Source organism: Streptomyces nigra (assembly GCF_003074055.1).
Classification (GTDB): domain Bacteria; phylum Actinomycetota; class Actinomycetes; order Streptomycetales; family Streptomycetaceae; genus Streptomyces; species Streptomyces nigra.
The window spans coordinates 286,383-342,603 of the sequence record NZ_CP029043.1 but is presented as its reverse complement, the minus strand read 5'-3'; the positions used below and the strand labels follow the sequence as shown (position 1 = coordinate 342,603).

The window sequence follows — 56,221 nt, the reverse complement described above, 5'->3', positions numbered from 1 at the left end:
CCCGCGAAGTCGTGCTCGTCGCCACGACGTTCACCCTGGCCCACTCGGTCACCTTCCTGCTGGCGGCCCTCGGTCTGGTGGAGGTCCCGGCCTCCGTCGTGGAGCCCGTCATCGCCCTGTCCATCGCCGTCGTCGCGGGCTGGCACCTGTGGCGGCTCGCCCGGCACCGCGATCCGGCCGCGCAACAGGAGGGGCGGGTGGGGCACTTCCGGCTGGACCGGGCGGGCTGGACCAGGCTGGGCGTGGTGTTCTGTTTCGGGCTCGTCCACGGCCTGGGGTTCGCCGGGGCGCTGGGCATCGAGGCGGCGTGGTCCTGGACCCTGCTGTGGTCGCTGCTGGTGTTCAACCTCGGTATCGAGGCCGTGCAGTTGGCGATCGTCGGGCTGCTCTTCCCCGCGCTGGCCGTCCTGCGGCGCAGGGCTCCGCGTGCCGGACGCCGGGCGACGGGACTGGTCGCGGCGGGGGTGGCCGTCATGGGGCTGACCTGGTTCGCGCAGCGGATCACCGGTGCCTGAGGGGCTGTCGGCGGGACGCCCCCTGTTTGGTGCGACGTTCAACCAACTCGGCCGGATCATTTGCCTCCGGTTCATGCCACCCGGTGATCGTACAGATCTCCAATCCGTGCATTCATGCATGCATAAGGAACGAAAGAACCCATGAGATCGAGCAGTAGAACGACGCAGAGCGACGGCCCCGTGAGACGCCGTGTGGCCGGCGGTGCCGCCACCGCCGTGCTGGGGCTGACCATGGCACTGGGCGGCAGCGGTGTGGCCCCGGCCGCCGCGGCCGACTCCGCCGGCGTGTCCGGCGTCATCCTCGGCGTGGGCGCCGACGAGACCCAGCGGATCGTCACCTGGTACTCCACGGCGGACACCCCGCAGCAGCTCCAGGTCGCCCCCACCTCGGCCCTCACCGACGGCCGGTTCCCCGCCGACGCGGCCACCTTCGCCGCCACGGGCGGCGCCAACATCGCCTCCAGCGGCGGCTACAACCGGCACGCCACGATCACCGGCCTCAGGGAGAACGTGGCCTACTCCTACCGGGTGGGCGGCGAGGGCGACTGGTCCCCGACGTACAGCTTCAAGACCCGGGACTTCGAAGGCGACTACGACTTCCTGTTCCTCGGCGACCCCCAGATCGGCTCCAGCGGCGACGCGCAGAAGGACGGCGCCGGCTGGGCCGACACCCTGAAGGTGGCGACCGAGGCCAACCCCGACGCCGAACTGCTGGTGTCCGGCGGCGACCACGTCGAGAGCGCCAACGACGAGAAGCAGTGGACGTCGTTCCTCGCCCCCGACCAGCTCCGCCAGGTCCCCATGGCCGCCACCATCGGCAACCACGACGTCGGCGGCAAGGCCTACGAGCAGCACCACTTCACGCCCAACACCGACAAGTCCGAGGCGTACTACGACAAGGACGCGTCGACCCGGTCCGGCGGCGACTACTGGTTCATCCACAAGGACGTGCTGTTCATCGACATCAACAGCAACGCCCAGAGCGACACCAAGGACGCCCAGCACGTCGGCTACATCACCGACGTCGTCAAGAAGCACGGCTCGGAAGCCAAGTGGAAGGTGCTGGTCTACCACCACTCCATCTACTCGCCCGCCAGCCACTCCTACGACCAGGGCAACAAGGACCGCCGCAAGGACTTCACGACGGCCTTCTCCGACCTCGGCATCGACATGGTCCTCCAGGGCCACGACCACAGCTACTCCCGCAGCTACGCCATCAAGAACGGGCAGAAGGCCAACCCGGAGGAGAAGCCCGGCCAGGCCGAGGTCTACCCGGGCCCCGGCGGAGTCATCTACGTGACGGCCAACTCGGCCTCGGGGTCGAAGTACTACGACCTCAAGAAGCCCGACGACTCCGGCACCGGCGTCCAGGGCAACGGTCCCGACCCGCTGAACCCGGACAACTTCTGGTTCAACTCGGTGGAGAACCAGGAGCACGTCCGCTCGTACGTCCGCGTCAAGGTCAGGTCCGACAAGCTGGTCCTGGAGAACCTGCGCTCCGGCACCTGCGCCACGCCGAACCCGTCGGTCGACAACGGCAACGTCCCCTGCGCGACGCCCGGTCAGCCGGTCGGCTCCGTCGTCGACAAGGTCACCGTCCACCCGTACAACGGCGACGGCCAGTCCCTCCAGGTCGACGTCCCGGCCGCCGCCCCCGGCGAGTTCGGCTGGACCATCGACGGCTACAACGGCCTGGTGGACCTCGGCACCGCCAAGGAGACCGACGGCAACCACTTCGAGGCCGCCGGCAAGATCAACCCCCTCCGGGTGACCGACAGCCGCCGCTCGCTCGCCCCCTGGTCGATCTCGGCCGACGTGAGCGAGTTCAAGGACGCCGACAAGAAGTTCTCCGGCTCCTACCTCGGCTGGAAGCCGTACGTCCTCAACGGCGGAGCGGGCGCCACGGCCGCCTCGGCGGTGGCCTCCGGCTACGACGACCAGGGCGCCGGCCTGTCCGTCTCGCGGGGCCTCGCCTCCGCCGGGCAGGGCCACCCGCGCGGCGACGCCCGGCTGGGCGCCGACCTCGACCTGAAGATCCCGGACAACGTCGCGAAGGGCTCGTACCGCGCGACCCTCACGATCACCGCGCTCAGCAGCTGACCGGACCACCCCCACCCTGCCGCCGCGCCGAGCGGGGCGGCAGGACCGTTCCACCGGTGTGGCAGGGCACCCACGGGCGCCCTGCCACACCGCCCCCTCCTGGAGAAACCCAGATGCCCACGCACAGACGTCCCCGCCTCGCCGCGCTCCTCGTCCTTTTCACCGTCCTCGCGCTCACGGGCCTGCGCGCGGGACCCGCCGCGGCCGCCGACGGCGACGTCAGCTGGACGGTCCGGACCGCCGCGAACGGGTACGGCGACGACCGCTCCAGCTTCGGCTACGCCGTGAACCCGGGCGGCACCGTCGAGGACACGATGGTCGTCACCAACCGGGGCAGCACCCCCCTCCGCCTCGCCGTGTACGCCTCCGACGGCTACACCACCGACGCCGGACAACTCGACCTGCTCACCCGGGAGAAGAAGTCCGTCGGCGTCGGCGCCTGGGTGCACCCCCGGACCGACACCCTCACGATCAAGCCCGGCAAGTCCGCCGACGTCCCCTTCACGGTCACCGTCCCGAAGAACGCCACCCCCGGCGACCACGTGGGCGGCCTCCTCACCTCCCTCAAGCAGTCCGACACCGCCGCGGGCATCAACGTCGACCGCCGCCTCGGCGTCCGCCTCGCCCTTCGCGTCGGCGGCGAACTCACGCCCCGGCTCGCCGTCGAGGACCTGCACATCGCCTACGACGGCACCGCGAACCCGTTCGCGAAGGGCACGGCCACCGTCACCTACACCGTCCACAACACCGGCAACGCCCTGCTCTCCGCCCGCCAGGACGTCTCCGTCCAGGGCCCGTTCGGCCGGCTGCGCACGGCGGCACAGGACGTGGCCGACACCCCGAAGCTGCTGCCGGGGGAGCGGTGGAGGGTGAAGGTGCCCGTGCGGGGCGTCGCACCCGGCGTACGCCTCACGGCGACCGCCGAGCTGCTGCCCCTGCTCACCGATCCTTCCGGCTCGACCACGCCCCTGAAGCCCGTCGAGGCGACCGCGCACACCTGGGCCGTTCCCTGGCTCGCCGGCCTGCTCCTCCTCGTGGTCGCCGTGACCTACCTCCTCGTACGCCGGGCCCGCGCGCGGCGCAGGGAACGCGAAGCCGTCCGGGTACGGGAGGCCGTGGAGCGGGCGCTGCAGGAGGCGTAGCGAGCCTGAACGTTCACTCCCGGGCGGTGGACAGGGTCTGCAGGCCGACCGCGCCGAGAAGGTCGAGCTTGCTGCGGGCGTCGGTGCCCGGCTGCGGGGTGAACACCACGAGGCGGAGGCCGCCCTCCGTGGTCAGGATGCTGGAGAGCAGGGCGATGTCCCCGACCTCCGGATGCTCCACCCGCTTGAGCGCGCTCTCGTGCCCGCCGACCGCCCCGCGGTCCCACAGCTCACGGAACCTGGGGCTGCGGCTCAGCTTCGCGATCAGCGCCTCGACGTCCGGGTCGTCGGGGTACCGGCTGGTCGTGGCCCGCAGGTCGGCGATCAGGGACTCCTCGAACGCCTCCCGCTCGGACGGCGACTGCCGGATCCGTGGCAGCTCCGCCAGGAACTGCCACACCAGCACATTGCCGTCCTCGGCGTCACCCACCGCGCCCTCCCCGAAGGTGGCCGCGAACAGCGGGTTCCCGTACAGGAGTTGCCAGATGCCGTCGTAGACCGCCACCGGCTGGGCGGCGAGCTGGTCCATGATCCGGTACAGGCTCGCCGGGATGATCCGCGGGAGGCGGCCGGGGCCTGCGGTGTGGCCGGCCAGGCGCAGCAGATGCGCTTGCTCGTCGTCGGACAGCCGCAGGGCACGGGCCAGCGCCGAGCACACCTGCGCGGACGGCGTCGCCACCCGTCCCTGTTCGAGCCGGACGACGTACTCGACGGAGATCCCGGCGAGCATGGCCAGCTCGGCGCGCCGCAGCCCCGGCACCCGGCGTCGCGCCCCCTGTGTCAGCCCGGCCTCCGCCGGGTCCAGCCGGTCCCGCCACGCCCGCAGCGCGTCTCCAAGTCGGTTCACGTCTCCATCTTGCGCGAGATGCCGAGGGCGCATGATCGGATCGGATCGCAACGATCGGGCGCGGCCGGAGTGCCCGCTGCCAGGGTTGTCGGCGAAGGGAGACCTCATGATCTCGGCACTCAACCGGCTCGTCGACCAGGTCGAACGGAACCTCGGCGAGGAACTCGACCTCGGCCGGCTGGCGGGGGAACTCGGCACCACCGAGTACCACCTGCGCCGGATGTTCTCGTCGCTCGCCGGCATGCCGCTGTCGGAGTACGTGCGACGGCGCCGTATGACCGTCGCCGCCGCGGACGTCGTCCGGGGCGAGAACGACCTGCTGGACATCGCCGTCCGGCACGGCTACGGCTCCAGCGAGGCGTTCGGACGCGCGTTCAGGGCGGTCCACGGGGCCGGACCCGGTGACGTGCGCCGTGACGGAGGCCCCCTTCGCACACAACCGCAGCTCAGGTTCCGCCTGACCGTCGAAGGGAGCATCCCCATGGACACCCGCCTCGTCGACCGCCCCGCGTTCCGGCTGGCCGGACACGCCGCCCGCGTGCCACTCATCCACCAGGGCGTCAACCCGCACATCCAGCAGCACATCGCGGCGCTGCCGCCGCAGGAGCACGTACGACTGAAGGGACTCAGCGACACCGAACCGGCCGGCCTGCTGCAGGTCAGCGACGACGTCGACCCCGACGCCACCGAGGGCAGCGAACTCACCTATCTGCACGGCGTCGCCCTCGACCAGGAAACGCCCGTCCCGGACGGACTCGACACCATCGAGGTGGCGGCGGGCATGTGGGCCGTCTTCCGGACCAGCGGACCGCATCCGCAGGCCCTGCAGACCACCTGGGCGGCGACCGCGACCGAGTGGTTCCCGTCCAACCCGTGGCGGCTGCGGACGGGCCCGTCGATCGTGGCCGTCCTGGACCGCGCGGCGGACTTCAGCACCGCGACCTGCGAACTGTGGCTGCCCGTCGAGCCCGCCTGACGGCTGCCACCGCTTGAACGGCCGAGCGCCGGGCCGCGACGGGTTTCCGTCGGCCCGGCGCTCGGCGCGTGCTGGGGAGCTACGCCTGCCGCGCGCTCCACTCCGCCAGCGAGGTCGCGCCGATCGACGCGTCCGGTCCGGCGAGCAGGTCGGACTCCTGGAGAGCGGCACCCCAGTACAGGCCCTGCGGTTCCGTCACCACCGGGCGCGGGTCGCCCTGCACCGCGAGGCCCTTGCGCAGGAAGTCCTCGAACGCGAAGGTGTCGGGCCCGGCGACCTCGACGATGCCGTTCACCGGCGCGCCCACCGCGGTGCGGGCCACGGCCGCCGCCACGTCACCGGAGAAGATCGGCTGGATCTTGATGGGCGCGGCGACGACCGTGCCGTCCTGGGTGGCCGAGTCCGCCAGCCCTTGGGCGAACTCGAAGAACTGCGTCGCCCGCACGATGGAGAACGGGATCCCGGACTCCCGGATCATGTCCTCCTGCGTCTGCTTGGCGCGGAAGTAGCCGATCGCCTGGAGACGGTCGGTGCCCACGACGGACAGTGCCACATGGTGGGCGACCCCCGCCTCGTTCTCCGCCTTGAGCTGCTGCTCCGTGGACCGGCGGAAGAAGTCCAGCACGGCGTCGTCGGCGAACGACGGGGAGTTCGTGACGTCGACGACGACCGACGCGCCCGCCAGGGCCTCCGCCAGACCCTCGCCCGTCAGGGTGTCGACGCCGGTGGTGGGGGAGGCGGCCACCGCCTCGTGCCCGTGTTCGGTGAGCGCGGCGACCACCTTCGAGCCGATGAGCCCGGTCCCACCGATCACTACGACCTTCATGGATCTTTCCTTCCGTCCACGGCACCGCCCGCCTCGCGCGGCGCGGCGCCCGCCGGATCCGGCGACGACTGCTTGCACCCTTCTGACCGGGCAGCCCTCCCGTCTGTGACAGCCGATGCGACGGAAAGAGCCGGCGTCGTCGGACAGCGGTCGGTTCCAGCGTGCGCCGGGTGAGGCATATCGGCGCGCGCCGGGGGCACCGGATAGAAGCCCTGCCGTTGATCACCGCATGACCGCAGTCCACGCCCGGGGTGTGGCCGGCGGCCCGAGGAGTTCACGTGACCAGCACCGCGTCGCAGTCACCCCAGTCAGGAGCCGCCACGGCTCACCCCGATCATCTCGGGCACGTCGTCTTCATCGCGGCGGCGGCCGCGATGGGCGGCTTCCTCTTCGGCTACGACAGTTCGGTGATCAACGGTGCCGTCGAGGCCATCCGCGACCGCTACGACGTCGGCTCGGCCGCGTTGGCGCAGGTCATCGCCATCGCGCTGATCGGCTGTGCGGTAGGCGCGGCGACGGCGGGACGGATCGCCGACCGGATCGGCCGTATCCGCTGTATGCAGATCGCGGCCGTCCTGTTCACGATCAGCGCGGTGGGTTCGGCGTTGCCGTTCGCGCTGTGGGACCTGGCCTTCTGGCGGGTCGTGGGCGGCTTCGCCATCGGCATGGCCTCGGTGATCGGCCCGGCCTACATCGCCGAGGTGGCCCCGCCCGCCTACCGGGGGCGGCTCGGTTCCTTCCAGCAGGCCGCGATCGTCGTCGGCATCGCGATGTCGCAGCTGGTCAACTGGGGGATCCTCAACGCCGCCGGAGGCGACCAGCGCGGCCCGCTGATGGGGCTGGAGGCCTGGCAGGTCATGCTCGGCGTCATGGTCGTCCCGGCCGTCCTCTACGGACTGCTGTCCTTCGCGATCCCCGAGTCGCCCCGCTTCCTGATCTCCGTCGGCAAGCGGGAGCGCGCCCGGCGGATCCTCGCCGAGGTCGAGGGCGAGAACGTCGACTTCGACGCCCGGATCACCGAGATCGAGCAGGCGATGCGCTCCGAGCGCAGGTCGTCGTTCAAGGACCTGCTGGGCGGCACGTTCCTGTTCAAGCCGATCGTGTGGGTCGGCATCGGCCTGTCGGCGTTCCAGCAGTTCGTCGGGATCAACGTCGCCTTCTACTACTCGTCCACGCTGTGGCAGTCGGTGGGCGTCGACCCGACCGACTCGTTCTTCTACTCGTTCACGACGTCGATCATCAACATCGTCGGCACGGTCGTCGCGATCATCTTCGTCGACCGGATCGGCCGCAAACCGCTCGCCCTGATCGGCTCGGTCGGCATGGTCGTCGGCCTCGGCCTGGAGGCCTGGGCCTTCTCCTACGACCTGGTCGACGGCAAGCTGCCCGCCACCCAGGGCTGGGTCGCCCTGATCGCCGCCCATCTGTTCGTGCTGTTCTTCGCCCTGTCGTGGGGCGTGGTCGTCTGGGTGCTGCTCGGCGAGATGTTCCCCAACCGGCTGCGCGCCGCCGCCCTGGGCGTGGCGGCGGCCGCACAGTGGATCGCCAACTGGGCCATCACCGCGAGCTTCCCGTCGCTGGCCGACTGGAACCTGTCGGCCACCTACGTGATCTACACGGTGTTCGCCGCGCTCTCGATCCCGTTCGTCCTGAAGTTCGTCAAGGAGACCAAGGGCAAGCGGCTGGAGGAGATGGGCTGAGGCCCTTCTCCCCGGTCCGGCCGGTCAGGGCACGCGTGTCGTCCACTCGGGCGTGGAGAACTTGGTGCGGACGAGCTCCTGCGCCCGGGCCAGCTCCTCGTCCGTGACCTTGCCGTCGGTCAGGCCGTAGCGGCGCCGGAAGGAGTCGACCAGCCCCTCGATGACCTCCCGCCGGGGCAGACCGGTCTGCCAGCGCAGCGGGTCCACCCGCTTCTTCGCGCTCTTGGTGCCCTTGTCCGACAGCTTCTCCCGGCCGGTGCGCAGCACCTCGAGCATCTTGTCGGCGTCGATGTCGTACGCCATGGTCACGTGGTGCAGAACGGCTCCGGGCCCGCCGTCCGGTCCCACGAGGCGCTTCTGCGCCGCACCGGCGATCTTGCCCTGCTCGGTGGCGATGTCGTTCAGCGGCTGGTACCAGGCCTTGATGCCCATCTCGCCGAGCGCGTCCAGCACCCAGTCGTCGAGGTAGGCGTAGCTGTCCTGGAACGACAGCCCCTGGACGAGAGAGTCCGGCACCGACAGCGAGTACGTGATCGTGTTGCCGGGCTCCACGAACATCGCTCCGCCGCCCGAGATACGGCGGACGACCTCGATGCCGTGCCGCTCGGCGCCCTGCGCGTCGACCTCGTTGCGCAGCGACTGGAAGCTGCCGATGATCACCGCCGGTGCGGCCCACTCCCACACCCGCAGCGTCGGCGGGCGGCGTCCGGCGGCGACCTCCGCGGTGAGCACCTCGTCCAGGGCCATGTGCAGCCCCGGGCTCTGCGGACCGTCGTAGATCAGCTGCCAGTCGTAGTCGGTCCAGTCCGTGGCGTGGGCGAGTGCCCGCCGCACCGCGATGCCGACCGCCTCCGAGGTCAGCCCGTACATGACGGTCCCCTCGGGCAGGGCCCGGTCGATACGGCTCGCCAGACCGGCCGCGTCGGTGTCGGCGGGGGCGCCGTCGAGAGCCCGGTTGACCGCGTGGAGCGCCTCGTCCGGCTCCAGGAAGAAGTCACCGGCCACCTGCGGGTGCCGCAGCACCCCGTCCTCCACCTCGACGTCCACCACGACGAGCTTGCCGCCGGGAACCTTGTACTCACCGTGCACGATGTCGCCATCCCTTCTCCGCCAAGGTGGAACCGGCGGCGGAGCCGGAGTGTTCCCACGGGGCGCCCGGCCGGGCCGGTGATGAGTTTTCGCGCCCGCGCCCGTCACACCTACGACGGGACACGAGGTGGAAGGACGACACGATGAGTACGGACACACGACCGGCGGAGGACCTGGCCCCGACCCGGCTGGACGACATCGGGGAACAGGAGTTCTCGGGCCTGGCCGAGCGGCACCGGCGGGAGCTCCACGTGCACTGCTACCGGATGCTCGGGTCGTTCGAGGACGCCGAGGACACCGTTCAGGAGACGTTCCTGCGCGCCTGGCGCCGCCGGGAGACCTTCGAGGGCCGCTCGACGTTCCGGGCCTGGCTGTACCGGATCGCCACCAACGCCTGCCTCGACCTGCTCGCCAAGTGCCGCCCGGAACCGGCGACCGGCGGCGAGGTGCCGTGGCTGCAGCCCTACCCGGACCGTCTGCTCGACGAACTGTTCGCCGACGACGCCGACGAGCCGGAGGCGGTCGCCGTGGCACGGGAGACGATCGAACTGGCGTATCTGGTCGCGGTCCAGCACCTCGCGCCCCGCCCCCGGGCCGTACTGATCCTGCGGGACGTCCTCGGCTGGCCGGCGAAGGAGGTCGCGGAGTTCCTCGGCGACTCGGTGAACTCCGTCAACAGCGCCCTGCAGCGCGCCCGCGCGCGCCTGCGCGAGCACCTGCCCGCCGAGCGCCAGGACTGGACCGGCGACGAGGAGGACGCCGCGACCCGCGACCTCGTACGCCGCTTCACCGAGGCCAGCGTCGCCACGGACATCCCGGCGCTCACCGCGATGCTCCGGGACGACGTCCGGTTCGCGATGCCGCCCACGCAGGGTCTGACCGTCGGCCGTGACACGGTCGTGGCCGGCTGGATCGAGGACGGCTACGAGGGCATGAAGGGCCTGCGCCCCGTCCCCACCGCCGTGAACCGCCAGCCCGCCGTCGCCTACTACCTGTGGCAGGGACAGGAGGGCGCGTACCTGCCGCTGACGATCGACGTCCTGCGCATCACGGGCGGCGCGATCACCGAGATCACCACCTTCGACAGCGACCAGTTCCCCCACCTCGGCCTCCCGGCCCGCCTCGCGGCCGATGGCACGGAGCGGAGGTAGGGAGCGGCAGACTTGAGTCTCCCGCAGGGGGAGACGGTGAGGTGAGCTCATGGACGGCGGCACCCTGTACTCGATCGGCGAACTGGCCCGGCGCACCGGGCTGACGGTCAAGACCATCCGGTTCTACTCCGATCGGGGCATCGTCGAGCCCGCGGGCCGCACCCACGCCGGCTACCGGCTCTACGCCCCGGACACCGCCGCCCGCCTCGCCCTCGTGCGGACGCTGCGGGAACTGGGCCTCGGCCTGCCCGTGATCCGGAAGGTCGTGGACCAGGAACTCACCCTGAGCGAAGTCGCCACGGAACACATCGCCGCACTCGACGCGCAGATCGGCATCCTGCGTCTCCGACGGGTCGTCCTGACAGCCGCCGCCCGACGAGCACCCACCCCCGAGGAGATGGAACGCATGCACCAGCTGGCCACGCTGTCCGAAGCCGAACGCAGGCGCCTGATCGACGACTTCCTCGACAGCGTCTTCGAAGGCCCCCACGGCGGCGCCCAGTACGCCGCGGCTCGGCGTTCCATGACACCCGAGCTCCCCAAGGACCCCACGGACGAACAGATCAACGCGTGGGTGGAGTTGGCCGAACTGTCTCTGGACCCGGACTTCCGCGCCACCGTGCGGCGCCTGCACGCCGCTGCCCTGCCGGACGACGCTCCCACGCCACCTCGCCCCGACCTGATCGCCGTCGTCCGGGATCTCGCAGGCCCCGCCGTGGCACGCGGCATCGACCCCGAATCGCCCCAGGCAGATCCCGTCGTCGCGGACCTCACCGCCCACTGCACACAGGCCCGCGGCCGCCCGGACGACGCCGAGCCGCACCGATGGCTGCTGCACCGCCTGCACACCGCGGCCGATCCCCGCAGGGACCGTTACGTCGGCCTGCTCGCACTGATCAACGACTGGCCGGCACCGGAACGCCTCAGCCCGGTGATCGACTGGTCCGTGACGGCCCTGCGCATCCGGGCAGCCTGACGCGTTTCCCGCGCCGATCGGGGACCGTCAGAAATGCCCGTGTTCCGGAACCGCCGCCTCGCACGCGTCACACAGCGTCAGATGGATGCGCCGCGTCTCACGCAGCGCCCCCGCCGCACCGCAGCGCTCGCAGATCTCCTCGCTTCTACGGGCGAACGCCTCGATGATGGCGTCCAGACGCGCGTGCTCGGCGGAAGTCCAGTTGCCACCGGGCTGCCACGGCCGTGGAAACGCCTGAAAGGCCAGGGCGCCCCACTTCTGCTTCACGGCCAGCATCTCGTACTCCGGGAACTCCGCGACCAGCGCCTCATGGCACTCCAGCACCAAGTGCCGCCAGCCGGGCCCCACGTCCACGGTGTACGACGGGTCCCGCCCATGCCGTCTGACCGGCTCGAAAGCATCGTCCCGAGCCGACTCCGTCCCGCCCATCCAATCCTCTCCCCACGTCACGACCGCCCGCCCCGTCAGGGGACCAGAACCACCTTGCCGACATCGCGGCGCGACTCGATGATCTCGTGGGCGCTTGCCGGTAACCGGCCAATCAGGGGGTTCAGGCGCGCAAGCTTTCCAGTTCGGCCGCCCGGCGCCGGTCCTTGGGACGGCCCAGGGAGCGGCGCATGAGGATCAGGTCGTCCAGGTCGGCGTAGAGGATGTCGAAACCCGCCGGGTCGTGGGTGACCGCGGCCCGGTCGAGGCAGGGCGTCACGTCCATGTCGCCCCAGGCCAGGGCGGACGTACAGAGGTCGCCGCTCGCGCCGGTCACCCGGTACACCACCTGCGGGCGGTCCAGGCCGGGCAGGTCCGTGCAGCCCGCTGCGGCCAGGGCCCGGCGCAGCGCCCGCGCCTGCTCGGGCGTCCCGTCCCACAGCAGGTCGAGGTCTCCCGTCAGCTCCGTCGAGCCGTGCAGGATGCCGGCCACCTGCCCGACGACCACCGCCCGTGAACCGGCCTCGTGCAGGGCCCGCAGAAAGGGGAACGGGTCGAAGCCGAGGGCGCCGTCCGTGCCGAACGTCCCGGCCACGTCGTCGGCTTCCTCCGGGCCGACCCCTGTGACGGCACGTTCACGGGTGGACTCCGCGATACGCCGGACGGCCCGACGGAGCCGCAGTGCGGCGGTCTCATCCATCCGCCCATTCAACCGCGGGCCGGGACCCCGCCACCGTCAGGCCCTTGGGCCCATCGGCCCCCTTCCGGGACCACAGGCCCCTCCCCGACGACCCCGCCCCGAGACAGGGTGGAAGCAAAGACGGCGGCGGACCGAGGAGGAGATCGGCATGGCCCGCACGATCACCGTGGGACTGGACGGCTCGAGCGAGAGCCGGGCGGCCGCCGAGTGGGCGGCCCGCGAGGCGACGCTGCGCCAGGTGCCGGTACGGCTGGTCCACGTGTGGCAGCCGGTCCCGGAGCCGATGGCACAGGCCCCGCTCCTCGGCGCCGAGACGCACCAGCACTGGAGCGAGCGGATCCCCCGGGACGCCGCCGAGGGGCTGAGGCTGCGGCACCCCGGTGTCGAGGTGATCACCGAACAGCGGGCCGGGGCTCCGGCGGAGGTGCTGCTCGAAGCCTCTCGGGACGCGGAACTGCTGGTGCTGGGCTCGCGTGCCCTGAGCGGCCTCACGGGCTTCCTGGTCGGCTCCGTCGGCCAGTCGGTCGTCGCCCGCGCGAAGGTGCCCGTGGTGCTGGTCCGGGCGGGCGAACAGGCCGCCGACGAGCACATGAAGGACCCCGCCGGCATCCCGTCCGCCGCCACCGGCTTCCGGCCCGTCGTCCTGGGCCTGGACACCGGGAACCCTGACGACACGGTCCTCTCCTTCGCGTTCGACGAGGCCCGGCGCCGCGAGGCCACGCTCACCGTCGTCGCCGGCTGGAACCTCCCGCCGTCGTACGTCTACCGCCTGGCCGCCGGTGTCGACCCCCGCGAGGAGATGAGCCGTGAGCGGGCCGCCGCCCTCACCGAGGTGCTGCGGCCGTGGCGGGAGAAGTACCCGGACGTCGAGGTGACCGAACGGTCCCGGCTCGGCAGCCCCGCGAACCATCTCATCGACGCGGCCCGCGACGCCTCCCTCGTGGTCGTCGGCCGCCGGGTGCGCCGCAGCCCCGTCGGCATCCACATCGGCGCGGTCACTCACGCGGTCATGCATCACGCCACCGCCCCCGTCGCCGTCGTCGCACACGACTGAGACGCGGGCCTGAGACAACACCCCCCTCAGTGGATCGTGAGACGGCCCCGCCCCGCCAGCCGGAACAGCAGGATCAGGGACGGAAGGACCGTGACCCCGGCGACGCACGCGACGACGATCAGCACCTGCAGCGTGGCCCGGGGTGAGGCGGCCTCGTCGAGGGTCAGGTGGGTGCCGAGGAGGTACGGGTACTGGGCGACACCCCACCCGCACACCACGAGCGCGACGGCCGCCGCGGCCGTCTGCCGCAGCAGGACCCTTCGGTCGGTGAGCAGCAGAAGCATGCAGGCGATGCCGCACACCGCGGCACCGATGACCAGCGGCAGGGCGACATGGCTGAGGTCGTGGAACAGCCGTTCGGCGTCGGAGTGCAGGACGAAGATGCCGGCGACGGACACCGCGCCCGCCGCCACGCCCGCGGCGAGCCCCCGGTCGCGGAAGTACCGGGCCAGCCCGGGGTCGTCCGCACGCCGCGCCTCCACGTGCAGGTACACGGCGGCCAGGTAGGCGCACACCACGACGGCCAGGATCCCGCCCAGGTGGGAGGTCGGATGGTTCCAGCCGGCCACCGCGTTGCCGTTGCCGCCCGTGGGGACACGCCCGGAGGCGATGGCACCGGCGATGGCGCCGAAGCTGTACGGCGTCAGGACGCTGGACACCGCGAACAGAGCGCCGTACAGCCGCTGTTCGGGGGTGCGCATGGCGTTGTGGCGGAAGGCGAACGCGGCTCCGCGCAGCACGATCCCCAGGCCGGCCAGGATCAGCGGCAGATACAGCGTGGTGGTGATCGCGGTGAACGCGGTGGGGAATCCGGACCAGAGGATGACCAGGCAGTAGATGAGCCAGGTGTGGTTGGCCTCCCACACGGGGCCGATGGAGGTGTCGATGAGGTGCCGGGGGCGGCGGCCCCGCTCGGCGCCCCCGGCGGTGAGGTCCCAGAACCCGGCCCCGAAGTCGGCCCCGCCGAGCAGGGCGTAGGCGATCACGCCGACGAACAGGAGGATGGCGACGGTGTCCTGCATCTACTGCTCCCTCGGTCCCGGCCGGGCGGCCACGGGCTCGGGCTCGGGCGCCGGGCCGTAGGGCACGGTGACGTTGTCGTCCCCTTCGGCGCGCCAGCGCCGCCGCATCGAGCGCAGCACCCAGATCGCCGCCGCGGCGACCGCGCAGTACAGAGCGAGTACGCATGCGAACAGCGCCCAGATGTTGCCTTCGGTGGTGACCGCGTCCTTGGTCAGCAGCAGGCCGACGACGGTCCACGGCTGCCGCCCCACCTCGGTGACGACCCACCCGCTCTCCAGGCAGATCACGGCGACGAGGCCGCTGACGGCGCAGGCGCGCAGGAACCAGCGGTTCCGCGGCACCTGCCGGTGCCGGTACCAGAGCCAGGCGAACCACGCGGCGAGCAGCGCCAGCAGGGTGCCCGTGCCGACCATGACGTCGAAGGCGAGGTGGACGATGCTCACGGTGCGGTCGCTGGGCCGTACGTCGGCGGGGATCGCGTCGAGCCCCTTGATCGTCGTGGACGGCGAGAAGTCGGCCAGGATCGAGCCGAGGTCGGGGATCTGCCAGCCGTAGCGGACCTCGCCGTCGATCAGGACGCCGCCCAGCGTCTCCGGGACGTGGTCGTCGGTGGTCGGCACCATCTCGATGGCGGCGAACTTGGCGGGTTCGTCGTTGAAGACGTCTCGGGCGAGCGTGTCGCCCACGAACAGCTGGATGGGCATCAGACAGGCCGCCGTGACGAAGCCGATGAGGAACCCGGTGCGGTGGTAGCCGTTGTCCCGGCCCCGCAGCAGGCCCACGGCGTACACACTGGCGACGGTGAAGCCGGCCACGATGTACGCGGCCAGCAGCATGTGGATGGTCTCGCCCCAGAACGCGCCGTTGAAGAACACCTCGGACGGCCGGACGTCGACGACCTTCCCGTCACGCATCGTGATGCCGCCCGGCTGGTTCATCCAGCTGTTGGCGGCGACGACGGAGGCGGTGCCGCCGATGCCGGACAGGGAGACCGGCACCCCGGTCCAGAAGTGCCCCCATGGGGGCAGCCGGTTCCAGCCGTAGATGTAGATCGAGACGAAGATCGCCTCGAGGAAGAAGAACAGGCCCTCGATGGAGAAGGGAAAGCCGAACGCCGCCCCGTAGGTCCCCATCAACCCGGGCCACAGCACGCCCAGTTCGAAGGTGAGAACGGTCCCGGTGACCGCACCGACGGCGAACAGGACGGCCGCCGCCTTCGACCAGCGCCGGGCCAGCAGCAGGGCGGTGGAGTCGCCACGCCGCAGGCCCCGGTAGTGGGCGATGAGGGTGAGGCTGGTCAGGGCCACGCCGAACGGGACCAGGATGATGTGGAAGCCGAGCGTGAAGGCCATCTGCTGGCGGGCGGGGAGTAATTGGGCGGGCTCGTCCGCAGCGGTGGCGAGACCGTTGAGGACCGCGTCGAGTGTGAGCATCGTGTCTTTTCGTCCGGACTCGCGGGTGCGGAACGGCGCCCCGCCTCACGAGGGGGCACGGCACCGTGACCGAAATGTCACTTTTATTTCCTCGGTCATGCTAGGTCACGGGCACTGCCGTGCCGCGGTCCCTCGGGCGCGGCGACCCGGCGTGCCGCTCCGGTCCGGGCTCACCGGCCGACCGTGTCGGTACGCGGCTCGGTGACGCTGCTGCGCCGGGCCAGATGGACCGTCACCGCCGCCGCGACGACGATGACGCACCCGACGAAGATCAGCCCCGCGCTCCTCAGCCCGAGCGGGACGGACAGGGCGCCGATGCCGACCACCGGCAGCGAGATGCCGACGTAGGCGGCGACGAAGAGCGCGGAGATCGTCGCGCCGCGCTGCTCCTCGGGCGCTGCCCGCGCCACCCCGGCGACCGACGCGCGGAACGACATGCCCTGCCCGATCCCGGCGACGACGGCGCCCGCGATCAGCACCCACAGGGACTCCGCGAGGAGGGAACTGCCGATGAGCACGCACCCGGCGATCAGGATGGCGCAGCCCAGCGGCAGGGCGCGGCCCGGACCCGTACGGCCCGTCAGCTGCCCGGCGGTGGAGGCCAGGAACACCGTCAGCACGATCGCACCGGCCACGGCCAGGTTGTCGACGCCCAGGTACTGCGCGGCGAACGACGGGGCGACGGCGGTGAACAGCCCCAGCACCGAGAAACCGGCGAACGAAGCCAGCCCGGCCGGCACGAAGACGGACCGCGTCTGTGGCGGCACGACCATGCCCTCGGGACGCAGAGGCGGGCGCGGAACGGGCCGGTGCACGGACTCGGGCAGGGCCGCGACCAGGACCATGGCGACCGCCAGCATGCCGATATGGACCAGATAGGGCAGCCGCAGGGGATGCGGGGCGTACTCGGCGAGGACCCCGGCCAGCAGCGGTCCGCACCCCAGCCCGCCCATGTTGGCCGCGGTGGCCGCGAACGCGGCTCGCGCCCGCTCGTCGGGGCGGGCCAGGTCGGTGACGGCCGCCGTGGCGGCGCCGCTGAGCAGCCCGGCCGCGAACCCCGAGAACACCCGGCCCACGAACAGCAGCGGGAGTCCGTCCTCGAAGAGGAAGCAGAGCGCGGAGAGGACCGACAGTACGAGCGCGGTGAAGATGATCGGCCGGCGGCCCAGCACGTCGGAGAAGTTGCCGGCCAGCAGCAGGGCGACGATGACCCCGACGGCGTACACGGCGAAGATCACCGTGATCAGGAACTGCGAGAAGCCGATCTCCTCGCGGTACAGCCCGTACAGCGGGGTGGGCAGTGTGGTGCCGGCCATGCCCACGGCGAACACCACGGCCGCGACGACGTACCAAGGGAAACTCCGCTGCCTGGGTTCCGTCATTCCGCCCTTCCCTGGGTCGCCGGGGCGCGGCGGCCTCCCACGCACGGAGCCGGCTCGACCTGATCAGCTCACCACAGGCGGGCGGCGCTCGCACTCCGTGACCGTGACAGGGAGTCAGACGGTCCTGGCGTTCTCATTCGACGGACGCCCATGACGGCACCCTGGCCGCCTCGGGATCGTGGTCGAGCTGTTCGCGCAGACAGGCCGGCAGGATGCCGGCCGGTGCCGGCGCCGGGGGCAGCAGGACCAGCGCCACCGCCGCCGGCACGATGAGGACGAGGACACCGGTGACCCAGACGTTGTCGTCGGTGGTGGCCACCATGAGCAGCCCCGCCCCGTGCGCGGCGTACGTGCCGAGCCACTTCAGCAGTGTGAAGGCGACCGCGGGACACCGAGACCCAGCAGTCAGAGCCCCGTGGTCCGGGAGCGGGCCGCGCGGGTGAGGGTCCAGGAGCGGCGCATGGCGGCGGTGGCCGAGCGACCGTCCGCCACCCGGATGGCGGTCGCCAGGGAGAAACGGCCCAGAAGGACGAGCCCGCCCGCCCAGATCAGCACGGGCAGGATCCGGCCGACGAGGATGAACTGCACGGTCGCCGGGTCGTGACAGGTCGGCCGGACCATGCCCGGCACCAGCTCCTCCTCCACCGCGACCAGCACGGCCAGACCGGCGAGCGCGGGGCCGACGGCGCACGCCACCGTCAGCGCCTGCACGCGGAGGGCGGCGCCGAGGTGCCCACGCGAGCGGTCCCACACGGCGCGCAGGGGGAGTCCGCCGGACCGTCGCCGGGTGTGCGCGACGATCACGGCCTGGGCGGTGAGCAGCCAGGGGACGCAGGTCATGGCGACCAGGAGCAGCAGGGGGAACGCGACCAGGGCGACGCGGACCAGGCCGTCCCACTGGTCGGCGTACGCGACATAGGAGTCCTCCGACGCGATGCTGAACTCGGCGTCCCCCCTGGCCTGCAGAAAGAGCCCCCAGGACGCGGCGAACGCACCGGCCACCACACCCCCGCCGACGAACAGCGCCCCCGCGCACGCGAGAAGAGCAGAACCGAGCATGGGGCGGCCGGCGCGCACGGTGGTCCGCGCGGCCTCCGTCACGAGGACCACGACACGACCGCGGTGGGGGGCCGGGTGATCCTTCATGCTGGCTGCGACGCCCTCACCCGTCCGCCCGGTTCCGCTTCCGGACCGGCCGGCCGGGGATACACGGGCGGTACGACGAGACAGGAAGGCCAGGTGTGACGCAGGTCATGGGAACTCCGCCGCACGGGCCGACAGTTCAGGACGTGACGACAGACAGACGAGCGCGGGTGCGCAACGGGGACCCGGATGCCTTCGCGGAACTTTTCGACGAGTGCGCCCGCGCGGTGTACAACCACGCCTTCCGCCTGACCGCCGACTGGTCGACGGCCGAGGACGTCATGTCGACGACGTTCATGGAGGCCTGGCGGCGCCGGGACACGGTCGACGCCGAAGGCGGCACGCTGCGGCCGTGGTTGCTCGGCATCGCCACCAACGTGGCCCGCTCCCACCACCGCGGCGACCGCCGCTACCGCGCCGCCGTGAGCGCGGCCGCGGCGGCGATGGAGGACGTCGAGGACCACGCCGAGGCGATCGCCGGACGCGTGGACGACCGGCGCACGCTCCAGGCCACGCTGACCGCACTGAGCCTGCTCAAACGCCCCGAGCGCGAGGTGCTGACCCTGTGTCTGCACGAGGGGATGGCGTACGCCGAGGTGGCGCGCGTCCTCGGGATCCCCGTCGGGACCGTCCGCTCCCGCCTGTCCCGCGCCCGCGGCAGGCTGCGCAAACTCACCGACGCGCAACTGCTCCACGAAAAACGGGAACCCACCCCCGCAAACCGGCAGATACAGGATGACCGCGGATACACGGTCCGGTCCGCACAGGAAGGAACCCGATGAACGCCAGCCCCTCCCACCGGCCGCACCCGGCTGAGTGGACGGAGACGCAGAGCCTGCTGCCCTGTGTCGAGCGGGATCTGCCGGCGGGCCGCCACCAGTTCCACAAGGAGCAGTTGATGGCCCAGATCCACGAAGACCTGCGCACCACCACCCGCCCGGAGGCCCCGAAGCGCCGCCCCAACCCGTTCCTGCGCCGTACGGTCCTGCTGCCGGCCGCCGCCCTGGCGCTGGCCGGAGCGGTCGCGGGCGCCTTTGCCCTCACCTCGGGGGCCCCGGACGACGGCAGGACCGTCCTGGCCACCGGGCCCGCCCTGACCACCACCGTCGGCGCCGTCGACGCCAAGGGCGCACCCCGGCTGCTCGACCAGATCTCCCTCGCCGCCGCGGACACCTCCGCGCCCGCCCCGCAAAAGGGCCAGTACATCTACATCGAGTCGCAGGTGGCCAGCACCTACCCCAAGTCCGTCGGCGACACCACCACGGTGGTCAGCGAGGAGCTGCACCCCCGCAGGGTGTGGAACTCCCTCGACGGCAAGGACGGCTGGCTGATCGAGCCCGGCCGGACCGGCGACGAGGGCATCACCCTGGCCAGCAAGGTCAGGTTGGCCGGGGCCTACGACGTCCTCGCCGCGCTGCCCACCGACCCCGACGCGCTGCTGCGCCACATCTACCGCGAGTCGGACGCCGCCCGGGACCACGAAGTGCCGCGCGACCAGGCCGCGTTCGTGGCCATCGGCGATCTGCTGACCGAGAGCTACCCGCCCGCCGAGGTCAGCGCGGCCCTCTACAAGGCCGCCGCGAAGATCCCCGGGGTCGTCGCCGTGAAAGACGCCGTCGACGCCATGGGCCGCCACGGGGTGGCCATCGCCCGGGAGGACGCCACCGGAGGCGAGCGCGTCGAGTGGATCTTCGACAAGAAGACACTGCGCTTCCTCGGCGAGCGGATCGTCGTGGTCAAGTCGGTGGCGGACAGCCCGTTCAAGGTGGGCACGGTCACTTTCACCAGCGCGATCACCCGCCGCGCCGTCGTCGACGCCAACAAGCAGATCCCCGGCACGGCGGGCTGAACGCCTGTGGTCCAGAGGCACGGGTGAGCTTGCCGGTCGTACTCGGCTCGGCAAGTGCATCCCATCCGTGAGCAGTTGAAAGGTGCGGGGCGACGGCTGCAGGCAGAAAAAAAGTCGCTCGCCCCGTACAACCCTTCAGCCCCTCCGGGAGTCTCTCCTGCGCCGGTCATGATCGTGTCATGCCAAACGCTGTCGGCGACGGCGACCGCGATGGCCACGGGACCGGCACGGACACCGCTTCCCTGGGAGGACCTTCGTGCGCAAACGCACCCTGCTGATGTCCGCGACGCTGCTCGCGTCGGGCCTGTCCCCGCTCGTCGCGACAGGAGCGCAGGCCGCTTCCGGGGCTCCGGGCGACATCGACAAGGACGGCTATCGGGACGTCGTCGTGTCGGCCCCGGACGCCAAGGTCTCCGGGCACGCCAAGGCCGGGGCCGTGGTGGTCCTGTACGGCACCGCACGCGGGATCGACCCGTCCCGGCGCACGGTGCTGACCCAGAACTCCACCGGTGTGCCGGGTACCGCCGAGGCCGGCGACCGCTTCGGCGCCGCCGTGGCCGTCCACGACGTGAACCGCGACGGCTACAGCGACCTCGTGGTCGGCGCGCCCGGCGAGGACGTCGACGGGGACGACGGGGGCGGCTCCGTCACCGTCGTGTACGGCGCCGCCTCCGGCCTCACGAAAGCAAGGACGGTCGCCGACCCCTGGCCGTCGACGCACGACGCCTGGGGACGCACGCTCGCCGTGGGCGTCTACAACGGACTCAACCCCGTCAACGACGGCAAGCTGTCCATCGCCATCGGCGCCAACGACGCCGAAGTCACCTACATGCCGGCCGACCTGTCCGCGCAGTCCGGCACTTCCGGCAACGGGTTCATGTTCAATCCGGCCCACGGCATCGTCGCCCTGACCCAGGTCGACCTGCCCAACACCGACAACGACCGGCTGATCGTCCACGGCCGTGGAGTGTGGGACGGCGGCTGGGGGTACGACGGCACAGGCGACGACCCGGCCACCTGGCTCGCCGACCCGGCCGGGTTCGAGGGCACCCAACTGCCCGCGGGCACGGTCTCCGCCGTGGGCGACCTGAACGGCAACGGATCGCCCGACCTGGTCGTCGGCAACCCCGAGGACCCCTCCCAGAGCCCCGGGACCGCGCTCGGCGGGCAGGTGACCGTCTACTTCGACGCCGGATACGGCGGTTCGCCGAGCAGCGTCCAGACCATCACCCAGGACACCTCCGGCGTACCCGGAGCCGGTGAGGCCAAGGACCGCTTCGGTGCCTCCGTCGCCGTCGGCGACACCGACAAGGACGGCCGGGCGGACCTTGTGATCGGCGCCCCGGGCGAGAACGGGAACAGCGGATCCGTCATCGTCGTCCGCGGCACCGCGGGACGGCTCGACACCGCCCACGCCCGCACCTGGACCCAGAACACCGCGGGAGTGGCGGGAACCTCGGAGACCGGCGACACCTTCGGTGCGGCCGTTCGCGTCCTCGACACGAACAAGGACGGCCACGGCGACCTGCTCGTCGGCGCCCCCGGCGAGAACGGCGGAGCGGGCAGCCTGTGGCTCCTGCGCGGCTCGGCCACGTCCGTCACGGCCACCGGCTCGGTCAACGTCGGTCCCGGCGGCGCCGGGCTCGGCTCGAGCGGTGCCGCACACTTCGCCCAGGTGGTGACCGGACCGTGACCGCCCGCACCCCGCACACCCGACTTCGCCTCCCCGGAGCAGACATGCCGTCCCCCGCCCGCGTCCCCTCGCGCTCCCTCGCCTGCGCGATCGCCGTCACCACGGCGGCCACACTGACCGCCGTCGTGTTCCCGGCCGGACCCGCGGCCGCCGCGGCGCCGTACAAGGGCGCCAACACGGCCGCCGTACAGGACGACTTCAACGGCGACGGCTACCGCGACCTGGCGGTCGGCGCCCCTGGCGCCGCCGACGGCTCGGTGGACGCCGCCGGTGCGGTCGTCGTCCTCTACGGCTCGGCGAGCGGCGTCTCCGCCACGCACCGCACCGTCATCACCCAGGCCACCACCGGCGTTCCGGGCGCCCCCGAGGAGTGGGACGGCTTCGGCACGTCGGTCGCCTCCGCCGACCTGGACCGCGACGGCTACGCCGACCTGCTCGTGGGCACGCCGAGCGAGGCGGCGGGCACGATGGGCGGCATCGGCTCCCTCACCGTCGTCTGGGGCGGCAGCTCCGGACTCAAGGGAGGAGCGGCCGTCTCACCGCCCACCGGCCTCGACGAGGGCTGCGGCTTCGCCGCCGGCATCGCGGTCGGAGACGTCACCGGCGACGGCGCCCCCGACATCGGAGTCACCGGGAACTGCGGCGCCACCTCGTACACCGGCCCGTTCACCCGGACCGGCCGCCCGGCCCAACGGTCCTTCGTCGACGCGCTCGGCACCAACCGCGGTGTCGCCATGGGCGACGTCGACCGCGACGGGCGGGCCGAACGCTTCTGGCTGCCCGGCCCCACCGGCGGAGACGTCAACGGCACGGTGTACGTGGACCGGGGGGACGGCACCTACACCGAACTGCCGCTCGCCGACGGCGTCACCGGCCGCGTCGGGGACGTGAACGGCGACGGCTACGGCGACCTCGTCACCGGCGTGCCCTACGACGCCTCCCTGATGTCCGACCCCAGCGCCGCCCACCGCGGCGGAGAGATCCAGGTCCTCTACGGAGGCCCCCACGGCATCGACGCGGAGCAGAAGCCGCAGGTCATCCACCAGGACACCGCCGGAGTCCCGGGAGCGGGCGAGGACGGCGACCTGTTCGGCGAGTCGCTCAGCGTGGGGGACACCGACGGCGACAAGTACGCCGATGTCGTCGTCGGCGCTCCCTGGGAGGCCCTGGGCTCCCGTGTGGGCGCGGGACAGGCGACGCTGCTGCGCGGCTCCGCCACCGGCCTCACCGCCACCGGCGCGGTCGTCTACAGCCAGGACACCACCGGCGTGCCCGGCACGGCGGAGCAGGGCGACCGGTTCGCCGCCGCTGTCCACCTCGTCGACGTCACCAAGGACGGCCGGGCGGAACTGGCGGTCGGCGCTCCCGGGGAGAACGCCGACGGGTTGCTGTGGACCGCCAAGGGCACCACGGCCGGCCCGGTGACATCCGGGTCGAAGACGCTCAGCGGAACCGCCGCCGGTGCCAAGCGGAGGTACGCGGACGTCGAGTTCGGTGCGGCACTCCCGGGTGCGCGCCAGACCGGCTGAGCCGGACGACGAAGGCCGAGGGGCAGGCGCCCGTCACGGTCGCCTGCCCCTCGTGTGCGCGCCCGCGCCCATCCGCTCAGCGCCAGCCGAGTTCCGGGGCCACGTGGGTGAGGATGCTCTCCAGCACATGCGTGTTGTAGTCGACGCCCAGCTGGTTCGGGATGGTCAGCAGAAGGGTGTCGGCGGCCTGGATGGCCTCGTCGTCCTGGAGGAGCTTCACCAGCTCGTCCGGCTCCCCGGCGTACGACCGCCCGAAGATGGCCCGGGTCGTGTCGTCGATCATCCCGATCTGGTCCCGGGAGTTGCGGTCGCGGCCGAAGTAGGCCCGGTCGAGGTCGTCGGTCAGGGCGAAGATGCTGCGGCTGACCGACACGCGGGGCTCCCGGGTGTGGCCCGCCGTGCGGTACGCCTCCCGGTACGCCTCGATCTGCTTGCGCTGCTGCACGTGCAGCAGCTCGCCCGTCTCATCGTCCTTGAGCGTCGAGCTCTGCAGGTTCATCCCCAGTTCACCGGCCCAGACCGCGGTCGCGTTCGACCCGGAACCCCACCAGATCCGGTCCCGCAGTCCCTCGGAGTGCGGCTCGATCCGCAGCAGACCGGGCGGGTTCGGGAACATCGGCCGGGGGTTGGGCTGGGCGAACCCCTCGCCGTCCAGGACCTTGAGGAACTCCTTGGTGTGGTGGCGCGCCATGTCCGTACCCGTCTCGCCGGGGGCCGGTTCGTGGCCGAACAGACGCCAGCCGTCGACGACCTGCTCCGGTGAGCCGCGGCTGATGCCCAGCTGCAGCCGGCCGCCCGCGATGAGGTCGGCGGCGCCCGCGTCCTCCGCCATGTAGAGCGGGTTCTCGTAGCGCATGTCGATCACGCCGGTGCCGATCTCGATGGCCGAGGTCCGCGCCCCGATCGCCGCGAGCAGCGGGAACGGGCTCGCCGCCTGCCGGGCGAAGTGGTGCACCCGGAAGTACGCGCCGTCCACGCCGATCTCCTCGGCGGCGACCGCGAGGTCGATCGACTGGTGGAGCATGTCCGCGGCCGACCGGGTCCGGGAGTACTCGCCGGGCGACCAGTGACCGAAGGAGAGGAAGCCGATTTTCTTCACACTGTCCCCAGCGCCCGGACCCCCTCGTTGATTCCCGCCCCTGGTCAGCGGAGCAGCAGGGCCAGCGCCGCCCCCGCGTTGTGGTCCGCGATGTGCCGCATGACCTCGCGGTGCGGGAAGTCGCCGTCCAGGAGGCGCAGCGGTCCGGCCACGAGCGAGAGGTGTGTCGCCAGGGCGTACAGGTCGAGCCGGGCGGGATCGAGCCCCGGACGCGCCAGGGCCGGATACCGTTCGCCGAAGCGCAGTCTCAGGAAGACGTGCTCCCACTCGACGTCGAAGTACATCAGGCCCTCGATGTCGATGAGGACGGGGTGCCCGTCGGCGTCGACCAGGACATGGTCGGGCCCCAGCTCGCCGTGGATCAGCCCGTGCCCGGTGCGCGGAGCCACCCGGGCGGCCAGCTCCCGCAGACGGTCCCGCAGGGCGTCCGCGACGGCACCGATCCGGGGTTCGCGCTCCGCCGCCTCCGCGAGGTCGTCCAGAGCCCGCTCCAGCACCAGCTGCCGACACGACTCCCCGGCCGCCGTACCGCCGCGTTCCAGCACATCCACCCGGCCGTACCGGGGACTGCGCTGCCCGTGCATCACGTCGAGCATGACCGCCAGCTCGTCCATGACCGCCGACCCCCGTACGGGATCCGTCCGCAGGAGCGCTTCCAGGGTGTCGCCGGGGACGTCCTCGACGACCGCCACGTCCGCCGGATACCGGGTGCGGCCGCCGTCGGAGAACAGCACGGCCGGCACCCGGACGCCGAGGCCGGCCAGCGTGCGCTGGGCCGCGAGGAATGGGGCGAGACCGGAGGCCGGGGCGAAGGGGTGGGCCGGGTCCACGCCTTCCGCGCCGGGCCAGAAGTTCTCGTCCTCGGCCCAGCTGTAGACGATCACCCGCGCGACCGGCGACCCGTCCGTGTGGACGCGGTACACGCCCTTCTTGCTGCCACCCCGCAGCCGCTCCACGCCGACGACACGGGCCGCCGCTCCCAGCGCTTCCCGTACGACCCCCGACAGGGCTTCCCCCTCCGCGAATTGACGCATCCGGCGACCTTATCCCGGGCCGTGACGCACCCGGGCCGGGATCAGGTCGCGCAGTACGGCCTAGGCCGTGTCCGCAAAGTCCCGCCTGCCGTTCGACGCCCGGCACTCCCCCAAGCTCTTCGAGCAGGGGGACCCCCACTCGCCGCACCGGCCGGGCTCCCGCGTACAACCAGTACGCGGGAGCCCGTCCGGCGCTCCCCCAGCTCTTCGAGCAGGGGGTACCCCCAGAGCACGCACCGGACGCCGCTCGGCCCGCCCTACGGGCGGACGACGCGACTTTACGGACACGACCTAGCGGTGAAGGTCGTACCGGTCCAGGTTCATGACCTTGTCCCAGGCGGCCGTGAAGTCACGGACGAACTTCGCGTCGCCGTCCCGGGCCGCGTACACCTCGCTGAGGGCGCGGAGTTGGGAGTTCGCGCCGAACACGAGGTCGACGGCGGTCGCGGTCCACTTGACGTCACCCGTGACCCGGTCGCGGCCCTCGTACACGTTCTCGTCCGTGGTGGACGTGGACCACTCCGTGCCCATGTCGAGGAGGTTGACGAAGAATTCGTTGGTCAGCACCCCGGGCCGCTCGGTGAGGACGCCGCGCCGGGCCCCCTTGAAGCCGGTGTCCAGCGCGCGCATGCCCCCGATGAGGACGGTCATCTCGGGGGCGGTGAGGGTGAGCAGGTTGGCGCGGTCCAGCAGCAGCGTCTCCGGGGAGAGCTTCTCGCCGGGCTTCAGATAGTTGCGGAAGCCGTCGGCCGCGGGCTCGAGGACGTCGAAGGTGTTGACGTCCGTCTGCTCCTGCGTGGCGTCCGTACGGCCCGGCGCGAAGGGAACGGTGACCTGGTGCCCGGCGTCGGCCGCGGCCTTCTCGACGGCCGCGCAGCCGCCCAGGACGATCAGGTCGGCGAGGGAGATCCGGGTCCCGCCGCTCTGCGTGCCGTTGAAGTCCTGCTGGATCCGCTCCAGCGCCCGCAGCGTCCCGGTCACCTCGGGCAGGTTGTTCAACTCCCAGTCCTTCTGCGGCGCGAGCCGGATCCGCGCCCCGTTGGCGCCGCCGCGCTTGTCGGTGCCGCGGAAACTGGCCGCCGAGGCCCAGGCGGTGATGACGAGCTGGGAGACCGACAGCCCCGAGTCGAGGATCGTGCGCTTGAGGGCGGTGATGTCCGCGTCCCCGACCAGGTTGTGGTCGACGTCGGGAACGGGGTCCTGCCACAGCTGCGGCTCGGGGATCCACGGGCCGAGGTAGCGCGAGCGGGGACCCATGTCACGGTGCAGCAGCTTGAACCACGCCTTGGCGAAGGCGAGCGCGAACTCCTCCGGGTTCTCGTGGAAGCGCTTCGAGATCGGCCTGTAGACCGGGTCCAGCTTCAGCGCGAGGTCCGTCGTCAGCATGATCGGGGCGTGCCGCTTGGACGGGTCGTGGGCGTCCGGCACCTTGTCCCGGGCGGACGGGTCGGTCGGGGTCCACTGGTGGGCGCCCGCCGGGCTCGTCGTGAGCTCCCAGTCGTAGCCGAACAGGTTGTCGAAGAACCCGTTGTCCCACTTGGTCGGCTCGTACGTCCACGCCCCTTCGAGCCCGCTGGTCAGCGTGTCGGAGCCCTTGCCGGAGCCGCAGGTGTTCCGCCAGCCCAGGCCCTGCTGCTCGATGGGGGCACCCTCGGGCTCCGGGCCGAGGCAGCTGGGGTCGACCGCGCCATGGCACTTGCCGAACGTGTGACCGCCCGCGATGAGCGCGACCGTCTCCTCGTCGTTCATCGCCATCCGCCCGAACGTCTCCCGGATGTCCCGGGCGGCGGCCATCGGGTCGGGGGTGCCGTTCGGACCCTCCGGGTTGACGTAGATCAGCCCCATCTGCACGGCGCCGAAGGGGCCGGTGAGCTCCCGGTCGCCGCTGTAGCGCTCGTCCCCGAGCCAGGTGTCCTCGGGACCCCAGAAGATCTCCTCGGGCTCCCACACGTCCTCCCGGCCGAAGGCGAACCCGTAGGTCTTGAACCCCATGGACTCCATGGCGCAGTTCCCGGCGAAGACCAGGAGGTCCGCCCAGGAGATCTTCTTCCCGTACTTCTGCTTGACCGGCCACAGCAGACGGCGCGCCTTGTCCAGGCTCGCGTTGTCCGGCCAGCTGTTCAGCGGCGCGAACCGCTGCGCGCCGCTGCCGCCACCGCCCCGGCCGTCCGCGATCCGGTACGTCCCCGCCGAGTGCCAGCTCATCCGGATGAAGAGCGGGCCGTAGTGTCCGTAGTCGGCGGGCCACCAGTCCTGCGACGTCCTCATCACGTCGAACACGTCCCGCTTCAGCGCCTCGACGTCGAGGGACGCGAACTCCTTGGCGTAGTCGAAGTCGGGGTCCATCGGATTCGCCCGCGGAGAGTGCTGGTGGAGGACCTGAAGGTCCAGCTGGTTCGGCCACCAGTCCCGGTTCGTCCGGGGCCGGGTGGCCGTCGGGGTGGGGGAGGGGATCGCCGGGTTCTCGCTCTCACTGCCGGGCATGTGCGCGTCCTGCTTCCTGGAGTGTCGTGTCCCTTTTGTCGGATTCTCCTTCTGACGGTGGGTGCTTTGCGCGCGGCGGGCAATCCGACACGCGCGCGAACGGACCCATGGCGCCCGCAGGAGGGAAACGGGGCGCGCTGCGCGCCCGGTCGCCTCCCGCTCAGAGCGCTCCCCACGCCGTGGCCGCGTCGGTGAGCTGCTCGCGTACGACGGTGAGGGCCGGGTTGGCCGGTGCGCCCCGCCGTACCGCGAGGTACAGCGTGTTCAGTGGAGGCGCCTCCGAGCGGTGGAGCCGTACGACCCGGCCCGCTGCCAGGGCCGGGTCGGCGAGGTAGCGCGGCAGCGCCGAGATCCCCGCGCCCGCCTCCACGGCCGCCAGGACGGCACGCAGATCCGGGGCGACGAGGGCGACCGGGTTGGCGGGGCGGTGGCCGAACTCGCTGCGCCAGTAGCGGCGCAGGATCGGCAGCTCCTCCCCGTAGGCGACGAGCGGCAGCGCCGCCAGCGCCTCGGCCGGGTCGGTCCGCAGCCGCTCGGCGTCCACGGTGCGGGCCATCGACGGAGGGCCCACGAGCAGGAACTCCTCGTCGACGAGCGGGACGCCGAGAAGGCCCTGATGGGTAGGCCGGATGGACGACACGACGAGGTCGAGACGGTCGGCGGCCAGGTCCGCGAGCAGAGCCTCGGCCAGGCCGAAGCTCGCCTGGAGATACAGACCGCGGCCGGTGAGCGGGGCGAGCGCCGGCAGCACCCGCAGGGTCATGATCTCGGCCGCGCCACCGATCCGTACCGTCCCGCGCAGCGGCGGCTCGGCCTCCGTGGAGCCCAGGACGTCCCGCAGGCCGTCCAGGTGCAGACTGACCCGGGCCGCCAGGGCGGCCGCGCGCGGCGTCGGCGTGACACCCTGCCGGGAGCGCAGGAACAGCGGCTCCCCGATCTGCTCCTCGAGCCGGGCCAGCTGACCGGTGACGGCGGGCTGTGTCACGCCCAGCCGCTGGGCGGCCGCGGACAGGGAGCCGGCGCGGTAGATCTCCAGGAACGTGGCCAGCAGGTCCAGGCTCGGCACGCGGTCTTCCTCCTCTCAACAGGTCAGCGGCGGGTGTCCGGATAGAGCCAGTTCCGGAAGAGCCGGCTGAGGCGGGGCATGATCAGGAAGGTCAGCAGCGGGGCCGCCACCACGGGAAAGGCCAGGGCGCGCAGCGGCAGTGGCCAGGACCCGAGGTGCGGGCTGAGCAGCCAGTTGATGAGGAACGACACGGGGTAGGCGCCCAGCATGGTCATCAGGGTCGCCTTCCACTTCGGCGGGGCCTTGACCGGTTGCTCCGGCAGACTGAACCAGGTCTCGGTCCCCGTGGTCTGCGGCGGCGACGTCGACACCTCGTGGGCGATCTCGTGGACGCGCCGGAGCCAGTCCTGCCGTTCGGGCAGCCGGACCCACTCCATGAGCCGATCCTCGTCGGTGAAGCGAAGGACGCTGTGATAGACGCCCTGGCTCCCGTGCGGACGCAGCCAGGTCACACCGTCGTGGCCGCAGAACTCCCGTGCCCGCTCCGCGATCTCGTGCGTGAGCTCCTCGAACTCCTCCTCGCGGCCCCGCTGGACGGCCCAGCTGATGACGAGCGTGATGCCCTGCGGTTCGTCGGCGGCGGGCGTCGGCGGCGGGGACGCCGGTCGTCGCGTCATCGGGCCGTCCTTCCGGTGCGGGTGGTCAGGCCGTGGGCTCGGTCAGCAGGGTGTAGCGGACGGTCTGGGCGCGGATGAGGCCGTCGCGGAAGAGGGTGTCCACGCCGCCCTCGACGCGCGCCCCGTCCGCGTCCGCCGCCCACTCCAGGAGCATCACGTCATCGGTGAAGACCGGCGTTCCGGGCTTCCACCGCGCGTTCGGGAGATCGGCGAGGACGCCGCCGATGCCCTGCTTCACCCCCTCACGCCTGTGCAGGACGCCGGCCGGGGTGAGGAGGACGGCATCGGGTGCGAAGTCGGCGGCGATCGCGTCGAGGTCTCCGGAGCCGAGGGCCCGGACGTGGTCGCTGAAGGTCTCCTGAGGGCTGCGCGTCATCGAGGCGTGTCCGTTCGTGTGGCCGTGCCGCGGGTGCGGCACAGGAAGCATGTCAGGGGAGATGGGCGATGCCGTGGGCGCCTTGCGTCGTGTCGGGGTCCCCCGGGTCGACGTCCGGCACCGTGATCACGGAACCGTCGGCCAGGTCCACCACGTGCACGGTGCCGGAGCGGAGGCCGGCGACGAACGCGCGGGCGCCGTCCGGGGTCGTACGGATCGTGATCGGGACCTGGCCCACGGGCGCGCCGGCCAAGCGGGGCGAGCCCGTCGGCGGAGAGGGGCACGGGCTTGACGCCCTGCCCCCGGACGTGTGCGTGTGAGCGCGCCGCCGCGCCTGGCTCAGGCGGCGAGGGTCTTGAGGACCGCCTCGGCGGTCGCCGTGCTCGACTGCGGGTTCTGACCGGTGATCAGATTGCCGTCCACGACGACCGTGCTGCTCCAGGCGGCACCGGTACGGACGTCCGCGCCGCGCTCACGCAGCCGGGACTCGACGTAGTACGGCGTGTCGGCGCCGAGGCCGCCCTGGTTCTCCTCCTCGTCGGTGAACGACGTCAGCGCGCGACCGGCGAAGGTGAAGGTGCCGTCCTCCTTGGTGGCGCTGAGCAGACCGGCGACACCGTGGCACAGGGCGGCCACCGTCTTGCCCCGCGCGGCGGCCTGGTTCAGCAGACGGCCGAGGTCGGCGTCCTGGGCGAGGTCGGTCATCGGCGCGTGGCCGCCGGGGATGTAGACCGTGTCGTAGTCGTCCAGCGTGACGTCGGACAGCGACAGCGGAGCCGCGAGCGTGTCGGCGATACCGGCGAGGTACGACTCGAACTCGGCGGCGTCGGCCGGGGAGACGCCGCCCTGCTCGCTCAGGCTGAGGGCGTCCACGGTGGGCTTCGCGCCACCCGGCGTGGCGATGTCCACGGTCGCCCCGGCGGCCGTCAGCACACGGTGGGAGGCGGCGACCTCCTCGGCCCAGAAGCCGGTCGGGTGGGCGGAACCGTCGGCGAGCTCCAGCGTCGTGGCGGCGGAGACGACCATGAGGATCTTCGACATGAGTAGGCCTGGCCTTGTCAGTGGGAAACGGATGTCACGCGGTGAACCCGCGCACCGTCCGGACGGGGTGCCCGGCGGCTGATGGGAACAACCCCACGATCCATCACCGATCTTCCACTGACATTCCGAGAGCCATAAGGAAACTTATAGATGCCGCTCAGCGGGTCGTCAGTGCGGCCGAAGTCAGCCGCTGACGGAGGGGAAGCCGACGGCGCTCACATGGGCCATGGCCCGGCTCGACACCCGGTAGCGGTCGTTGGGCACGTCACGGGACGTGGTCACGTGCACGGCCAGGGGTCCCGCCCACTCGTAGCCGCGGTGCGCGCCGTACTGCGCGAGCTTGTCGGTGAGCACCTGCCCCACCCGGGAGCGGTGGCCGCCGAGTTCTGCGTGGACGTGCTCGGCGAGCTCCACGTCGTATGCGTTGGGGACCACGACACGGCTCTCGCTGCACACCACCGCATGCCGGTCGCACTCGCGCCGCAGCGCGGCCACCAGTTCGACCGGTTCCTTGCGGAACCACCGCTCGAACAGCCGTCCTCCGACCCGCTCGAGCGCCTGCTCCCATCCGGTGAGGTTGCTCATCCGAACGCCACTCCTCTGTCCCGTCGTCAGTGCCTTGTGTCACGCGCTGCAGAAGCGGGTGCCCAGAACGCCGGCTTCATTGCCTCGGGAGGACGTTCGGATGATGCTCGGATGAGAGCAGGCGCTCAACGGCCGTGCTGGGAGCCGGTCACGGCCGGGTAGTCCGTGTACCCCTTCACTCCACCGGCGTAGTACGTGTCGCGGTCGCCCTCGGCGAGGGGGTGTCCGTGTGTGAAGCGCTCGACGAGGTCCGGATTGGCGATGAAGGGGGCGCCGAAGGACACCGCGTCGGCGAGCCGCCGTTCGAGGAGGTCGTTGCCGGTCGCCTGGGTGAAGCCGAGGTTGGCGATGACGGAGCCGCCGTAGTGGGAGCGGAATCGGCTGAACGCGGTGAGGGTGTCGTCGGTGTCCGAGCCGGGGGCCGGGCCGACGAGGTGGAGGTAGGCCAGGTCGCTGTCGTCGAGGCGCTTCAGCAGCAGGTCGTAGTCGGCCAGTGTGTCGGCGTCCGCCGTGAAGGTGGGCCCGCCGTTCCAGTACGGGGAGAGCTTGACGCCGACCCGCTCGCCGCCCCACACGTCGCTCACCGCGTCCACGAGGTCGAGGAGGAGCTGGGCGCGCTTCTCACTGGTGCCGCCGTAGGCGTCGGTGCGCTGGTTGAGGCGGGGGTTGAGGAACTGGGCGATGAGATGGGACCCCTGCGCGTGGATCTCCAGGCCGTCGAACCCGGCGCGCCGGGCGTTGGCGGCGGCCTGCCGGTAGCTGCGGATCGTGTCCGCGATCTCCGCGCTCGTCAGGGCGCGGGGCGTGACGGTGGCCTTCGGGCCGTCCGGGGTGAAGGACATCTCCTGGGGGTTGACGGCCGAGGGGCCGACGGGGAGACGGCCGCCCTGGTGGTCCGGGTGCGAGACCGCGCCGAGATGGCCGATCTGGGAGACGATCCGGCCTCCCGCCGCGTGCACGGCGTCGGTGACCTGGGCCCAGCCGGCGGTCTGGGCGTCGGTGTAGATGCCGGGGACGTGGATGTAGCCGATCGCGTCCGGGTTGACCCAGGTCCCCTCGCTGATGAGCAGACCGGCGCTCGCGCGCTGGGTGTAGTAGGTGGCGTGCAGATCGGTGGGGGTCAGCTCGGGGTTGGCGGCCCGGGCGCGGGTCATGGGTGCCATGACGACCCGGTTGGGCAGTTCGAGCGCGCCCAGACGGACGGGGCGCAGGAGGGGCTGGGTGGTGGCGGGGGCCGGGGTCTGGTCGGACATGAAGTTCTGTCTCCTGAAGGGGAGTTGGGGGAGGGGGTCAGTCCTGCTTGAGGACGTGGAGGCCGGACAGCGGGCCCCCGAGCTGGAGGAGGCGGCCTCCTTCGCGCAGGCCGCCGACGTCGACGGGCGCGAAGCCGAACTCCGAGGTCAGCCGCACCACGGTGTCCTTGGCGTCGGCGTCGTCACCGGCCAGGAACAGCACCTGTCGGCCGGCCTCATGGCGCGGATCGGGCGCGATGTACCCCGCGAACAGGGAGTTGAAGGCCTTCACCACGCGGGCGCCGGGGAGGAGCGAGGCCACGTATTCGCTGCCGGTGAGATCGCCCAGGTCGGCGACCGTCGGGCGCGGGTGCAGGGTGGCGAACTGATTGGTGGCGTCGACGACGACCGTCCCTTCCAGGGACGGGAGTCGGGCGGCCACATCGGGGACGTGCGGCCAGCCGACCGCGAGGACGACGAGGTCCGCGGTGGCGGCTTCGGCGGGGGTCGCGGCGGACGCGAGCGGGCCGAGGTCCTGCACCAAGGGGGCCAGGGAGTCGGGTCCTCGGCTGTTGCTGAGGACGACCTCGTGGCCGTGCCGGACCGCGTGCCGGGCGATGGCCTGGGCGATGGTCCCGGCTCCGAGCATGCCGATCTTCATCAGGGAGCTCCGATTTTAATGACGAGCATCATTAAAGTAATGATGAGAGGTAACCTTGAAAACGTCAAACGCGGTGCGGTCGGCGAAGGAGAGCGGGCATGCCACGGATCACCAAGGAAGAGAAGGCCAGAAACCGGCAGAACATCGTCGAGGCGGCCGGGCGCCTGTTCCGCGCACAGGGCATCGACGCCGTCGGGATCGCCGACCTGATGAAGGAGGCGGGCCTGACCCACGGCGGCTTCTACAACCACTTCGCGTCCAAGGACGACCTGGCCGCGGAGGTCTGCAACGCGTCCTTCGCGTCGTCCCTGGGCGTGCTGGCGCAGGCCGTGGAGGCGGGTGACGAGCCCACCGGCTCACCGCTGCGGAGGGTGGTGGACGACTATCTCTCGGCCGAGCACCGCGACGCCCCGGACGGAGGCTGCCCCTCCGCCTCCCTGGTGATCGACGCCGGACGCCACGACGAGACGATTCAGCGCTCGTACACGGGTGGCGTGGAGGGCTATCTGGCGGGATTCGCCGGAGAGTTCGCGCGCGAGGCGGACGAGGCGTTGTCTCCGCGGGAGGCCCGCGAGCGGGCGGTCCTGCTGCTCAGCCAGATGGTCGGCGCGATGGTGCTCGCCCGCGCGGTGCGGCACGTCGAGCCCGGGCTGTCCGACGAGATCCTGGAGACATGCCGGGCGCACGCACTCGACTGAGCGCCCTCAGCTGTGCGCGTACGGCACGACGACGATCTGCACGTCGTCCTCGTAGACGACCTGTCCCGGATCCGTGGAACGCAGCACCCGGCAGTCGACGCCATGCGCGGACAGGATCTCCAGATAGCCGGGGACGCGAGCGAGGAGATGCGTGGCCGACGGCTTGAACCACGCCGCGGCACCCGGGTTGACCTCGTCGTCGTAGACGGTGGGGTCGACGGTCGAGGGGTCGGTGTACGCCGCGTCGTACCACTTGTTGTTGAGGCGCCGGAACGCCTCCTGCTCCTCCGACAGCCTGCCCTCCCGAGCGAGGTTGTTCACGAGGCCGAAGACGCCGGTGAACCGACCTCGGTCGTTGCGATGCGGCGACTGGAACCGCAGGTACTGAACGCCCTCGCTGTCACTGATCCCCATCGGCACATCCTCGCACCGTCTGTGCAGCGGTGACGCCGTTCGAGTGTCAGTGCCGGAATGATCTATGCCAAGGTGTCAGCCGCCCGGGGATCTCACCCTTCAGGAGGAGCCAGTGCCGTACCCGGAATCGCTCACCCCCGAGGAGAAACTCGACGAGGCGAAGCAGCTGTTGAGCCTGCCGGGGATCGTCGCGATCTGCGGCTCCACCCGCTTCATGGCCGAGATGAACGAGGCCGACGTGCGGGAGACCGAAGCCGGCAGGATCGTCGTCAAACCGGGCTGTGACCTAAAGTCACCGCACCCGCTCTGGTCCGATCCGGACCAGGCCGAGGGGCTGAAGGCCCGGCTCGACGAGCTGCACCGGGCGAAGATCCGGCTCGCCGACGAGGTGCTGGTCGTCGGCGACTACATCGGGGACAGCACCCGGGCCGAGATCGCCTACGCCCGGTCGCTGGGCAGGCCCGTGAGGTTCACGCACCCGGAGGTCGACCCCGGCCCGTCTCCGCGGTGAGGGATTTCGGCCGTCACTCTGCGGCCTGGGTGCCCTCCTGGCTCTTCTCGAAGAGGGCGACCAAGCCGTGAGCCGTGTCACCGAGCAGGGTCACCCCCGGCGCCCTGTTCCACCGATGCCCGCCCGGCAGGGCGTACAGCGGGCGCAGGACCGGCGCGACATCGCTTTCCGTGATCAGGGCGGTGAGTTCGGGAGCCCAGCCGGCGAGCTGCCCGTTGCAGTCGTGGATGTCGAGCAGCCCGCCCTGCGTACGGGCCGAGGGGGACGACTCCGCCTCCTAGACGGTGACGGGGACGGCGTGCAGGTGCAGGACACGGGCCGGCGTGAGCCCGCCGAGTCCGGCGCCGATGATCGTCACTGGGGTCCGCATGGCGTGGCTCCTTCGTCCTCGTGCCGCCGTGGGTTCCGGACGGCCTCCGCTGCCCAAGGTGCCGAGCGCCGCCGACAGGCCGCCGACAGCGGGGCGACCGTGCCGACAGCGCCCCGACAGCGGAGCGGCACCGCGGCGATACGCCGTGATCGAGAGCGGGCGCGCACACTCCCCGATACACGGCTGATACAGGGCTGAGCTGTGACAGATGCACGATCGCGGGGTGCGGCGGACATAATTGCGGACCTGGACGACAGGCCGCCGCGCGTGCGACGTGAGCGGTGTACGGCACGGAAGGAAGGTCGGGCCCCATGGCTGACGGGGACACCCCGGCACCCGTGTCGATCCTGCTGGTCGAGGACGACGAGGTCATCCGCAGGTCGGTCGCGCTGGCGCTGGAACGCTACGGCTACCGCGTCACCCGCGCCGCCGACGGTCTGACCGGACTCGAACGGTTCCGGGAGGGCGGCCACGACCTGCTGCTGCTCGACGTGATGCTCCCCGGCCTCGACGGCATCGGGCTGTGCCGCCGGATCAGGGAGACCAGCATGGCCCCGATCCTGATCATGTCCGCGCGCGGCGACGCCCTGGACGTCGTCTCCGGGCGGGAGGCGGGCGCGGACGACTACGTCGTCAAACCCGTCGACACGGCGGTCCTGGTGGCCCGTATCCGCTCCCTCCTGCGGCGGGCCGTGTACGCCCCCACCGCCGACCGGACCCGGGTGGGACCGGAGTCGTCCCCGGCCGACACCGGCACCCGGCTCGTCTTCGGAGACCTCGTCATCGACACCGCCGGACTCGAGGTCGCGGTGGCGGGGCGTCCCGTCGCGCTGGCCCCCACCGAGCTGCGGCTGCTGCTGGAGTTCGCCGCCAACCCCGGCATCGTCCTCGACCGGCAGACCCTGCTGCGCAACGTCTGGGACTACGGCTGGGACGGCGACAGCCGTGTGGTCGACCTGTGCGTGCAACGGTTGCGCAGGAAGATCGGAGCCGAGCGCGTCGAGACCGTACGCGGCTTCGGCTACAAGCTGCGGCGCTGACATGGACCTCATACGCGACCTGCGCAACTGGCGTTCGCTGCGCTGGAAGATCGCCCTGCTCGTCGCCGTCTGCTGCTGCGCCGTCGCGCTGACCGTCGGCCGGCTGGTGCACTCCAGCACCCTCGACCGCTCCATGAACGACGGCGGCGCCAAGGCCGTCGAGTCGCTGAGCCGGGCGCTGGAGGACTACGAGCGCGACGGCACCCCGCCGCCCGGGCTCCACCTGACCCCCGGCGCCCTGCCCGACGAACTGCTGCACCGGCTGCGTACGGGTCAGGACGCGAGCGGCGGCTACGTCACCTGGTACGACGGGGAAAACCCCGGTGACCACCCGTCGATGTGGGCGGCGAGGACGTACCGCGGCGAGCCGGTCGCCGTGGAGACCGACATGACGAGCGACCTGCTCACCCGCCGTGCCCTGGACCGGCACATGTGGAAGTACTCGCTGCTCACCCTGGGGGTCGTCGTGCCCCTGGCGGCACTCGCCGCCGAACTGCCGCACCGGCGACTGCGGCGCGTGGCGCACACCGCCCGCCGGATCGCCGCCGGTGACCTCACCGCCCGCACCGGTTCCGGCGGCCGGGGCGGTGACGAGATCACCGACATCTCGGCCACGGTCGACTCGATGGCCGACAGCCTGCACCAGCGGCTGCTGACCGAGCAGCGCTTCACTGCGGACGTCGCGCACGAACTGCGCACCCCGCTGATGGGCCTGGTCACCGCGAGCGGACTGCTGCCCGAGGGCGAGGCCACCGAACTGGTCCAGGACCGGGTCCACGTCCTGCGGACCCTGGTCGAGGACCTGCTGGAGATCTCCCGGCTGGACGCGGGCGCCGAGCGGGCCGACGTCGGACGCGTCCCGCTGGCCGAGGCGGTCGCGGAGTCACTGAGTCGTACGGGACTGGAGACGCCGCTGACCGAGGAGGACGCCGCGTCCGTGGAGACCGACCCGAGGCGCCTCGACCGTATCGTCACGAACCTGGTCGTCAACGCCCATCGGCACGGACGGCACCCCGTCACGGTGACGGTGGCCGGGGCGACGGTGACCGTACGGGACCACGGGGCCGGCTTCCCCGCCGAAGTGCTCACCGACGGACCCCAGCGCTTTCGCACCGGGACACCGGAACGGGGCCGCGGCCACGGCCTGGGACTCACCATCGCCCTCGGCCAGGCCAGGGTCATCGGGGCGTCCCTGTCGTTCGCGAACGCCCCCGACGGCGGGGCCGTGGCCACCCTGCGCCTGCCCCCATCCGCCTGACGCGCCGCGCCTCCCTGTTACGTGACGGATGCACGGCTGAGCGGGAGCGAAGACTCGGGTACGGCGGGACGGACATCCGGCCCGCCCACAGTGACCGCTGTGCGTGAACGCCGCGCACCGTGTCCTGTGGAGGTACCCCCATGCCCGAGCCTCAACTGCGCCCCCGTCATGACTCCTTGTGGCGCCGCCCGCTGCTCCTCTCGACCGGCACCCTGTCCCTGGCCGGCCTTCTGGCCCTCGGTGTCGTCCACATGGACGGCGGGGACGGCGCGGGCACGGCCGGGGCGACGGCCCGTACGCCCTGGGCGGCCGAGCTGCCCTGGCCTCGAGAAGGGCAGGCCGCCGTACGCATCAACGGCGTGGGCGACCTGGGCTCCCACGGCCCGCAGACGCCGGTGCCGATCGCATCCGTCACGAAGGTGATGACGGCCTACGTCATCCTGCGCGACCACCCGCTGCGGGACGGCGGCTCCGGTCCCGGCATCACCGTCGACCAGCGGGCCGCCGACGAGTCGGTCTCCGGTGTGGAGTCCACCGTCCCGCTGGAGCGTGGGCAGCGGCTGAGCGAGCGGCGGCTGCTGGAGCTGATGCTGGTGCCGTCGGGGAACAACGTGGCCCGCCTGCTGGCCCGTTGGGACGCCGGTTCGGAGGAGGCGTTCGTGAAGAAGATGAACCGGGCCGCCGATGCGCTCGGCATGAACCGGACCACCTACACCGGGGCCAGCGGCTTCGAGCCCACGACGACGAGCACGGCCGCCGACCAGCTGAAACTGGCCCGGCAGGTGATGCGGGACAAGGCGTTCCGGACTGTCGTCTCGAAGCCCCGCACCACTGTTCCGGGGTCCTCCCGCACCCTCCCCAACACCAACACCCTGCTGGACACCCCCGGCGTGGTCGGCATCAAGACCGGTTCCAGCACCCCGGCGGGCGGCGCCCTGATGTGGGCGGTGACGGTGCCCGACGGGCGAGGGCGGGAGCACTTGGCCCTAGGCGTAGTCCTGCACCAACGGGCCGGCACCAGTCCGCAGGAGGGTCTGATCGCGGTCTTCGACAGCAGCCGGGCACTTGTCGAGGCGGTGCGGCACCGGATGTCGGCGACCGAGGCCGCTCTCGCCGCGGACGCCGGTGAGGCGAAGCCATGACCAGGGTCCTCGCCCCCTCGCCCCGCTCGACCCCACCGCCACCGCAGCCGCCAGCCCGGCCGCGCCGCTACGACGGCGTGTGGCGCCGGGGACGGATCGTCGCCCTGCTCGCCGCTCTGACGGCCTGCCTCATGCTGGGGCACTCCCTGGTCCCTGCCGGACCCGGGCATCTCGGGAGTCTGGTCCAGACGTTCCTGCCCTGGACGGGCCTCGCGGTCCCGCTGCTCCTCGTATGCGCGGCGATCCGGCGCTCCGCCACGGCCGCCGTGGCCGTGCTGGTCCCCGCCCTCGTGTGGTGCTCCCTCTTCGGCGGGCGCTGTCTCGACAAGCGCGCGCCCGGCGGGGACCTGACCGTCGTGACGCACAACGTCAACGAACACAATCCGCACCCGGCCCGCACGGCCCGCGCCCTGGCCGCGTCCGGCGCCGATGTGGTGGCCCTGGAGGAACTGGGGGACAGCACACCCGTCTACGAGCGGACGCTGGCCACCGGTCACCCGTACCACTCGGTGCGGGGCACGGTCGGGCTGTGGAGCCGCTATCCCCTCACCGAGACCCGGACGGTCGACATCGCACCCTGGCCGCGCGCCCTGCGGGCCACCGTACGCACTCCCGAGGGGCCGGTCGCCGTGTACGTCGCCCATCTGTCGTCCGTCCGTTTCACGGCCGCGTCGGGGTTCGGCACGGAAGCGCGGGACGCCGGTGCCCGCCGACTGGCCGCCGCGCTGAGCACCGAGCGGGTCGCCCGGATCCTCGTCGTCGGCGACTTCAACGGCACTACGGACGACGACGCCCTGTCCGTCCTGACGGCGCGCCTGCGCTCGGCCCAGGACGTGGCGGGGGACGGCTTCGGCCTGAGCTGGCCGGCCTCGTTCCCGCTGGCCCGGATCGACCACATCCTCGTACGGGGGATGGAGCCGCGATCGGCCTGGACGCTGCCCGCCACCGACAGTGATCACCGACCGGTGGCGGCCTCCCTGCGACTGGGCGGAGGGCCATGCCCCGGGTCCGAGGCCGAAACGGCCGCGCCCCCGCGTTGTGATTAACTGCCTGACGTGGTGCGTAAGCGCCCGTGGTCCGGTGGAGGAGGAAGCGGATGAGCCGCCGGGACGAGCCCTCGACGACGTCAGAGCGCGGCCCTGCCGGCGGGAGCGGAGCCGACGCCGTCACCCGTGTCCGCGCCGGCCGACCCACACTGCCGCCTTCCCTGCGGCGGGTCGCCGACGCCGTGATCGCGGACCCGGCCGGCAGCTCCGAACTCTCCATCGGCGCGCTTGCCGAGCGCGCGGCCACGTCACCCGCCACCGTGCTGCGGTTCTGCCGGTCGCTCGGCTTCGGCAGCTATCCCCAGTTGCGGCTGGCACTGGCCGCCGCCGTCGCGCACGAGCGTGCGGTGGGCGGGGAGCAGTCGGCGCTCGGGACGGACATCGATCCGTCCGACAGCCTGGAACAGATCGTCAAGAAGATCATCTACAACGAGGTCCGTGCCCTCGACGAGACGTCCCGCAGCGTGGACCCGTCCGTTCTCGGCCGAGCCGTGGACGCCATCACCGGGGCCCGGCGCATCGACATCTTCGGCGTCGGAGCCAGCGCGTTCGTCGGCCAGGACCTGCACCAGAAGCTGCATCGCATCGGCCACATCGCGTTCGTCTGGACGGACGTGCACGCCGCCTTGACGGCGACCGCCCTGCTGGGCCCCGGCGACGTGGCGATCGGCATCTCGCACTCGGGGGAGACGGAGGACACGGTCGAGCCGCTGACGGTGGCCGCGGCACGAGGAGCCACCACGGTCGCCCTCACCAACTTCCCGCAGTCACCTTTGGCGCAGGCGGCCGACCTGGTCTTGACGACGTCCGCCCGCGAGACCCCGTTCCGCTCGGGCGCCACGGTCAGCCGAATTGCCCAACTGGCCCTCGTGGACTGCCTGTTCGTGGCCGTGGCGCAACGGTCGTACGACGCGGCGGCGGAAGCGCTCCAGGAGACGTACACCGCCGTACAGCGTCGACGAAAGCGACACCCGTAGTCCCCGGGGCCCCGCGGGCAGTTGACAGCGAGCCCAGCCGCGTTGGAGAGCTGACATGGGACGATCGGGCGGTGAGTCGACGCGTGAACCGTGACCTCTCCCTCGAGGAGCTTGAGCGCGATCACTGGTCGGCCCCGCCGGGCGGCGAAACCCGCTTGATGACGACCGTGCGTGAGCTCCGGCGCAAACCGATCGGCGGCCTGACGGTCGAGGACATGCGGTTGCTCATCGGACAGGACGTGGGCCTCGCCTACCTCCTGCCGCTGGCGATGGAGGTCCTCCGGGACAACCCACTGGCGGAAGGCGACATGTACGAGGGCGATCTGCTGGCCGCCGTGCTCACCAGGAGAGCGGAGGCCTGGAGAGAGTTCCCCGAGCTCAGGCAGGAGGTCCGCCGGATCGTCTCGGCGTTGACCGACGTGCCGCCTGCCCTGAAGCGCGAGGTGGAGGGCTTCTTGGCTCTGTAGCTCACCGACAGTGGTCGCCGTCGGGTGAGGAGCCGGCGGAATGTCCACGAGGAGTGCCGCGAGCGGCCGTGCCCAGGAGGCGTCGCAGCACGTCCCCGGGTGAGCCGGCGGACCATCCTCGGTGACGTCGAAGGCGGCGACGCGGGCCGCGGTGGGGTGCTCGGGGTACTCGTCATCGCCCGAGCACAGGGCGTACTCCAACCCGTACCGGATGGAGGTCGTGCGTCGGCCGCGGCCGCAGATGAAGCAGTCCAGGCTGAGCTCCAGCCTCTTGTCCCAGTGCAGGTTGTGGAAGCCCTCACCATGCAAGGGGCCGGTCAGTTCCGCTGTACCGGTTGTAACGGCTCCGCACCCGCCACGAACACCGCGCCGATCTCCACCAGGGCTTGCTCGACCTGGCCTGCAGCGTCGTCCGCCTCCGCCGCCCTCGGGCCCCACCCTGAAACCATCAGTCAGTCGAGTGACCAATTCGTCAGCTTCATGGGATTCAGCATCAGCCACACGTTCGTGACGCACTCAGCGCTGACGTCGAAGGTCATCATTCCGTATCGATCACCGCCACTTCGAAGAATGTAACCGAGGCCGTCAGCCGTATCGCGTCGCTCAAGGCGGAGGGCGGGCTGCTTGCGCATCACGCCCATGAACCACCGGGCCACATGATCCGCCCCGCGGATGACCCGAGGTGCGGCATTGACGAAGCCTCCGCCGTCTACTCGCAGTTCGACGTCTGGAGCCAGCAGGCGAAGCAGGACCTCGATGTTCCCTCCGACGGTTGCATCGCGGAATGCCCGGACGACCTCGTCATGCTGGTGTGGAGAAACCTGTGCGCGTCTCCCTCGACGGACGTGGCGGCGTGCGGACGTCGCCAATTGCCTTGCCGCCGCGGGGGAACGACCTACGATGCCGGCGATCTCGTCGAACGGGACGCCGAACACGTCGTGCAGCACGAATGTCACTCGCTCTGCCGGGGTCATGGCCTCGAGGACCGTCAGCAGCGCCATGCTGACGGCATCGTCCAAGGTGACACGTTCAAGCGGATCGGCAGCAGGGTGACCGGAATTCAGCGGCGTCTTCGCCGTGCCTGCGAAGAGGTCGGCCGGAACCGGCTCCGGCAGCCACTGCCCGACGTACGTCTCTCGTCGAGCGCGCGCGGAACCCAGCAGGTCGAGTGAGATGCGGCTCGCGACTCGCATCAGCCATGCCGCCGGCGTGGCGATTCGGTCGCGTTCCTCGGGCTCGAGGCGGTACCACCTCACATACGTCTCCTGCACGACGTCCTCGGCATCGGCCAGGGTGCCCATCATGCGAAAGGCCAGCGACAGCAGACGATGGCGTTCCGTCATGACCGCATCGAGAGCCCGTGATTCATCGCGCTCGACTCCTCCGGAGTCCGATGATTCGGCAGGAGAATCTTTCGGCATGGGGCACCCTTTTCCAATCTGTTCGCGCCATCCTTCCCCATCGAATTCAGGCGATGGGGATTCCAGGAATCGGATACCGCACGGTTCCTCTCCGGTACGCGCCGCGTGGGATCATGGCCTCGAGGAGCTCCTTTCCGTCTACGGTCACCACCTGACGATCGTCTCCCCGATGGGCCAGCGTGGCGCGGAAGAGGTCGTCATGGTAAAAGCGATCGGGTCCCGCGATCTCGACCTCACCGCCCGGCTTCGGAGTCGTGACCGCTTCGGCGAGCAGGTCGATGACTTCGGCCAACTCGACGGGCTGGATGAATGTCCTCGGAGCGAGAACCTTCCCGTCCACGGTGTGCTGGTCGATGAGGGCAGGGATGTAGCTCTGGAACTGCGTCGCCCGAATGATCGTGGCAGGGATCGAAGCCGAACGCACGGCCTTCTCCTGTGCCACCTTGCCGAGGTAGTAGCCGATCTCCGAAGCGTCCCCCTCCCCGACGCCGACGATGGAGAGCACGATGTGATGGCGCACACCTGCCCGCTCGCCCTCCGCCGTGAGGCTCTTGATCGATCCCTCGAAGAACGAGATCGCCCCGTCCGCATCGAAGCGGGGGGTGTTGAGGACGTTCACGATGGTGTCGACTCCGGCGAGAGCCTCGGCGAGGCCCTTGCCCGAGATCACGTCGATCCCGTCCTCAAGGCCTCCCGAGACCACCTCGATGCCCTTGGCCTCCAAGGTGTCGGCAAGTGGGGATCCCACACGGCCGCGTCCGCCAGCGATGAAGACCTTCATTTCCTCACTCCGTTCCGGGGCGCCAGTCGCTGCCCTCACCAACATGACGACGCACCCGGGACAGATGTGAGGTCGGCGGCCAGGGCGGCCTTGCCGTCACGCGGTCGACGTCGGCTCCTGCCTGCGGTCGTACGGCACCCCCACACCTACCCACCGCATGTAACTAATTTTCATCGTACGCATCTGATTGAAAGTTATTGACATTCGGCGCCGCGGCTCCCGATACTCCCGTGACCCACCGTCGTCCCGCGCCGAACCCGCGCCGCATCTGCGGCGCCGCCGAGGAGCCATGAGTCACCCCACCGCCTCCGTCCCGTCCGCCGTCGCGTCACCGCCCCCTTCGGACGAGCGGCTCGCCGATCTCCTGGCCTCGTGCGTCGGGGACCCGGCGCGCGTCAGCACCGCGCTGCCCCGCCGGATCGCGGCGGCCCACGACGCCTCCCCATATCTGTTCACCCCGCGTGCCGTGGTCCGGGCGGCGTCGGCCGACGAGGTCGGCGCGCTCATGGCCGGGGCGCGTGCGGTGGGACTCCCCGTGACGCTGCGCTCGGGCGGCACCAGCCTCGCCGGGCAGGCCGGTGGCGACGGCGTCCAGATCGACGTACGCACGCACTGGCGGGAGGCGGAGATTCTGGACGACGGGCGTCGCGTCCGGCTTCAGCCCGGGTTGACCGTTCGGCAGGCCAACGCGCGGCTCGCCCGGTACGGCAGGCGGCTCGGGCCGGATCCGGCCAGTGAGAGCGCCTGCACCATCGGCGGTCTGGTCGCCAACAACTCCAGCGGCATGAACTGCGGCACCCGGGACAACGCGTACCGCACCATCGAGTCCCTGCGGTTCGTCCTGCCGTCCGGGACGGTCGTCGACACGGCGGACGCCGACGCCGACGCGGCACTGCGGGCGCGCGAGCCCGAGCTGCACGCGGGGCTGCTCCGGCTGCGGGACCGGGTGCGCGGCTCGGCCGCCTCGCGGGCCACGGTCGAGCGGCTCTTCGCCATGAAGAACACCATGGGGTACGGGCTGAACTCGTTCCTCGACCACGACACCCCGGCCGACATGCTCGCCCGGCTCATGGTCGGCAGCGAGGGCACGCTCGGTTTCGTCGCCGAGGCCGTCTTCCGTACGGTTCCGCTGCTCCCGCACACCGCGACCGGTCTGTTCGTCCTGCCGGGTCTCGCCGAGGCCACCGACTGCCTGCCCGTCCTGCTCGCCGCCGGTGCCCGGACCGTGGAACTGCTCGACGCTGCCTCCCTGCGGGTCGCGCAGCGGTCCGGCGAGCCGGTGGAGGCCCTGCGCCGGCTCACCGTCACCGGGCACGCGGCTCTGCTCGTCGAGTTCGCCGAGGACAGCGCCGAGGCGCTGCAGCACACCGTGGCCGCCGCCGAGCCGGCGCTGCGGCTGCTGCCCACGCTCACCCCGGCCGCGCTCACCCGTGACGCGGGGGAGCGCAACCGGCTGTGGCGGCTGCGCAAGGGCCTTTACACGGCGGTCGCCGGGGCGCGCCGCCCGGGCACGACGGCCCTGCTGGAGGACGTGGCCGTGCCGATGGACCGGCTCACCGCCACCGGCGAGGGCCTGATCGACCTGTTCGCCCGGCACGGCTACGACGACGCCGTGATCTTCGGGCACGCCCGGGACGGCAATCTGCACTTCATGCTCACCCAGGAGTTCGACTCCGACGGCGAGCTGGAGCGCTACGCCCGCTTCACCGACGACATGGTCGACCTCGTCCTCGACGCCGGCGGCACCCTCAAGGCGGAGCACGGCACCGGGCGCGCGATGGCCCCCTTCGTCCGGCGCCAGTACGGCGGCGAACTCCACGACGTCATGCGCGAGCTCAAACGTCTCTGCGACCCGCACCAGCTGCTGAGCCCCGGGGTCCTGCTGGACGACGATCCCCGGGCGCACCTCGGCAACCTGAAGAGCGTTCCGCAGGTGGACCCGGCCGTCGACGCGTGCGTCGAGTGCGGCTACTGCGAACCCGTCTGTCCCACCGCCGACGCCACCACGACCCCGCGCCAGCGCATCGCGCTGCTGCGCGAGATCGCCGTCGCCGACGCGGCGGGCGACGACGCCCGTAAGCGCGTCCTGCAGGACGACTACGGCTATGCCGCCGTCGCCAGCTGCGCGGTCGACAGCCTGTGCGTGACCGCCTGCCCCGTCCACATCGACACGGGCGAGGTCATGAAACGGCTCCGCGCCGAAGGGCACGGCAGAACGGCCCAGGGCGTCGCCGACCGGGTGGCGCGGCACTGGGAGGGCGCGGTCACAGGGGTGCGTACGGCCCTGAAGACGGCCCACGCCGTCCCGCTGCCCGTCACCCGGGTGGTGACCAGGGCGGTGCGAGGGCTCGGCGGCGGGGAACTGGTGCCGGAGTGGACCGACGACATGCCGCTCAGTGGACCCGAGCGGCCCGCCGCGCGGCATCCCGCCGGGGCGGAGGCCGTGTTCTTCGCCGCGTGCATCGGCAGCCTCTTCGCCCCCGAGGAGGGCGACGGTACGACCGGAGGGTCGGCGCGGGCGTTCCTGCGGCTGTGCGAACGCGCGGGGGTGCCGGTCGCCGTGCCGGACGGGCTCGGCGGGCTGTGCTGCGGCACCCCGTGGCAGTCCAAGGGGTATACCCGCGGCCATCGGACCATGGCGGCCCGCACGCTGGACGCCCTGTGGGCCGCCTCCGACCACGGCAGGCTGCCCGTCGTCTGCGACGCCTCGTCGTGCACACACGGGCTGGAACGGCTCGCCGACGCCCTGCCCGAGCAGGACCGCGCCCGCTACGCGGCCCTGCGGTTCGTGGACAGCGTCGCCTTCACCGCCGAACGGCTGCTGCCCGCGCTGCCCGCCGTGCGCCCCCTGGCGTCCATGGCCCTGCACCCCACGTGTTCCACGGCCCATCTGGGCGCCGACGAGGCCCTGCGGACCGTGGCCGCCGCCCTGAGCGGTGACGTCACCGTGCCCGACTCCTGGGGCTGCTGCGCCTTCGCCGGGGACCGGGGACTGCTGCATCCCGAGATCACCGCGGTGGCCACGGCACGCCAGGCCGCCGAGATCAACAGCCGGTCGTACGAGGCCTACGCGTCCTGCAATCGGACCTGCGAGATCGGGATGACCCGTGCCACCGGGCGGCCCTACCGGCACATCCTCGAACTCCTCGACGCGGCCACCGCCCCGGCCGTTCCCGGAGCGTGACCCGGTGATCGCCCGGAGGGTCTTGACGCACCCCGTGACTGAAAATATGTTTCATGTCGGCGGAGCGCAGTGAAAGAAAGTTTCGACGCTCGGGGCGTCGCCACTCGTGTGTCTCTCGTGTCACACGGGCCGGTCGAACCGGCCTCCCGTCGCGTATGACGGAAACCTCCCAGGTAGCCCAAGTCGCCCCAGCCCCCTCAAACGCCCGAACCACAGGAGCCGTGAACGTTCATGTCCATCCAAGAAGCCGTCGGTGACGCCAGGCTGCGTGACCAGCTGGCCACCCTGGCCACGGAGGCGTACCGGCCCGACCTGGCGGACATCGACCGCCGCAGCACGCTGGACATCGCCCGCCACATGAACGCCGAGGACGCCACCGTCAGCGCGGCGGTCGCGGCCCGGCTCCCCGAGATCGCCGCCGCGATCGACGGCATGGCCGAGCGGATGTCCCGGGGCGGACGGCTCGTCTACGCCGGCGCGGGCACCGCCGGGCGGCTCGGCGTGCTGGACGCCTCCGAGTGCCCGCCCACCTTCAGCACGGACCCCGCGCAGGTCGTCGGCCTCATCGCGGGCGGCCCCGCCGCCATGGTCACCGCCGTCGAGGGCGCCGAGGACTCCGAGGAAGGGGCCCGGCAGGACCTGGACGCTCTGAAGCTGACCGCCGACGACGTCGTGGTCGGCATCTCCGCCTCCGGCCGCACCCCCTACGCCGTCGAGGCCGTCCGGTACGCGCGCTCGCTCGGCGCGCTCACGGTCGGGCTGTCCTGCAACGCCGGCAGCGCGCTCGCGGCCGCCGCCGACCACGGCATCGAGGTCGTCGTCGGACCGGAGATCCTGACCGGCTCGACCCGGCTCAAGGCGGGCACCGCGCAGAAGCTCGTGCTCAACATGTTCTCCACCATCACCATGATCAGGCTCGGCAAGACCTACGGGAACCTGATGGTCGACCTGCGCGCCTCCAACGAGAAGCTGCGGGCGCGCGCCCACCGGATCGTGGGCCTCGCGACCGACGCCTCCGACGAGGCCGTCACCGCCGCGCTCGCCGCCACCGGCGGCGAGGTCAAGAACGCGATCCTCCTCCTGCTCGGCGACGTCGACGCGCCGACGGCCGAACGCCTCCTCCGCACCGCCCACGGACATCTGCGCAGCGCCCTCGAAGCCGCGGCCGGCTGACAGCCGCAGCCGACCGGCAAGCCGTATCCGCCTGACGCACCAGCCCCTACCACTCACAGCAAGGCCGATCTCATGGCGAACGAGAACAAGTACCGCGACACCGCGGCCGCCATCCTGCCCCTCGTCGGAGGAGCACGGAACGTGGCGTCGGTGGCCCACTGCATGACCCGGCTCCGGCTGGGCCTGCACGACCGGACCCTCGTGCAGGAGGAACAGCTCAAGGCACTGCCCTCGGTGATGGGCGTCGTCGAGGACGACACCTACCAGATCGTGCTCGGCCCGGGCACCGTCGCCCGCGTCACCCCCGAGTTCGAGACCCTCGTCGAGGAGGAGCGCGCCGCCGCTCCAGAGACGGCCGCCCCCGCCGGCGGTGCGGCCCCGGACGCCGTGACCGCCGACGACCTCGCCGCCCAGGGTGCCGCCCTGCGCGCCGAGCGCAAGGCACGCAACGCCACCCCCTTCAAGCTTCTGCTGCGGCGCATCGCGAACATCTTCGTGCCGCTGATCCCCGCCCTCATCGGCTGCGGCATCATCGCGGGCCTGAACGGCCTGCTGGTCAACCTGGGCTGGCTGCCCGGCATCACCCCGGCGCTGACCGCGATGGCCTCCGGGTTCATGGCGCTGATCGCCGTGTTCGTCGGCTACAACACGGCGCAGGAGTTCGGCGGCACACCGATCCTCGGCGGCGCCGTCGCCGCGATCATCGTCTACGCGGGCGTCGCCAACGTGGAGGCGTTCGGCCAGCACCTCTCCCCGGGCCAGGGCGGCGTCCTCGGCGCCCTCGGAGCGGCGTGGCTCGCCGTGCAGGTCGAGAAGTGGTGCCGCCGCTGGGTGCCCGTCTCCATCGACGTCCTCGTCACCCCCACCATCACCGTGCTGGTGTCCGGTCTCGTCACCCTCTTCGGGCTGATGTTCCTCGCCGGTGAGGTCTCCACGAAGATCGGTGAGGCCGCCAACTGGCTGCTCTCCCACGGCGGCGCCGGCGCCGGCCTGATCCTCGGCGGCCTGTTCCTGCCGCTGGTCATGCTCGGTCTGCACCAGGCGCTCATCCCGATCCACACGACGCTCATCGAGCAGCAGGGGTACACCGTGCTGCTCCCCATCCTCGCCATGGCCGGCGCGGGCCAGGTCGGCGCCGCGATCGCCGTCTACTTCCGCCTGCACCGCAACACGTCCATCCGCAGGACCATCAAGTCGGCGCTGTGGCCGGGCTTCCTCGGCGTCGGCGAGCCGCTGATCTACGGCGTGTCCCTGCCCCTGGGCCGCCCGTTCATCACGGCCTGCACCGGCGGCGCCCTCGGCGGCGCGTTCGTCGGTCTCTTCAACCAGCTGGGCACGGACGTCGGCTCCACCGCGATCGGCCCGTCGGGCTGGGCGCTCTTCCCGCTGCTCGACGGCGACCACGGGCTCGGCCGGACGGTCGCCGTGTACGCGGGCGGCCTGGTCGTCGGCTACCTCGGCGGCTTCCTCGCCACGTACTACTTCGGCTTCACGAAGACGATGCTCGCCGACCTCAACGTGGCGCCCGCGCAGTCCGCCACGGACACCGCGACCGCCGCCGGCCCGACTTCCGTCAAGGACGAGGCGCCGGCACCGGCCGGGGTCCCGGCGGGCTGACGCGCCGCAGCACATACACCGTCCTGTGGGGCGGTCACCGTTCAACCGAACGGTGACCGCCCCACGACGCGTTCCGGAGAGCCGACCGCTCCGGCACCCCGTCATGCGCTCGGGGCGCCGCCGTCCGCCGCCAGCCGGGTCAGCCACTCGCGCAGCAGGTGCTGCTCCGCCTCGCTCAGGACGTCGGCCTTGTCCGGGAGGGCGGCGCGCAGGGCGCGGGCCGCCGCGGCCGGGCCGTTCTCCGCGGCGGGGACCGTGGGCTCGGCGCGCGTGATGGCGGCGACCGTGGCCTCCCGCAGGGCGGTCAGGAGCGCGGGTGTTCGCCGTTCCGCCGGGGTGGAGTGCCAGGTGGTGACCGCGCCCCGGCCGGTGGCCTGGATGATCTGGGCCGCCAGTTCCTCGTCGACCCGCAGCCACCCGCCCGCCGCCAGCCTGCGCACCCGCCCGTACAGCATCTCCAGGCCCGCGCGGTGCGCCTGGTCCGCTCCGCGCCCGGTCGCCCTGGTCATCACGGCGAACAGCTCGGGGCGGGAGATCCCGAACTCCGCCACCGTGTCCCAGGCGCGGCGCAGATCCTCCACCGGGTCCTGCGGCGCGGGATCGAGCAACGCCCGCTTGGTCTCCAGGAACTGCGCGTAACCGTGCTCGGCGACGGCTTCGAGCAGCCCCTCCTTGTCCCCGAAGAGGCGGTAGATCGCCGGCGGCTGCATACCCGCGGCCGAGGCGACCGCACGGGTGCTCACCGCGTCCGGGCCGCCGGTCTCCAGGAGCTCGACGGCGGCCTCGACGATGCGGCGCCGGGGGCTGTCGTGGGTGTCGCGCGTAGTCATGAATCGATGATATCGGCAAGTTGCTTCCAGTGATATTCCAGTGTTAGCGTCAAAGTGTTTCCACTGGAAACTCCCATTGGGGACATCCGCCCGAGACACGGGAGAACCGCATGATCATCGTGACCGGAGCCACCGGAAAGCTCGGCCGCCGAGTCGTCGAACGCCTCCTGGAGCGCGTCCCCGCCGACCGCGTGGGCGTCAGTGTCCGCGACCCCGGCAAGGCCCAGGACCTCGCCGACCGCGGCGTACGGGTCCGGCAGGGAGACTTCGACGACCCCGCCTCGCTCGTGAACGCCTTCGAAGGCGCGGAGCACCTGCTTCTCGTCTCCCTCGACCGCGCGGGCGAGGACTGCGTCGCCGGCCATCGCACCGCCATCGACGCCGCCGTGAAGGCGGACGTAGGCCGCATCCTCTACACCAGCCAGATGGGAGCCGCCCACGACTCCCGCTTCCAGCCCTGCCGCGACCACGCCGCGACCGAGGACCTGCTGCACGCCACCGGCCTGCCCTGGACGGCGCTGCGCAACGGCTTCTACGCGTCCAGCGCGCTCCAGTTCCTCGAGGCCGCCCGCCACACCGGCGACATAGCTCTCCCCGCCGACGGCCCCGTCGCCTGGACCGGCCACGACGACCTCGCCGAGGCCACCGCCGCGATCCTCACCGGGGAGGCCCGCTTCGACGGCCCCACCCCGCCGCTCACCGGCGCGGCCGCGCCCGACCTCGACACGATCGCCGAGATCGCGTCCCGGGTCACCGGACGCCCGTTCACCCGTACCGTCGTCCCCGACGACGCCTACCGCGAGCAGATCCTCGCGCACGGGGCTCCGAGCGACCTCGCCGACCTGCTGCTGAGCATCTTCGCGGCGGCACGGAACGGTGAGTTCACCGCCGTCGACCCGACCCTCGCCGGACTGACAGGACGCGCTCCCGTCCCCTTCGACGCCCTGCTGGAGCGCGCCTGGACGGAGGAAGCCGCCACCGAACCCGCGGCCTCGTGAGCCTGCCCCGCTTCTGTGCCCGCCCAGAAGGCGAGCGTGCGTCGCACCTTTCGGGGGACACGAGGCGGTATGGCAAGAAGAGGCGGAAACAGCATGACGACGCAGGCGGGGACGGGTACGGGCGGATCGGGCGCGGCACGGGAGGGCACGGCGCTCAAGCGCGCCCTGACGACCCCGCTGCTCTACTTCTTCATCCTGGGCGACGTCCTGGGCGCCGGGGTGTACGTCCTGGTCGGCCAGGTCGCCGCCGACGCCGGGGGAGCGGTCTGGGTGCCGCTCGTCGTCGCCCTGCTGCTCGCCCTGCTGACCGCCGCCTCCTACGCCGAGCTGGCGACGAAATACCCGAAGGCGGGCGGAGCGTCCCACTACGCGACGCGCGCCTTCGGGCCGTTCGCCGGGTTCGTCGCGGGCTTCTGCATGCTCGCCGCCGGCGTCGTCTCCGTGGCCGCCCTCGCCCGGGGCTTCGGCGGCGACTACCTGGCGGAGTTCGTGACGCTGCCCGTGGGCCTGGTCGCCGTCGCGTTCCTCGGCCTGCTCGCCCTGATCAACGCGCGCGGCATCAAGGAGTCCACCCGCGCCAACGTCGTCGCCACCGTCATCGAGGTCGGCGGACTCGTCCTCATCATCGTCCTCGGCGCCTGGCTCCTGCTGCGCGGCGACGGCGACGTCGGACGGCTCACCCAGCTGGGCACGCCCGAGAAGGGGGCTGCGGCGGCCGTCCTGAGCGGCTCGGTGCTGGCGTACTACTCCTTCGTCGGGTTCGAGACCTCGGTGAACGTCGCCGAGGAGACCCGCGACCCGCGGCGCTCCTATCCCCGCGCCCTGTTCGGCGCCCTCGCGACCGCCGGCGCCGTGTACGTGCTGGTGGGCCTGGCCGCGTCCGCGGCGGTGCCGACGTCGCGGCTCGCCGAGTCCAGCGGGCCGCTGCTGGAGGTCGTCAAGGAAGCGGGCGGCGTACCCGACCGGCTGTTCAGCGCCATCGCGCTCGTCGCCGTCGCCAACGGCGCGCTGCTCACCGGCATCATGTCCTCCCGCCTTGCCTACGGCATGGCCAAGGACGGCCTGCTCCCCTCCCCGCTGACCAAGGTGCTGCCCGGCCGCCGCACCCCGTGGGCAGCGATCGCCGTCACCACGCTGCTGGCGATGCTGCTCGCCCTCACCGGAAGCGTCGCCACCCTGGCCTCGACGCTGGTCCTGCTCCTGCTGATCGTCTTCTTCATGGTCAACACCGCCGTCCTGGTCCTGCGCCGCGACGAGGGCGAGGTCGACCACTTCCGTGCCCCGACCGTGCTGCCGGTGCTGGGCCTCGCCTCGTGCGTCCTGCTGGCCACACAGATCGAGGGCGCGGTGTGGCTGCGCGGACTGGCCATCGTCGGCGTCGGTGTACTGCTCGCCGCACTGACCACCCTGCGCCGCAAGAAGGACGGCGCCGCTGCCGGTACCGCCGCCGACGTCAGGACGGAGCAGCGGGCGCAAGCGGAACGGGAAGGCTCTGCCACGTGAGCACGCGTGAACCACCGGAGAAGACCCCCGACGGGCACTACGTCGTCATCGACGGACGGAAATGGCGAGCCACCGACCCGTCCCTCCCCGAGGAGACCGCCGCGCGTCTGCGCAAACACCTGATGTCCGCCCGCCGGGCGGTCCGTTCGGCGACGACGGCGGACGACGAGCAGGCCGGACGGGAGGCCCGCGCCCGCGTCCAGCGGGCCAAGGTCGCCCTGGGGGAGCGGGGCACCCCGTGGTGGGAGCAGTCCGAGGAGCAGCGCCGACGACGCTGGGAGGCCGGGCTGGCGGCGCTCGACGCCGAGGACTGAGCCGACCCGGCGACTGTGACACCAGCCGATCGTGCCGTCCGCCGAGGTCGAGGCCCGCGCGGGGTCTCAGAGCTCCGAACCGTGGAGTCCGATCAGCTCGCGGCGTCCGGTGCGTGCGATCGCAAGGCGCCGGAAGCCCCTGGTAGCGGGGCTACCAGGGGATTCCGGCAACGCGGCGAGCGTACGGGCCAGGCGTCGAGAGCCGGACTCCACTCTTGTTCGGAGCTCTTACGCCGCTCCGGCCGGCCGGAGCGGGGAGGCGTCCAGGAGTACGGCCGCGGCGCCCCGGGCGGTCGTGGCCGCGGAGGGATCGTGGTCCATCTTCGCGGACTGCCCGGCGCCGTCGTACAGCAGCATGAACTGCCGGGCGATGGTGTCGGGGTCGGCGAATCCGGCCTCGGTGGCCAGCTCGGCGAACAGGCCGCGCAGCCACTCCCGGTAGCCGTCCGCGACCCTGCGCACGGTACTGTCCTCGTCCGCCTCCGACGTGGCCCGGGCGAAGGCGCAACCGTTGTACCCGGGGTCGGTGAACGCCTCACCCAACGCGTCGAAGACGCCGAGCAACTGCTCACGCGGTGTACGGAACCGTGTCAGCGCCCGGGTGATGTGTTCCTTACGGCGCTCGAAGCGGAGTTCCAGGTAGGCGCAGACCAGGCCTTCCTTGCTGCCGAAGGTGTTGTACAGGGACGCCTTGGCCACTCCGGCGTGCTCGATCACCCGGTCGATACCGACGGTCTGCACGCCTTCGCCGTAGAAGAGCTCGTCGGCCGCGGTGAGGAGACGCTCTCGCGCGGACAACCGGCTGGAGGTCCTGGCCGCCATGGCGCTCACCTTTCTCTGGACAGATCTGTTCATTGTAGACCCGTGGGAGCGTCCGGATCAGCCCTCGGACACCTGGGCCTCGAGCCGGTTCTTGTTCCGGCGGCCGTTGCGCAGCAGTCCCGCCAGGGCGACGAGGGCCAGCACGATGAGAGTGATGCTGTACTCCCTGGACGTCACGATCAAGCCGTCGCCGTGCACGACCAGCACCCCGGCGATGATGGCGGGCAGGCCCAGGCCGACGTAGCAGACCACGTACAGCAGGGACAGGACACCGGCCCGCTCGTGCGCCTCGACCTGCGGGATGACCAGCCTGATGCCGCCCTGGAACCCGCTGCCGAAGCCGATGCCGGCGATCGCGGTGCCGACGAAGAACCCGATCACGGACCCGGTGCCGCCGTCGCCCGAGCCGATGGCCGACACGGTGATGGCCGCGCCGAGTATGAGCGTGCCGATGCTGAGCAGCATCACGGACCGGGCGCCGGCGCTCCGCAGCGTCACCGTGGTCAGCGCCGCGGAGACCGCGAGCACGAACAGCGGCAGCCCGCCCCACACCACCGAGGTGGAGTGCGTCAGGGCCCGGGTGAGCGACGGGCCCAGGGCCCCGTACAGGCCGCTCATGGACCACACGGCGAACATCACGGGCACGGCGATGGCCACGCTGGCGCGCGCCGACCTGGGCAGCTTGAACTCGGGGATCATGCTGGCGCGGGCGCCGGGCTTGCGGCTCACCGTCTCCGGCATGGCGAGAACGGCCAGGGCCTGCAGGGCGAAGACGACGAGCAGGATCGCGTAGACGAGGCGGGTGGGCGCCGGCAGGTACTGCACGATCAGCCCGGAGACGATCGCCCCGGACGCGGTGCCCAGCATGGGCGCGAAGGAGTTCAGGAACCCGCCCCGGCGCGGGTGGATGTCCAGCATCCCGGCACCGAGGGCTCCGACGGCCGCGCCCACGCTCAGTCCCTGCAGGACGCGGGCCGTCATCAGCGCACCCACGTCACTGGCACCCATGAAGACGGCCATGGCCACCACCTGCACGACCAGGGCCGTCACGACGACCGGCCGCCGGCCGACATGGTCGGAGAGCCTGCCGAAGAACAGGAGCGCCGAGAGCACGGCCACCGCGTACACGCCGAAGACGACGGTGATGGTGATCGGCGAGAACCCCCAGTGCTGCTGGTAGACCGCGTAGAGGGGGGTCGGTGCGCTGGACGATCCCAGCAGCGACATGAGGATCGAGGCGAAGACGGCCATCGAGGTCTTGCGTCCCAGCAGGGGAAACCCGCGCCGTGGAGCCGCGTGTGCCGGGTGCTGCGTGATCGTGACGGTCGGAGGGGCGGAGGGGGAAGCGGTGGTTGCGCGACTCATGAGTCACTCTCGGCAAGAGGGGCGAACCGGACTCGTCGATAGTAGACAGGTCTGTCTAATCGCCAGGTGTTGGGGCGGTAAGAATTCGGCATGGTCGCGATGGGTGTGGGATGCGCTGCGCGCGGTCACGTGGTGAATCGATCGTGTTCCGCGCGGTGCGCGCACGGCCGAAGCTCTTCGGCGCAGTGGTGCCGATCCCCAAGGGTCGCGGCGGGCCCTGTGGACGGGACCGGTATTCAGGTGCACTGCCTCCCCGACAGGCAACAAGATGGTGCGCATGACTCTGCCCACCCCCGTTCTGCACACCGAGCGCCTGCGACTGCGCCCCTTCACCGACGCCGACGCGGAACCTCTCTACGCGCTCCACAGCAACGCCCACGTGATGCGCTACTGGGACTCCCCGCCGTGGACGGACCGCGCACGCGCGGAGCGGTTCATCGCGACGTGCCGGACGATGGCGGACGAGGGAACCGGGGCGCGGGTGACCATCGAACGTGCCGCCGACGGGGCGTTCGTCGGCTGGTGCGGGCTGTCCGGATGG

Annotated in this window: 54 protein-coding genes and 1 pseudogene (2 of these 55 only partly in view); 27 read left to right on the top strand and 28 right to left on the bottom strand. The window is 71.7% G+C overall.

Features of this window, described 5'->3' with window-relative positions:
* The 3 genes from DC008_RS01600 to DC008_RS01590 form a co-directional block, all read left to right on the top strand.
* On the top strand, positions 1-515 hold the end of the coding sequence (locus tag DC008_RS01600) for a HupE/UreJ family protein (RefSeq protein WP_108705351.1). It extends 691 nt beyond the left edge of the window; only the last 515 of its 1,206 coding nucleotides appear in the window; the start codon falls outside the window, past its left edge; it ends in the stop codon at positions 513-515.
* A gap of 141 nt (positions 516-656) precedes the next feature.
* Positions 657-2,615, top strand: coding sequence for a purple acid phosphatase family protein (locus tag DC008_RS01595; RefSeq protein WP_108705350.1), 1,959 nt, complete (start codon positions 657-659; stop codon positions 2,613-2,615).
* Between the two features lie 113 nt (positions 2,616-2,728).
* Positions 2,729-3,757 carry a WxL protein peptidoglycan domain-containing protein gene (locus DC008_RS01590; protein ID WP_108705349.1) on the top strand — a complete coding sequence of 343 codons (1,029 nt, stop codon included), beginning with the start codon at positions 2,729-2,731 and terminating at the stop codon, positions 3,755-3,757.
* A 13-nt stretch (positions 3,758-3,770) separates the two neighbouring features.
* On the opposite strand, the gene DC008_RS01585 is transcribed toward DC008_RS01590, so the two are convergent.
* Complete coding sequence (locus DC008_RS01585) at positions 3,771-4,604, bottom strand: helix-turn-helix domain-containing protein (RefSeq protein ID WP_244221318.1); 834 nt, start codon at positions 4,602-4,604, stop codon at positions 3,771-3,773.
* Positions 4,605-4,710: 106 nt separating this feature from the next.
* Between DC008_RS01585 and DC008_RS01580 the strand changes: the two genes are divergently transcribed.
* A complete protein-coding gene (locus DC008_RS01580; protein WP_108705347.1) occupies positions 4,711-5,580 on the top strand; it encodes an AraC family transcriptional regulator in 870 nt (289 codons plus the stop codon).
* 79 nt (positions 5,581-5,659) lie between these two features.
* On the opposite strand, the gene DC008_RS01575 is transcribed toward DC008_RS01580, so the two are convergent.
* Positions 5,660-6,406 (bottom strand): SDR family oxidoreductase, encoded by a 747-nt coding sequence (locus DC008_RS01575; protein WP_108705346.1) that lies wholly within the window; start codon positions 6,404-6,406, stop codon positions 5,660-5,662.
* A 278-nt stretch (positions 6,407-6,684) separates the two neighbouring features.
* Between DC008_RS01575 and DC008_RS01570 the strand changes: the two genes are divergently transcribed.
* The gene (locus DC008_RS01570) at positions 6,685-8,106 is read left to right on the top strand and encodes a sugar porter family MFS transporter (protein WP_108705345.1); all 1,422 of its coding nucleotides are present in this window, start codon (positions 6,685-6,687) and stop codon (positions 8,104-8,106) included.
* Positions 8,107-8,130: 24 nt separating this feature from the next.
* On the opposite strand, the gene lplAB is transcribed toward DC008_RS01570, so the two are convergent.
* Positions 8,131-9,195: a lipoate-protein ligase LplAB gene (gene lplAB, locus DC008_RS01565; protein WP_108705344.1), complete on the bottom strand. Its 1,065-nt coding sequence runs from the start codon at positions 9,193-9,195 to the stop codon at positions 8,131-8,133.
* 143 nt (positions 9,196-9,338) lie between these two features.
* Here lplAB and DC008_RS01560 point away from each other — a divergent pair, with 143 nt between their 5' ends.
* A complete protein-coding gene (locus DC008_RS01560) occupies positions 9,339-10,346 on the top strand; it encodes an RNA polymerase subunit sigma-70 (RefSeq protein ID WP_108705343.1) in 1,008 nt (335 codons plus the stop codon).
* A 49-nt stretch (positions 10,347-10,395) separates the two neighbouring features.
* Positions 10,396-11,322 carry a MerR family transcriptional regulator gene (locus DC008_RS01555; RefSeq protein WP_108705342.1) on the top strand — a complete coding sequence of 309 codons (927 nt, stop codon included), beginning with the start codon at positions 10,396-10,398 and terminating at the stop codon, positions 11,320-11,322.
* A 27-nt stretch (positions 11,323-11,349) separates the two neighbouring features.
* On the opposite strand, the gene DC008_RS01550 is transcribed toward DC008_RS01555, so the two are convergent.
* Positions 11,350-11,751 carry a hypothetical protein gene (locus tag DC008_RS01550; RefSeq protein WP_108705341.1) on the bottom strand — a complete coding sequence of 134 codons (402 nt, stop codon included), beginning with the start codon at positions 11,749-11,751 and terminating at the stop codon, positions 11,350-11,352.
* 121 nt (positions 11,752-11,872) lie between these two features.
* Positions 11,873-12,448: a hypothetical protein gene (locus DC008_RS01545; protein WP_108705340.1), complete on the bottom strand. Its 576-nt coding sequence runs from the start codon at positions 12,446-12,448 to the stop codon at positions 11,873-11,875.
* Positions 12,449-12,596: 148 nt separating this feature from the next.
* Between DC008_RS01545 and DC008_RS01540 the strand changes: the two genes are divergently transcribed.
* A complete protein-coding gene (locus DC008_RS01540) occupies positions 12,597-13,502 on the top strand; it encodes a universal stress protein (RefSeq protein ID WP_108705339.1) in 906 nt (301 codons plus the stop codon).
* 26 nt (positions 13,503-13,528) lie between these two features.
* On the opposite strand, the gene DC008_RS01535 is transcribed toward DC008_RS01540, so the two are convergent.
* The 5 genes from DC008_RS01535 to DC008_RS01515 all read right to left on the bottom strand — a co-directional run bounded on the left by DC008_RS01535 (position 13,529) and on the right by DC008_RS01515 (position 18,450).
* Positions 13,529-14,524 (bottom strand): cytochrome d ubiquinol oxidase subunit II, encoded by a 996-nt coding sequence (locus DC008_RS01535; protein WP_108705338.1) that lies wholly within the window; start codon positions 14,522-14,524, stop codon positions 13,529-13,531.
* Complete coding sequence (locus DC008_RS01530; protein ID WP_108705337.1) at positions 14,525-15,958, bottom strand: cytochrome ubiquinol oxidase subunit I; 1,434 nt, start codon at positions 15,956-15,958, stop codon at positions 14,525-14,527.
* 170 nt (positions 15,959-16,128) lie between these two features.
* Positions 16,129-17,340 carry an MFS transporter gene (locus DC008_RS01525; RefSeq protein WP_235071517.1) on the bottom strand — a complete coding sequence of 404 codons (1,212 nt, stop codon included), beginning with the start codon at positions 17,338-17,340 and terminating at the stop codon, positions 16,129-16,131.
* Positions 17,341-17,473: 133 nt separating this feature from the next.
* A complete protein-coding gene (locus tag DC008_RS01520; protein WP_108705336.1) occupies positions 17,474-17,662 on the bottom strand; it encodes a hypothetical protein in 189 nt (62 codons plus the stop codon).
* A gap of 83 nt (positions 17,663-17,745) precedes the next feature.
* Positions 17,746-18,450: a hypothetical protein gene (locus tag DC008_RS01515; RefSeq protein WP_108705335.1), complete on the bottom strand. Its 705-nt coding sequence runs from the start codon at positions 18,448-18,450 to the stop codon at positions 17,746-17,748.
* A gap of 179 nt (positions 18,451-18,629) precedes the next feature.
* Between DC008_RS01515 and DC008_RS01510 the strand changes: the two genes are divergently transcribed.
* The 4 genes from DC008_RS01510 to DC008_RS01495 all read left to right on the top strand — a co-directional run bounded on the left by DC008_RS01510 (position 18,630) and on the right by DC008_RS01495 (position 23,554).
* Complete coding sequence (locus DC008_RS01510) at positions 18,630-19,265, top strand: RNA polymerase sigma factor (protein ID WP_108705334.1); 636 nt, start codon at positions 18,630-18,632, stop codon at positions 19,263-19,265.
* Positions 19,262-20,332: a CU044_5270 family protein gene (locus DC008_RS01505; protein ID WP_108705333.1), complete on the top strand. Its 1,071-nt coding sequence runs from the start codon at positions 19,262-19,264 to the stop codon at positions 20,330-20,332. Before DC008_RS01510 ends, DC008_RS01505 begins: the two co-directional genes overlap by 4 nt.
* A gap of 256 nt (positions 20,333-20,588) precedes the next feature.
* Positions 20,589-22,025 (top strand): FG-GAP-like repeat-containing protein, encoded by a 1,437-nt coding sequence (locus DC008_RS01500; RefSeq protein ID WP_108705332.1) that lies wholly within the window; start codon positions 20,589-20,591, stop codon positions 22,023-22,025.
* A gap of 44 nt (positions 22,026-22,069) precedes the next feature.
* Positions 22,070-23,554, top strand: coding sequence for an FG-GAP-like repeat-containing protein (locus DC008_RS01495; protein ID WP_108705331.1), 1,485 nt, complete (start codon positions 22,070-22,072; stop codon positions 23,552-23,554).
* 76 nt (positions 23,555-23,630) lie between these two features.
* Here DC008_RS01495 and DC008_RS01490 read toward each other — a convergent pair whose 3' ends face one another.
* The 11 genes from DC008_RS01490 to DC008_RS01440 all read right to left on the bottom strand — a co-directional run bounded on the left by DC008_RS01490 (position 23,631) and on the right by DC008_RS01440 (position 33,749).
* A complete protein-coding gene (locus DC008_RS01490) occupies positions 23,631-24,653 on the bottom strand; it encodes an LLM class flavin-dependent oxidoreductase (protein ID WP_108705330.1) in 1,023 nt (340 codons plus the stop codon).
* A gap of 44 nt (positions 24,654-24,697) precedes the next feature.
* Positions 24,698-25,687 carry a phosphotransferase family protein gene (locus DC008_RS01485; protein WP_108705329.1) on the bottom strand — a complete coding sequence of 330 codons (990 nt, stop codon included), beginning with the start codon at positions 25,685-25,687 and terminating at the stop codon, positions 24,698-24,700.
* A 291-nt stretch (positions 25,688-25,978) separates the two neighbouring features.
* Positions 25,979-28,171 (bottom strand): catalase/peroxidase HPI, encoded by a 2,193-nt coding sequence (katG, locus tag DC008_RS01480; protein WP_108705328.1) that lies wholly within the window; start codon positions 28,169-28,171, stop codon positions 25,979-25,981.
* A 160-nt stretch (positions 28,172-28,331) separates the two neighbouring features.
* A complete protein-coding gene (locus DC008_RS01475; protein WP_108705327.1) occupies positions 28,332-29,237 on the bottom strand; it encodes a LysR family transcriptional regulator in 906 nt (301 codons plus the stop codon).
* Between the two features lie 23 nt (positions 29,238-29,260).
* Positions 29,261-29,854: an antibiotic biosynthesis monooxygenase gene (locus DC008_RS01470; protein WP_108705326.1), complete on the bottom strand. Its 594-nt coding sequence runs from the start codon at positions 29,852-29,854 to the stop codon at positions 29,261-29,263.
* Positions 29,855-29,879: 25 nt separating this feature from the next.
* A complete protein-coding gene (locus DC008_RS01465; RefSeq protein WP_108705325.1) occupies positions 29,880-30,230 on the bottom strand; it encodes a nuclear transport factor 2 family protein in 351 nt (116 codons plus the stop codon).
* A gap of 52 nt (positions 30,231-30,282) precedes the next feature.
* Positions 30,283-30,468, bottom strand: a complete 186-nt coding sequence (locus DC008_RS01460; RefSeq protein ID WP_123953981.1) for a hypothetical protein — start codon at positions 30,466-30,468, stop codon at positions 30,283-30,285.
* 101 nt (positions 30,469-30,569) lie between these two features.
* Positions 30,570-31,271 (bottom strand): type 1 glutamine amidotransferase domain-containing protein, encoded by a 702-nt coding sequence (locus DC008_RS01455; RefSeq protein WP_108705323.1) that lies wholly within the window; start codon positions 31,269-31,271, stop codon positions 30,570-30,572.
* Positions 31,272-31,454: 183 nt separating this feature from the next.
* Complete coding sequence (locus tag DC008_RS01450; protein ID WP_108705322.1) at positions 31,455-31,856, bottom strand: DUF3662 domain-containing protein; 402 nt, start codon at positions 31,854-31,856, stop codon at positions 31,455-31,457.
* A gap of 125 nt (positions 31,857-31,981) precedes the next feature.
* On the bottom strand, positions 31,982-33,109 hold the full coding sequence (locus DC008_RS01445) for an alkene reductase (RefSeq protein WP_108705321.1): 1,128 nt from the start codon (positions 33,107-33,109) through the stop codon (positions 31,982-31,984).
* Between the two features lie 37 nt (positions 33,110-33,146).
* A complete protein-coding gene (locus DC008_RS01440) occupies positions 33,147-33,749 on the bottom strand; it encodes an NADPH-dependent F420 reductase (protein ID WP_108705320.1) in 603 nt (200 codons plus the stop codon).
* Between the two features lie 98 nt (positions 33,750-33,847).
* Between DC008_RS01440 and DC008_RS01435 the strand changes: the two genes are divergently transcribed.
* Entirely contained in the window at positions 33,848-34,447 is a 600-nt protein-coding gene (locus DC008_RS01435) for a TetR/AcrR family transcriptional regulator (RefSeq protein WP_108705319.1), read from the top strand.
* Positions 34,448-34,453: 6 nt separating this feature from the next.
* On the opposite strand, the gene DC008_RS01430 is transcribed toward DC008_RS01435, so the two are convergent.
* Entirely contained in the window at positions 34,454-34,861 is a 408-nt protein-coding gene (locus DC008_RS01430; protein WP_108705318.1) for a hypothetical protein, read from the bottom strand.
* Between the two features lie 64 nt (positions 34,862-34,925).
* On the opposite strand from DC008_RS01430, the gene DC008_RS01425 reads away from it, so the two are divergent.
* Positions 34,926-35,372 carry a hypothetical protein gene (locus DC008_RS01425; protein WP_108705317.1) on the top strand — a complete coding sequence of 149 codons (447 nt, stop codon included), beginning with the start codon at positions 34,926-34,928 and terminating at the stop codon, positions 35,370-35,372.
* Positions 35,373-35,553: 181 nt separating this feature from the next.
* On the opposite strand, the pseudogene DC008_RS01415 reads toward DC008_RS01425, so the two are convergent.
* Positions 35,554-35,742: pseudogene (locus tag DC008_RS01415) on the bottom strand (FAD-dependent monooxygenase); the annotation flags it as partial.
* Between the two features lie 311 nt (positions 35,743-36,053).
* Here DC008_RS01415 and cseB point away from each other — a divergent pair.
* The 6 genes from cseB (at position 36,054) to DC008_RS01380 (ending at position 41,672) form a co-directional block, all read left to right on the top strand.
* Entirely contained in the window at positions 36,054-36,782 is a 729-nt protein-coding gene (gene cseB, locus DC008_RS01405; protein WP_108705316.1) for a two-component system response regulator CseB, read from the top strand.
* A 1-nt stretch (position 36,783) separates the two neighbouring features.
* Positions 36,784-38,040, top strand: coding sequence for a sensor histidine kinase (locus DC008_RS01400; RefSeq protein ID WP_108705315.1), 1,257 nt, complete (start codon positions 36,784-36,786; stop codon positions 38,038-38,040).
* 140 nt (positions 38,041-38,180) lie between these two features.
* A complete protein-coding gene (locus DC008_RS01395) occupies positions 38,181-39,182 on the top strand; it encodes a D-alanyl-D-alanine carboxypeptidase family protein (protein ID WP_108705314.1) in 1,002 nt (333 codons plus the stop codon).
* Positions 39,179-40,228 (top strand): endonuclease/exonuclease/phosphatase family protein, encoded by a 1,050-nt coding sequence (locus DC008_RS01390; protein ID WP_244221317.1) that lies wholly within the window; start codon positions 39,179-39,181, stop codon positions 40,226-40,228. The genes DC008_RS01395 and DC008_RS01390 overlap by 4 nt, the downstream gene beginning before the upstream one ends.
* 50 nt (positions 40,229-40,278) lie before the next feature.
* A complete protein-coding gene (locus DC008_RS01385; protein WP_108705313.1) occupies positions 40,279-41,205 on the top strand; it encodes a MurR/RpiR family transcriptional regulator in 927 nt (308 codons plus the stop codon).
* Positions 41,206-41,288: 83 nt separating this feature from the next.
* The gene (locus DC008_RS01380) at positions 41,289-41,672 is read left to right on the top strand and encodes a contact-dependent growth inhibition system immunity protein (protein ID WP_108705312.1); all 384 of its coding nucleotides are present in this window, start codon (positions 41,289-41,291) and stop codon (positions 41,670-41,672) included.
* A gap of 452 nt (positions 41,673-42,124) precedes the next feature.
* Here the strand turns inward: DC008_RS01380 and sigJ are convergent, their stop codons facing one another.
* Both sigJ and DC008_RS01370 read right to left on the bottom strand, forming a co-directional pair.
* Positions 42,125-43,093: an RNA polymerase sigma factor SigJ gene (gene sigJ / locus DC008_RS01375; RefSeq protein WP_108705311.1), complete on the bottom strand. Its 969-nt coding sequence runs from the start codon at positions 43,091-43,093 to the stop codon at positions 42,125-42,127.
* A gap of 46 nt (positions 43,094-43,139) precedes the next feature.
* A complete protein-coding gene (locus DC008_RS01370) occupies positions 43,140-43,874 on the bottom strand; it encodes an SDR family oxidoreductase (RefSeq protein WP_108705310.1) in 735 nt (244 codons plus the stop codon).
* A gap of 289 nt (positions 43,875-44,163) precedes the next feature.
* Between DC008_RS01370 and DC008_RS01365 the strand changes: the two genes are divergently transcribed.
* The 3 genes from DC008_RS01365 to DC008_RS01355 all read left to right on the top strand — a co-directional run bounded on the left by DC008_RS01365 (position 44,164) and on the right by DC008_RS01355 (position 49,848).
* The gene (locus DC008_RS01365) at positions 44,164-47,058 is read left to right on the top strand and encodes an FAD-binding and (Fe-S)-binding domain-containing protein (protein ID WP_108705309.1); all 2,895 of its coding nucleotides are present in this window, start codon (positions 44,164-44,166) and stop codon (positions 47,056-47,058) included.
* Between the two features lie 231 nt (positions 47,059-47,289).
* The gene (gene murQ / locus DC008_RS01360; protein WP_108705308.1) at positions 47,290-48,231 is read left to right on the top strand and encodes an N-acetylmuramic acid 6-phosphate etherase; all 942 of its coding nucleotides are present in this window, start codon (positions 47,290-47,292) and stop codon (positions 48,229-48,231) included.
* 72 nt (positions 48,232-48,303) lie between these two features.
* The gene (locus tag DC008_RS01355) at positions 48,304-49,848 is read left to right on the top strand and encodes a PTS transporter subunit EIIC (protein WP_108705307.1); all 1,545 of its coding nucleotides are present in this window, start codon (positions 48,304-48,306) and stop codon (positions 49,846-49,848) included.
* Positions 49,849-49,949: 101 nt separating this feature from the next.
* On the opposite strand, the gene DC008_RS01350 is transcribed toward DC008_RS01355, so the two are convergent.
* The gene (locus tag DC008_RS01350; protein ID WP_108705306.1) at positions 49,950-50,678 is read right to left on the bottom strand and encodes a TetR/AcrR family transcriptional regulator; all 729 of its coding nucleotides are present in this window, start codon (positions 50,676-50,678) and stop codon (positions 49,950-49,952) included.
* Positions 50,679-50,788: 110 nt separating this feature from the next.
* Between DC008_RS01350 and DC008_RS01345 the strand changes: the two genes are divergently transcribed.
* From DC008_RS01345 to DC008_RS01335, 3 genes are all read left to right on the top strand, one after another.
* On the top strand, positions 50,789-51,676 hold the full coding sequence (locus DC008_RS01345; RefSeq protein WP_108705305.1) for an SDR family oxidoreductase: 888 nt from the start codon (positions 50,789-50,791) through the stop codon (positions 51,674-51,676).
* 93 nt (positions 51,677-51,769) lie between these two features.
* Positions 51,770-53,179, top strand: coding sequence for an APC family permease (locus tag DC008_RS01340; protein ID WP_108705304.1), 1,410 nt, complete (start codon positions 51,770-51,772; stop codon positions 53,177-53,179).
* Positions 53,176-53,493, top strand: coding sequence for a hypothetical protein (locus DC008_RS01335; protein WP_108705303.1), 318 nt, complete (start codon positions 53,176-53,178; stop codon positions 53,491-53,493). The genes DC008_RS01340 and DC008_RS01335 overlap by 4 nt, the downstream gene beginning before the upstream one ends.
* A 228-nt stretch (positions 53,494-53,721) precedes the next feature.
* Here DC008_RS01335 and DC008_RS01330 read toward each other — a convergent pair whose 3' ends face one another.
* The gene (locus DC008_RS01330) at positions 53,722-54,315 is read right to left on the bottom strand and encodes a TetR/AcrR family transcriptional regulator (protein WP_235071490.1); all 594 of its coding nucleotides are present in this window, start codon (positions 54,313-54,315) and stop codon (positions 53,722-53,724) included.
* Positions 54,316-54,372: 57 nt separating this feature from the next.
* On the bottom strand, positions 54,373-55,680 hold the full coding sequence (locus DC008_RS01325) for an MFS transporter (RefSeq protein ID WP_425276529.1): 1,308 nt from the start codon (positions 55,678-55,680) through the stop codon (positions 54,373-54,375).
* A gap of 277 nt (positions 55,681-55,957) precedes the next feature.
* Here DC008_RS01325 and DC008_RS01320 point away from each other — a divergent pair, with 277 nt between their 5' ends.
* Positions 55,958-56,221 carry the beginning of a GNAT family N-acetyltransferase gene (locus DC008_RS01320; protein ID WP_108710509.1) on the top strand. It continues 324 nt past the right edge of the window, so 264 of the gene's 588 nt are visible here — the first part of the coding sequence; its start codon is at positions 55,958-55,960; the stop codon falls past the right edge of the window.

Bases quoted from the DNA above. Each gene is read 5' to 3' on its own strand.
- DC008_RS01505 (WP_108705333.1), top strand. From the start codon at position 19,262: ATGAACGCCAGCCCCTCCCACCGGCCGCACCCGGCTGAGTGGACGGAG.
- DC008_RS01435 (WP_108705319.1), top strand. From the start codon at position 33,848: ATGCCACGGATCACCAAGGAAGAGAAGGCCAGAAACCGGCAGAACATC.
- DC008_RS01340 (WP_108705304.1), top strand. From the start codon at position 51,770: ATGACGACGCAGGCGGGGACGGGTACGGGCGGATCGGGCGCGGCACGG.
- DC008_RS01560 (WP_108705343.1), top strand. From the start codon at position 9,339: ATGAGTACGGACACACGACCGGCGGAGGACCTGGCCCCGACCCGGCTG.
- katG (WP_108705328.1), bottom strand. From the start codon at position 28,171: ATGCCCGGCAGTGAGAGCGAGAACCCGGCGATCCCCTCCCCCACCCCG.
- DC008_RS01550 (WP_108705341.1), bottom strand. From the start codon at position 11,751: ATGGGCGGGACGGAGTCGGCTCGGGACGATGCTTTCGAGCCGGTCAGA.
- DC008_RS01530 (WP_108705337.1), bottom strand. From the start codon at position 15,958: ATGCTCACACTCGACGCGGTCCTCAACGGTCTCGCCACCGCTGCGGAC.
- DC008_RS01325 (WP_425276529.1), bottom strand. From the start codon at position 55,680: ATGAGTCGCGCAACCACCGCTTCCCCCTCCGCCCCTCCGACCGTCACG.
- DC008_RS01535 (WP_108705338.1), bottom strand. From the start codon at position 14,524: ATGCAGGACACCGTCGCCATCCTCCTGTTCGTCGGCGTGATCGCCTAC.
- DC008_RS01350 (WP_108705306.1), bottom strand. From the start codon at position 50,678: ATGACTACGCGCGACACCCACGACAGCCCCCGGCGCCGCATCGTCGAG.
- DC008_RS01430 (WP_108705318.1), bottom strand. From the start codon at position 34,861: ATGGGGATCAGTGACAGCGAGGGCGTTCAGTACCTGCGGTTCCAGTCG.
- DC008_RS01520 (WP_108705336.1), bottom strand. From the start codon at position 17,662: ATGGTGGCCACCACCGACGACAACGTCTGGGTCACCGGTGTCCTCGTC.
- DC008_RS01400 (WP_108705315.1), top strand. From the start codon at position 36,784: ATGGACCTCATACGCGACCTGCGCAACTGGCGTTCGCTGCGCTGGAAG.
- DC008_RS01575 (WP_108705346.1), bottom strand. From the start codon at position 6,406: ATGAAGGTCGTAGTGATCGGTGGGACCGGGCTCATCGGCTCGAAGGTG.
- DC008_RS01425 (WP_108705317.1), top strand. From the start codon at position 34,926: ATGCCAAGGTGTCAGCCGCCCGGGGATCTCACCCTTCAGGAGGAGCCA.
- DC008_RS01450 (WP_108705322.1), bottom strand. From the start codon at position 31,856: ATGAGCAACCTCACCGGATGGGAGCAGGCGCTCGAGCGGGTCGGAGGA.
- DC008_RS01495 (WP_108705331.1), top strand. From the start codon at position 22,070: ATGCCGTCCCCCGCCCGCGTCCCCTCGCGCTCCCTCGCCTGCGCGATC.
- DC008_RS01365 (WP_108705309.1), top strand. From the start codon at position 44,164: ATGAGTCACCCCACCGCCTCCGTCCCGTCCGCCGTCGCGTCACCGCCC.
- DC008_RS01345 (WP_108705305.1), top strand. From the start codon at position 50,789: ATGATCATCGTGACCGGAGCCACCGGAAAGCTCGGCCGCCGAGTCGTC.
- cseB (WP_108705316.1), top strand. From the start codon at position 36,054: ATGGCTGACGGGGACACCCCGGCACCCGTGTCGATCCTGCTGGTCGAG.
- murQ (WP_108705308.1), top strand. From the start codon at position 47,290: ATGTCCATCCAAGAAGCCGTCGGTGACGCCAGGCTGCGTGACCAGCTG.
- sigJ (WP_108705311.1), bottom strand. From the start codon at position 43,093: ATGCCGAAAGATTCTCCTGCCGAATCATCGGACTCCGGAGGAGTCGAG.
- DC008_RS01455 (WP_108705323.1), bottom strand. From the start codon at position 31,271: ATGTCGAAGATCCTCATGGTCGTCTCCGCCGCCACGACGCTGGAGCTC.
- DC008_RS01465 (WP_108705325.1), bottom strand. From the start codon at position 30,230: ATGACGCGCAGCCCTCAGGAGACCTTCAGCGACCACGTCCGGGCCCTC.
- DC008_RS01580 (WP_108705347.1), top strand. From the start codon at position 4,711: ATGATCTCGGCACTCAACCGGCTCGTCGACCAGGTCGAACGGAACCTC.
- DC008_RS01355 (WP_108705307.1), top strand. From the start codon at position 48,304: ATGGCGAACGAGAACAAGTACCGCGACACCGCGGCCGCCATCCTGCCC.
- DC008_RS01440 (WP_108705320.1), bottom strand. From the start codon at position 33,749: ATGAAGATCGGCATGCTCGGAGCCGGGACCATCGCCCAGGCCATCGCC.
- DC008_RS01330 (WP_235071490.1), bottom strand. From the start codon at position 54,315: ATGGCGGCCAGGACCTCCAGCCGGTTGTCCGCGCGAGAGCGTCTCCTC.
- DC008_RS01590 (WP_108705349.1), top strand. From the start codon at position 2,729: ATGCCCACGCACAGACGTCCCCGCCTCGCCGCGCTCCTCGTCCTTTTC.
- DC008_RS01370 (WP_108705310.1), bottom strand. From the start codon at position 43,874: ATGAAGGTCTTCATCGCTGGCGGACGCGGCCGTGTGGGATCCCCACTT.
- DC008_RS01445 (WP_108705321.1), bottom strand. From the start codon at position 33,109: ATGTCCGACCAGACCCCGGCCCCCGCCACCACCCAGCCCCTCCTGCGC.
- DC008_RS01385 (WP_108705313.1), top strand. From the start codon at position 40,279: ATGAGCCGCCGGGACGAGCCCTCGACGACGTCAGAGCGCGGCCCTGCC.
- DC008_RS01555 (WP_108705342.1), top strand. From the start codon at position 10,396: ATGGACGGCGGCACCCTGTACTCGATCGGCGAACTGGCCCGGCGCACC.
- DC008_RS01540 (WP_108705339.1), top strand. From the start codon at position 12,597: ATGGCCCGCACGATCACCGTGGGACTGGACGGCTCGAGCGAGAGCCGG.
- DC008_RS01390 (WP_244221317.1), top strand. From the start codon at position 39,179: ATGACCAGGGTCCTCGCCCCCTCGCCCCGCTCGACCCCACCGCCACCG.
- DC008_RS01545 (WP_108705340.1), bottom strand. From the start codon at position 12,448: ATGGATGAGACCGCCGCACTGCGGCTCCGTCGGGCCGTCCGGCGTATC.
- DC008_RS01470 (WP_108705326.1), bottom strand. From the start codon at position 29,854: ATGACGCGACGACCGGCGTCCCCGCCGCCGACGCCCGCCGCCGACGAA.
- DC008_RS01595 (WP_108705350.1), top strand. From the start codon at position 657: ATGAGATCGAGCAGTAGAACGACGCAGAGCGACGGCCCCGTGAGACGC.
- DC008_RS01485 (WP_108705329.1), bottom strand. From the start codon at position 25,687: ATGCGTCAATTCGCGGAGGGGGAAGCCCTGTCGGGGGTCGTACGGGAA.
- DC008_RS01525 (WP_235071517.1), bottom strand. From the start codon at position 17,340: ATGACGGAACCCAGGCAGCGGAGTTTCCCTTGGTACGTCGTCGCGGCC.
- DC008_RS01395 (WP_108705314.1), top strand. From the start codon at position 38,181: ATGCCCGAGCCTCAACTGCGCCCCCGTCATGACTCCTTGTGGCGCCGC.